Source organism: Peribacillus sp. B65 (genome assembly GCF_058513295.1).
The window spans coordinates 1-57,671 of the sequence record NZ_CP195840.1 but is presented as its reverse complement, the minus strand read 5'-3'; the positions used below and the strand labels follow the sequence as shown (position 1 = coordinate 57,671).

Genomic DNA, 57,671 nt, shown 5'->3' with positions numbered 1-57,671 from the left:
ACAGGGGAATCCCCAACTTTATCTTCGGAGGAGAAAATTGCATTATTGCGTCATGTTTCAAAGGTTGTTGAAAAACGTGTTCCCATCATCATGGGTACAGGAAGCAACAATACGTATGCGTCCATCGAGTTGACAAAAAAAGCGGAACAAAATGGCGCCGATGCGATAATGCTGGTTGCCCCGTATTATAGTAAATCTAATCAAGAAGGTCTGTACCAGCATTTTAAGGCTATTGCAGCTAGTACGACTCTCCCTGTCATGGTATATAATATCCCTGGGCGCGCTTCGGTTAACATTGAACCGGAAACGATCATCCGCCTTTCAAAAATTCCTAATATCGTTGCCGTTAAGGAAGCGAGCGGGGATTTAAACGCTATGACCCAAATCATAGCCGGCACGGATGAAGATTTTGCATTATATAGTGGGGACGACGCTTTAACACTCCCAGTATTGGCTATTGGTGGTGTGGGTGTAGTTTCGGTTGCTTCACATATTGCAGGTAATGAGTTGCAGAAAATAGTTGAGGCCTTCATCAGCGGGGACTTGAAAGAGGCAGCCAGGCTGCATCAGGAACTGTTACCGCTTATAAAAGGTTTGTTTGCAGCGCCAAGCCCTGCACCTGTCAAAACAGCGCTTCAGTTATATGGAATTGACGTTGGATCGGTGAGACTTCCAATCGTGCCATTGACTGAGCAGGAGCGCCTTGCATTAACCAAGGTATTAAAAAAATAAAAAGACACGGAACAAGCTGATCGTTGAAGATTGGCTTGTTTTTACATAAAGATGTATATGAATGGGATATACTTTCCGATTTCGGATAAAAAATATTTGAATTTTTTTATAATCAATCGAAACTGGATAAAAGTACTAAGGAATCTCTTACATAATAGGTTGTTTTATGTTTTATTTGATTAAATGAAAAAGTCCCTCTGAAAATGGTAAGTGTTGTCATGTTTTTTGAACATCGGTTATAATGAATTCATTGGGAAATTATGAACGGGATTTTTTAAGGAGGATATTCGATTGGGTAAAGATAAAAATAATGGAATAAAAGTGATTTCTCTTGGAGGACAAGGGGAACTTGGTAAAAATATGTACGTCATTGAGGTGAACGAGGACATCTATCTTCTTGATGCAGGGTTAATGCTGCCAGAAGACGAAATGCTCGGAATCGATGCGGTTATCCCAGATATTTCGTATTTGATGGATAATAAGGAACGGGTGCAGGGAATATTCATTTCCCATGGTCATGAAGACCATATGGGAGCGCTTGCTTATGTCTTGAAATATTTGCCGGTCCCTGTTTATGGAACAAAGCTTACTCTTGCTTTAATCAAAACGAAATTAAAGGAAGATGGCTTTAACGGCCGGGCGACATTCACTGAAATTGATTCGGATTCTCTTTTAAGTTTCCCTCAAGCAGCTGTGTCTTTTTTCCGGACAAATCATAGTATTCCTGATTCCGTCGGAGTCGTGATCCACACTCGTGAAGGTGCAATCGTTTATACAGGGGATTTCAAATTCGATCAAGCAGCAACAGATCTATATAAACCGGAAATCGGTAAAATGGCCGGTATCGGTGAAGAAGGTGTCTTATGCTTGCTTTCGGATAGTACCGAAGCCGAGAGGCCAGGTTATACGACATCAGAAGCAGTTGTGGCCAAAGATATTACAGAGGTATTTCATGCTGCCTCCGGAAGGATCATCGTTGCGTGCTTCGCTTCGAATATCAACCGGATTCAACATGTTTTCAATGCAGCGGCAGCAAGTCGCAGAAAAGTGGCAGTCGTAGGGAAAAGCCTGCAACGCGTTTATGAAACAGCGTTGAACCTTGGATACTTAAAGGTCGAAGAAGAGCTGATAATCCCAATTAATGAAATTAGCCAGTATGACGACCGTGAAATCGTCGTATTATCGACTGGTCATCAGGGGGAACCTATCGCGGCACTTCAAAAAATGGCAAAACAGACCCATAAGCAGGTGACGATCAAAAAGGGAGACACAGTTTTGATCAGTGCATCACCCTTACAGGGCGGCGAACTTATTTTATCCAAAACCGTCGATTTGCTATACAGGGTAGGTGCGGAAGTGGTATCTGCTAATAAATATAAAGTGCACGTAACGGGTCATGGCAGCCAGGAAGAACTGAAAATGATGATCAATTTGATGAATCCTAAATTCCTCATCCCTGTACATGGGGAATACCGCCATTTATATGCCCATCAAAAAGTTGGGATTGCAGCGGGGATTAAGCGTGAAAACATCATCATTGCCGAAAAAGGTGATGTCATCGAACTTAAGGGCAATAAAATGGGCCTTTCCGGCAAAGTCTCTGCAGGAAATATCTTGATAGATGGCAGCGGTGTTGGAGATGTGGGTAATATCGTTCTTCGTGATCGGCGCTTGTTATCCCAGGATGGCATTTTGATTGTAGTGGTCACGTTGAACCGTCAGGATAAAAGCATTGCAGCTGGCCCTGAAATCATTTCAAGGGGCTTCGTATATGTTCGTGAATCAGAGAAAATGATCGGCGAAGCAACTGAAATAGTAAGTGAAATCGTAAAGAAAAATGGGTCGCGCCAACCATTTGATTGGTCCACGCTGAAGCAGGAAATGCGTGATGCGTTAAACCAATTCTTCTATGAAAAAACGAAACGCCGTCCAATGATTTTACCGATCATCATGGAATATTAAGTAAGGAACCCCTGATTTAACAGTCAGGGGTTCTTTTTCTGTTTCAAACCTCTAATATCTTGAAGAATGAAGTCCGAGTCTCGAGACATAATAAAGCTATAGGTTATAAGAGAAAGGGGTTGGCATAGTGGATAATGCACCATTACCAAATGAAAATGAAGGCAAGCAGGAAGGTAAGAATTCAACTTTAATCGAGAAAATTCAGCAGCTGGGAGCTACCAATGTTCCACAACTATCTCAGGACTCAAAAATCCATTGTTTGACGATCATTGGACAAATTGAAGGACATATGCAGCTGCCGCCTCAAAATAAAACGACCAAATATGAACATGTTATTCCGCAAATTGTGGCAATTGAACAAAATCCCAATATAGAGGGGCTGCTAGTCATTTTAAATACAGTCGGAGGAGATGTCGAAGCGGGACTAGCCATCGCAGAAATGCTGGCTTCGCTTTCAAAGCCATCCGTTTCGATTGTGCTTGGGGGAGGTCACTCGATCGGTGTGCCGATTGCGGTTTCGTGTGACCATAGCTATATTGCTGAAACAGCAACGATGACGATTCATCCCATTCGTTTGACAGGTCTGGTCATTGGCGTGCCTCAAACCTTTGAATACTTGGATAAAATGCAGGAAAGAGTCATCAAGTTTGTTACGCGGCACTCCAATGTTACGGAAGAAAGTTTTAAGGATTTAATGTTTGCTAAAGGAAATTTAACTCGAGATATCGGTACGAATGTCATTGGGGCCGAGGCAGTTGAAATCGGAATGATCGATGATGTAGGAGGAGTAGGCCAGGCCATGAGAAAACTGAATAGCTTCATGGAAGAAAGAAGGCCCAAAATTGCCGGGGAAGAGGAGGGGCTTCTGCAATGACGCTTTATACGATCGTTCCTGAAGAAATAATTTTTCCTCATCATCATGAGAAGACGGCAAATTTAATAGAAATGATCTATAATGGTGTACATGTTATGGTTGAGCATGACGGGGGCCGCACATTTCGCATTGATCGAATTGTGAGCACGGATCCTGAAGATTATATGAATGTACACATTCAGCCAGGAGCTGTCATAAATGTGTTCGAACAGATGAATCCTTAGTAAAAAAGACTAACTGAGGCAAATTATGATATACTGGAATGAAAATCAGCAGCCGCTTGGCTGCTTTATTCATTATGTGGCAAATTGTCCGCATTAAGAATAAATGGTACATATATCAAGGACAGGGTCAAATTTATTTGGTATAATCAGTGAGCGAACGTTTGTTTCCTGAAGGGAAATCATGTAGTGATGTTGAATAGGAAAGTTAGAATAGTTTCATGAAGAATCAGGTGATATTATGGCAAAGAAGAAACGCAGAAAAAAGAATAGTACAGAGAAGTTAAAACTAACGCTTAAATATGAATTGATTGGCCTCACTTTAATAGGCTTGGCCATCATTGCCATTGCCAAGCTTGGAGCAGTTGGAAATGGGACGGTCTTTTTAATCCGCTTCTTCATGGGGGAATGGTATATCCTCTTTTTGTTGGGAGCAATCGCAGCTGGGTTCTATTTGATGATAAAGAGGGAGGTCCCTTACCTGTTAAAACGGCAATTCGTCGGGATGTATTTCCTTGTTGCGAGCATGCTCCTACTAAGTCATGTGACGCTGTTCAACATGCTTGCAGATGGAGGACCGTTCACGAAGCCCAGCGTCATTTCGAATACATGGGAGCTATTCTGGATGGAAGTGACCGGCAAGGCCAGCACAAAGGACCTTGGGGGCGGTATGATTGGGGCGATATTATTTGCAGCCTCATACTTTTTATTCGACGAAGCTGGATCGAAAATCGTTTCATTCCTTTTTATCATTGTAGGTGCCGTCCTATTGACCGGGAAAACGTTAGGTGAAACCCTCGGGAAGTTTTTCATGGGTCTTGGCGGCTTTTTCAAAAAGCAATGGTCTGCATTCATTGATGATATGAGAACGTGGAATGAAGACAAAAAAGAAAAGAAAAAGAATCCGGTTAAAAAGAAGAAACGGGAAAAAGAACCGGTTGAAGAAACGGATCAGCCCCTTCTGCAAGAAGAGGATACACAGCAAATGGCGACGGAGCGGATCATTTCCAGCTTTGCTGATAAAGCCTATAGCGACGAAGACGAAATAATTCCGGTCGTTACGGAACCTGCCGCTGATAATAAAGAGGACCAGGATGATGCCGTTCCGCCTATGAATTTTACGGAAGTGGAGAATAAAGAATATCTTTTACCGCCTCTTTCTTTATTATTGCAGCCCAAAAAAACGGACCAAAGCGGAGAATACCAATTGATCCATGAAAATGCGGCTAAGCTTGAGCGCACCTTTCATAGCTTTGGAGTGAAAGCGAGGGTCACTCAAGTTCATTTAGGCCCAGCCGTAACCAAATACGAAGTTCATCCGGACGTAGGGGTGAAGGTAAGTAAAATTGTCAGCCTATCCGATGACTTGGCCCTTGCACTGGCCGCAAAGGATATTAGAATCGAAGCTCCGATTCCCGGAAAATCGGCTATCGGAATAGAAGTGCCTAACTCCGAAGTGGCGATGGTGTCATTAAGGGAAGTTTTAGAGGCCAAGGAAGTTGACAAGCCTGACGCAAAACTGCAAATAGGCCTAGGTCGGAACATTTCCGGTGAAGCGGTTAAGGCGGAGCTCAATAAAATGCCGCATTTACTAGTGGCTGGTGCTACTGGCAGCGGGAAATCCGTTTGTATCAACGGGATTATCACGAGCATCCTGATGCGGGCAAAACCGCATGAAGTGAAAATGATGATGATCGATCCAAAAATGGTGGAGCTGAATGTCTATAATGGAATTCCCCACTTACTCGCACCTGTAGTGACAAATCCAAAGAAAGCTGCACAGGCTTTGCAAAAAGTGGTTAGTGAAATGGAAAGGCGCTATGAGCTATTTTCTCATTCCGGTACGCGTAATATTGAAGGCTACAATGATTATATTAACCGATATAACATCGAAGAAGATGCCAAACAACCGCTCTTGCCTTATATCGTAGTCATTGTCGATGAGCTGGCGGATTTAATGATGGTCGCCTCAAATGATGTAGAGGATGCCATCACACGGCTTGCGCAAATGGCACGTGCCGCGGGCATCCACTTGATAATTGCCACTCAGCGGCCATCCGTAGATGTAATTACAGGGGTCATTAAAGCGAACATCCCATCTCGGATTGCTTTTAGTGTCTCATCAATGACTGATTCGAGAACGATCCTCGACATGGGCGGAGCTGAAAAACTGTTAGGCCGGGGTGACATGCTCTTCCTGCCTGCAGGAGCTTCAAAACCGGTTCGCGTCCAAGGTGCCTTTTTATCCGACAATGAAGTCGAGGAAGTTGTCACATATGTCATTTCACAGCAAAAAGCACAATACAACGAAGAGATGATACCCGATGAAATTGCAGAAACTTCAAATGGTGAAGTTGAAGATGATTTATATGGGGATGCCGTGTCCTTGATCGTAGAAATGCAGACTGCATCGGTTTCCATGCTGCAGCGCCGTTTCCGGATTGGCTATACGCGGGCAGCGAGATTGATTGATGAAATGGAAGCGAGGGGAATTGTCGGTCCATATGAAGGCAGTAAACCACGAAATGTATTGGTCACTAAAGATGAACAGGATGAAGCGCATTCATCATAAGTAAAAAAACCGGGCAGCAGCCCGGTTTTTTAATTATTCATCGCCTCGTCTAAATGTTTAAGGCAGAATTCGGTAATCATCGCTTCTTCATCTTCTTCTAAATCGAATTCGAGTGCGCCCTCATTACCTTTTTCAAAAATATCATATTTAATTAATTTTCCTACTTGCTCTTCCGCTGCAAAAAGCACCCGGATATATAAACCATTTTCTGAAAAGAGCTCATCCTCTTCAGGCACTTCAATATCCAAGAACAACTCGTAACGTTCCCCGGACAAAATACCAAATGGATCATTCAATTTTTCGATCGTGTATTCTGTAATCTTTAACATCTTGTGTACATCCCTTCAAAGAAGATAAATCCTATTATACAGGAAAACAGCATCTTGAACAGAGCTGCATTCATTTTGCATTTTCAAAAAAAATTTATCTGATTTAGGAGAATAATCGTACAAATTCCGGGGCCTTTTCTAGATTAAAAGACACAGGGAAGGGTAATTTCTCCTAAATTCTTTTAAAGTAAATAGTAAAACACTATTTATTTATGTCAAAAAAAATGTTATATTATTTTCGATTAGTAGGAATGATTCAACATCAGAGGTCTGATGTCTTAAGAAATTAGCTGGGGGAAACTGTATGTCAATAAAATCAGATAGTCGACATTTATATTTGCAGGTCATTGATTACCTGAAGCAGGATATTGAAGCTGGAGTCTATCAGGAAAATGAAAAATTCCCTTCAGAATTCGATCTTGCAAAAAAATTGGGAGTTAGTAGGGCGACACTTCGAGAAGCGCTGCGAATTTTAGAAGAAGAAAACATCATCATTCGCCGCCATGGAGTTGGGACTTTCGTCAATCCGAAACCTCGGTTCACTTCAGGTATCGAGCAATTAAAAAGTGTCACGAACATGATTGAAGAGGCAGGAATGAAACCGGGTACGATTTTCTTAAGCTCGACGGCCCAAGAACCTACAGAAGAGGATATACGCAGGTTTTCGTGTTCGACAGATGAACGCATCGTCATCATCGAACGAGTAAGGACTGCGAATGGGGAGCCAGTTGTCTACTGTATTGACAAAATTCCTGAATCTATACTATCAGAAAATTTTGACCGTAATGATGAGTCTCTTTTAGATATTTTGGAAAGAGATGCGCATCGAAAAATTACGCATGCCGTAGCAGAGATTGAGCCTATTGGATATCATGAGAAAGTTTCTCCTATCCTTAAATGCTCGCCAGAAGCCGCACTACTCGTTCTAAAGCAGATGCATCTGGATGATTGGGACCAGCCTATCCTGTATTCTGTAAACTACTTTAAAGCCAATATGTTCAGCTTTCATGTTCTTCGTAAACGTGTGTAGGTCTTGACTCTGCATACGGGTGAATGCAAGCGTTTGTTTCGATTCCGAAAAAGTCGATCAAGCGGATGCAAAAAAAATTAACGAGAAGTGAAAACGCAAACATGAATGACTTTTCAGAACATTCCTGCTCAAAAAACTATGTAAAACTAGGGGGATAAAAATTGAAAAAGCGCAAATTAGGACTAGCTCTTTCACTTGTTCTTGCAGCCGGTACGCTACTGGGAGCATGTGGTAATTCAGAGAATGATGATAAAGAATCTTCAAATGGGAAAAACAAAGATAACTTCACTGTTGCAATGGTAACTGATACTGGCGGCGTGGATGACGAGTCGTTCAACCAATCCGCTTGGAAGGGCATTCAGGAATTCGGTAAGGATAATGGTCTGGAAAAAGGTAAGGATGGCTACAACTACCTGCAATCTAAATCTGATGCAGATTACGCTAAAAACCTGAATACGCTTGTACGTGAAGATTACCAACTAATCTATGGTATCGGTTTTCTTTTAGCCGAAGCTGTTGGTGAAGTGGCCGACCAACGTCCGGATTCAAACTTTGCTATCGTGGATACAGTTGTAGATAAAAAGAATGTAGCCAGCATCAATTTTAAAGAGCAGCAAGGTTCATTCCTTGTAGGTGTAATTGCCGGTCTGCAAACGAAAACAAACAAGGTCGGTTTTATCGGCGGAGTTGAATCTGAATTAATCAAGAAATTCGAAGTTGGCTTTAAGGCTGGGGTTTTATCTGTAAATCCGGATGCGAAAGTTGAAGTTAAATATGCCGGAGATTTCAATAAAGCTGATATCGGTAAATCCACAGCAGGCTCCATGTATTCTTCAGGCATCGATATCATTTATCATGCTGCTGGCGGAACTGGAAAAGGTGTATTCACTGAAGCAGTCGAGCAAAAGCAAAAAGATCCTAAGAGGGAAATCTATGTTATCGGTGTAGATAGCGACCAAGCTAAATTAGGGGCAGTTCCTGGAACTGACGACAACATCACACTAACTTCCATGCTAAAACGTGTTGACGTGGCAGTTAAAGACCTTTCCGAGAAAGCGAAAGAAGGAAACTTCCCAGGCGGAAAAGTAATTGAGTACGGTATCGAAGAAAATGGTGTAGGCATTTCCGATACAAAAGATAACGTAACAGAAGAATCTTTAAAAGCGGTCGAAGAGTGGACAGAAAAAATTAAATCAGGTGAATTCGTAGTTCCGGGCACGGATGAAGAATTCGAAAAACTTGATAAATAATCTCTAATGCCAGAAAGAATAGGGAGGCGAAGTGCCCTCTATTCTTTCTTTTCCAAATTGCTCTTTGCAACTGAAAAATATCGAATGAAAAACTATGATAGAATCGTAGTTTTTCCTTTGGTTTTTTTAAAAAAATCAATAAGCTAGTAGATGCAATTAAATGATTTTAAGAATATTTACACTCATTTTAGGAGTTGATAATACGTGGAATATGTAATTGAGATGCTTAATATCCGTAAGGAATTCCCCGGCATCGTCGCAAATGATAACGTTACCCTTCAGGTTAAAAAAGGGGAGATTCACGCATTATTAGGTGAAAATGGCGCGGGCAAATCCACATTGATGAATGTTTTATTCGGCTTATACCAGCCTGAACAGGGAGAAATCCGTGTGAACGGCAAGCCAGTCAAGATTACCAGTCCTAACATTGCCAATGATTTAGGGATTGGGATGGTCCATCAGCATTTTATGCTCGTAGACCCCTTTACAGTAACAGAAAATATCATTTTAGGAAAAGAACCATCAAAAGCGGGTAAAATCGATTTAAAAGAAGCTAGCGAGGAAGTTAGGAAACTATCGGAACAATATCAGCTTCGTGTTGACCCCTATGCGAAAATTGCCGATATTTCAATAGGGATGCAGCAGCGTGTCGAGATTCTTAAAACGCTATACCGTGGTGCGGAGATATTGATTTTTGATGAGCCGACAGCTGTATTGACTCCTCAAGAAATCAAGGAATTGATTTATATAATGAAAGCCCTTATCAAAGAGGGGAAATCCATCATTTTAATTACACACAAACTTAAGGAAATCATGGAGGTTTGTGACCGGGTAACGGTAATACGCAAAGGCCAAGGAATTGGTACAGTGAATGTCAACGAAACGAATCCTAACGAATTGGCCAGCTTAATGGTCGGTAGGGAAGTTCTGTTCAAGACGGAAAAAACGGCAGCTATTCCTTCGGATGTAGTTCTCGAGGTCCGGGAACTGGAAGTCAAGGATTCCCGGGGCGTTTCAGCTGTTCGGAACTTGGATTTAACTGTCCGTGCAGGAGAAATTGTCGGTATCGCCGGTGTTGATGGAAATGGACAATCCGAACTAATTGAAGCATTGGCTGGCCTAAGGAAGACAACCGCAGGTTCGATAAAGCTAAATGGAAAAGAAATCAGGAATTTGAAGCCGCGTAAAATCACTGAAGCAGGTGTCGGACATATTCCAGAAGACAGACATAAGCATGGTTTGGTTCTCGATTACAGCATTGGGGAAAATATTGTCTTGCAAACCTATTATCAAAAGCCTTTTTCAAAAGCTGGTATCTTGAACTCAAAGAAAATATTTGAAAAGGCCCGTTCACTGATCAAAAGTTACGATGTTCGCACTCCGAGTGAATATACCCCGGCAAGGGCGCTTTCTGGAGGGAATCAGCAAAAAGCGATCATCGGCCGGGAAGTTGATAGGAACCCGGATTTATTGATTGCCGCACAGCCGACACGCGGCCTTGATGTAGGGGCGATCGAGTTTATCCATAAACGTCTGATTGAACAGCGAGATGCAGGAAAAGCGGTACTCCTCATATCATTTGAATTGGAAGAAATCATGAATGTGAGCGATAGAATTGCCGTTATATACGAAGGGGAAATCGTCGCAATAGTCGATCCGAAAGAAACGACTGAACAGGAGCTTGGCCTTCTTATGGCTGGCAGTAAACGGACGGAAGCAGGGGGAAAACAAAATGTCTAAGTATTTATCTAAATTAACGAGTCCGTTAATAGCAGTTATCCTCGGCTTAGTCGTTGGGGCCATAATCATGTTAGTAAGCGGCTATGACCCTGTTGCCGGCTATGGCTCCATGATAAATGGAATTATTGGGGATTCTTATTATGTAGGGGAATCCGTCAGGACAATCATTCCTTATATCCTTGCTGGTTTGGCAGTGGCTTTTGCTTTCCGTACGGGCCTATTCAATATCGGTGTAGAGGGGCAATTAATTGTAGGCTGGCTGGCGGCAGTTTGGGTCGGAATAGCTTTTGACCTACCAAGGATCATCCATTTGCCGTTTGCCATATTAGCTGGTGCAGCTGCTGGTGCCCTGTGGGCATTTATCCCTGGTTATCTAAAAGCTAAGTTCCGTGTACATGAAGTAATCGTTTCGATCATGTTGAATTATACAGCATTATATGTGACGAATTATTTAATTCGGAATGTAATGACTGACAAGCTGGATAAAACAGAAAGAGTTGCTGATACAGCATCATTGAGGTCTCCTTTTTTTGAAAGCATTACGGATTTTTCCCGGATGCATTGGGGAATAGTGGTAGCGATTATTTGCGTGATCATCATGTGGTTCCTTCTTGAAAGGACAAAAACCGGCTTTGAACTGAAAGCGGTAGGTTTCAATCAGCACGCGTCCGAATATGCAGGAATGAGTGTAAATAAGAACATCATACTTTCGATGGTTATTTCAGGTGCGTTTGCAGGGCTTGCGGGTGCGATGGAAGGCCTTGGAACTTTCGGTTATGCCGCAGTCAAAGGCGGGTTCACAGGTATGGGCTTTGATGGGATTGCAGTAGCCTTACTAGGAGCGAATACGGCTATTGGTGTAGTGCTGGCAGCCTTATTATTTGGGGGACTGAAAGCAGGGGCGTTAAATATGCCGCTAGAAACCGGCATACCTAGTGAAATTGTAGATATTGTCATAGCATTGATCATTTTCTTCGTCGCATCCAGTTATTTTATTCGTTGGATTGCCGCTCGATTTAAGAAAGGGGTGAAATAAGTGGATTTTTACCAAGTATTACAAATTATTATTCCATCTATGATTGCTCTAGCTGCACCACTTATTTTTACTTCACTCGGAGGAGTGTTTTCTGAACGGGCAGGTGTCATAAACATCGGTTTAGAAGGATTGATGGTCATCGGTGCCTTTACAGGGATCGTTTTTAACTTAATGTTTGCTGATGTTTTTGGGGAATGGACTCCTTGGCTTGCTGTGCTAGCGGCAATGATTGCCGGCTTGCTGTTTTCCATTCTGCACGCTGTGGCATGCATTACCTTCAGGGCGGACCAAACGGTTAGTGGGGTAGCCATCAACTTGTTGGCGGTAGGTCTGACCATGTTTTTGGTGAAGCTGATTTTTGACAAAGGTCAAACTGATAGAATCACGGAAACATTCCCAAGGATTGATGTTCCTTTACTAAGTGATATCCCATTTATAGGACCCATCTTTTTCGCAAATGGATATTATATCGTATATATAGCGATTCTTATTTCCTTTGTCGTCTGGTATGTACTGTATAAAACACCATTCGGGTTAAGGATCCGTGCAGTGGGTGAGCATCCCATGGCAGCTGATACGATGGGTGTCAATGTTACGAAAATCCGATATGCCGCCGTTTTATTATCAGGTGCTTTTGGAGGTATCGGCGGAGCGATATATGCTACCATTTTTTCGAATGAATTCAATCATGCGACAATTAATGGTCAAGGTTTCATGGCCATTGCCGCAATGATTTTTGGTAAATGGCACCCGATCGGGGCAATGGGTGCAGCGTTATTCTTTGGTTTGGCTCAAAGTTTAAGTATCGTTGGCTCGAGCCTTCCCTTCTTCAAGGATATTCCTTCGGTTTACCTATTGATCGCTCCTTATGTTCTGACTATCATTGCATTAACTGGTTTCATTGGTCGTGCAGATGCTCCTAAAGCATCCGGACAGCCATACATCAAAGGAAAAAGATAAGGTTATAACCGGTCAGCAAACTATGCTGGCCGTTTTTTTTCTTTCGAGATTTAGCCGTAAGTGATGGTGAGCTGGTGAAAAACCAAAAAAAGTAGCTGTAACTTGCATGATTTTTCCTTTCACATGTATATTTTAAGTAGATGTTTAAAAGGGTTCCAATCTACAAACAATAAGCTAATAAAGGTGATTTATATAATGAGGAGGATTATTCATGTCTATTGCTTCCGATACAATTACGGAAAAAAGCGGCTACAAGCTTCATGTGGTCCGGACGGATAAATATAAAACGAATACTCTCGTGCTGAAGATGAAAGCCCCGTTGACAAAAGAGGACGTTACATATCGTGCATTGCTGCCATATGTGTTACAAAGCAATACAAGTAAATATCCTACAACACCCGAGCTTCGATCTTATCTTGATGATTTATATGGAGCAGGGTTTTATGTCGATGTAGCTAAAAAAGGCGAATATCAAATCATAAGTTTTACTATCGATATCGTCAATGAAAAATTCCTTAGTGATTCAACCCCGCTTCTCGAAAAGGCTTTTGGGTTATTATCAGAGGTGATCTTTAATCCGAAGAAGAATGGCGAGGCCTTTGACTCTAAAACGGTTTCCAATGAAATCCGTTCTTTAAAACAGCGGATTCAATCCATTTCCGATGACAAAATGCGATATTCAGCTATACGCCTTGTAGAGGAAATGTGCAAAAACGAACCATATGCTTTAGAAGCGAGCGGTAATCTACAAGACTTGGAAACGATAACTCCTGAGTCCCTTTTCTCTTATTACAAAAAAGTGCTGGCGGAGGATGAAATCGATTTATATGTAATCGGTGACATCGATGAATCGGAAGTGCAGGCTCTGGCTGACAAGTATGTTTCATTGCAAGAACGAGTGCCTGTGAGACTGCCCGGGAAGACGGGCAAGGTAGTGGAGAAGGAAAAAGAAATCATTGAGAATTCGGATGTGAAGCAAGGGAAATTGAATATCGGTTATCGAACCCAAGTTGCCTACGGTGATCCGGATTATTATGCACTTCAGCTTTTCAATGGGATTTTTGGTGGCTTTTCACATTCAAAACTTTTCATCAATGTCCGGGAGAAAGCCAGCCTTGCTTATTATGCAGCTTCGAGGCTCGAAAGTCATAAAGGTCTATTAATGGTCATGGCCGGCATTGAAAATGCCAACTACAAGCAGGCATTGGATATCATTCATGCACAAATGAAGGAAATGAAGCAAGGGAATTTTTCCGAAGAAGAGCTCGCACAGACAAAGGCGGTCGTTAAGAATCAACTACTTGAAACCATTGACGTTTCGAGAGGGCTTGTGGAAATTTTATATCATAATGTGGTTTCCGGGCAGGATATATCACTCGACGAGTGGTTTGCAAACACAGAGCGGACGACAAAGGAAGAAATCATTGCAGTTGGTCAAAAGATTCAGCTTGATACGATTTATTTCCTAACGGAAGAGGAGGTGCAAGGGTAATGGAAAAAATAGCATTCACTCAATTGAAAGAAGAACTTTTCCATGAAAAAATGGATAATGGCCTAGAAGTGTATATTCTTCCGAAAAGTGGCTTCAATAAATCATTTGCCACTTTCACGACGAATTATGGTTCGATCGACAACCATTTCAAACCTTTGAATGAAACGGAATTCATTAAAGTACCTGATGGAATTGCCCATTTTCTTGAACATAAGCTTTTTGAAAAGGAAGATGGAGATGTTTTTCAGCAATTTTCAAAGCAGGGAGCATCTGCAAATGCCTTTACTTCTTTCACTCGTACAGCTTATTTATTTTCCAGTACGTCCGACTTCGATAGGAATCTTACTACCTTAATCGACTTTGTCCAGGATCCTTATTTTTCGGAAAAGACGGTAGAGAAGGAAAAAGGAATCATTGGGCAGGAAATCAATATGTATGATGATAATTCGGACTGGCGATTATATTTCGGAACGATAGCCAATATGTATCATCAGCATCCCGTGAAAATCGATATTGCCGGTACTGTGGAATCCATTGCAGATATTACGAAGGATATGCTTTACGAATGTTATAATACGTTTTATCATCCTAGCAACATGCTCCTATTCGTTGTAGGACCGGTTGATGTCGAAAGCACCATGAAGCTGATCCGGGATAATCAAAATAATAAAGGATACAACGAACAACCTGAGGTGGAACGTAAGTTTGACCAAGAGCCTGAAATTGTTGCCAAGGACAAGGAAGTCTTAAGAATGAATGTCCAGACACCAAAAGTTATGCTGGGAATCAAGGCGACCAATGTCCATCAATCCGGTTCACAGCTTTTGAAAAGGGAATTGGCAACCAATATTTATCTGGAAATGCTGTTCGGCAAAAGTTCACCTTTGCATGAGGAGCTATATGAGGAAGGGTTGATCGATCAAAGCTTCTCATATGATTATACACAGGAACAAGGTTTTGGATTTGCGTTAATTGGCGGGGATAGTGCCAAACCTGATGAGTTGACGGAGTCTTTATTTGGTATCCTGCAAAAATCAAAAGCCGGAACCGGCCTGAATGAAGAAAGCCTGCAAAGGACAATCAAGAAAAAAATCGGTTCTTTCCTTCGTTCTCTGAATTCGCCGGAATATATAGCGAATCAATTCACCAGATATGCATTCAATGATATGAACTTGTTCGATGTTGTATCAGTATTGGAAAAACTAACGATCGAAGATATCAGGGAGGTCGCCAAGGACTTAATATCCGATGAACGGATGACAGTCTGTCAGGTACTTCCTAAATAATATAAAGGGGGCTCGAATGTGGGGAAACGTTTTGCCCTTATTACTGGAGCCAGTGGAGGAATCGGCCGGGAAATAGCTATAAAGCTCGCCGAGGAAAATTATTCACTTTATTTACATTATAACAGCAATGAAGAAGCGATACTTGAATTGATTGAAGAACTGAAGCCCCATCAAGTCGAACTTATTCCGATTCAAGCGGATTTGGCTGCACCGGATGGATTCAGGAAATTGGCGGAAAATATCTTTGCCCTCCATGCAATCGTCCTCAATAGTGGCAATAGCTATTATGGGCTAATATCTGACATGGATGAGAAAATCGTTAATGAAATGGTGCAGCTGCATGTAACGAGCCCTTTCCAATTAACAAAGGAACTGCTTCCAAAGCTTATGTACCAAGAACAGGCTGCCATCGTTGCGGTCACATCGATTTGGGGGCAGACAGGTGCATCCTGTGAAGTATTATATTCAATGGTCAAGGGCAGTCAAAATGCTTTTATCAAGGCGCTTAGCAAAGAAGTCTCACTTAATGGAATCCGGGTGAATGCCGTTGCCCCCGGAGCGATTTCCACTTCCATGCTCGAATCTTTCAGTGCAGAAGATCTGGAGATCATCAAAGGAGATATCCCGATGGGCAGGATGGGGCATTCCAAAGAAGTCGCGGAGGCCGTATACTATTTGCTTTCCGACAAGTCATCCTATATAACCGGGCAAATTTTAGGCGTAAATGGCGGATGGTACACATGATTTTTTTAAAGACATGTATAATTTTCTCGGTTCCTTCACAAAATATCTATGTACTATTTTGAAGGAAAGGGTGACCATTCATGTCTGTACTGGACAATTGGGATCAATGGAAAAACTTTTTAGGCGACAGATTACATCAAGGTGAACAACAAGGCTTGTCAGAAGGCGCTGTTAACAACTTGGCTTTCGAAATCGGTGATTACCTGGCTAATCAGGTTGAGCCCCAGAACGATCAAGAGAAAGTGCTTGCTGATCTTTGGTCAGTTGCAAGCGATCAAGAAAAACACGCTATGGCAAGTGTCATGGTCAAGTTAGTCGAGAACAATGGAACGAAGTAAAATATCCCTCCAAAGGCCCTGTTATTAAATAACAGGGCCTTTTGGATTTAAGTGGATGATTATTTATCCTCTTATATAAAAATGAATATTTTTCTAGGGTTTTTCCTTTTAACTTATCAAGAAATGCTATATTATAGAAGCTAGACAATTAATATAAAGTGTTCAGACCTTGAAATTTACGATGGATAAGTTTTTTGCCCCTGAGTAGGGTAAAAGCTTTTAGGCTTAAGGAGTGTTATCGTGGATAATAAAGAATGGTATTTTGAATATGAAATCCAAGTCAACCGTCCTGGTTTATTAGGGGATATTTCATCCCTTCTGGGGATGCTTTCCATTAATATCATCACCATTAACGGGGTCGATGAAGGCAGGCGTGGTTTACTTTTGTTGGCGAAAGACAGCCGTAATATAGAAAGATTCGAGTCAATTCTCCGTACGATGGATACGATAAAGGTCATTAAGCTGAGGGAACCTAAATTGCGTGATCGCCTCGCAGTCAGGCATGGACGTTATATTCAGCGCGATGCCGATGAGAAAAACACCTTTAGGTTTGTCCGTGATGAACTGGGCTTGCTTGTCGATTTCCTGGCCGAGCTGTTTAAACAGGAAGGGCATAAATTGATCGGGATACGAGGGATGCCTCGTGTCGGGAAAACTGAATCCATCGTAGCCTCGAGTGTATGTGCTAATAAGAGATGGTTGTTTGTGTCATCGACCCTTTTAAAGCAGACTATCCGCAGTCAGCTTATTGAGGATGAATATAATAATGATAATTTGTTCATTTTAGATGGAATTGTTTCCACTCGCCGTGCAAATGAGCGTCATTGGCAGTTGATTCGCGAAATAATGAGGCTTGATGCTGTCAAAGTAATCGAACATCCAGATGTTTTTGTCCAAAATACAGAGTATACCCTCGAAGACTTTGATTATATTATTGAATTGCGAAACAATCCTGAAGAAGAAATAACATATGAAGTTGTCGACCAAAAAGACCAGTTTTCAGGGTCCGATTTTGGTTCCTTTGACTTTTAAAATGGCAGGTGTTTTATTTGACTGAGTTAGGTAATCGATTAAAGGAAGCTAGGGAAGCCAAAGGCCTTAGCTTAGAAGATTTGCAGGAATTAACGAAGATCCAAAAGCGTTACCTTATAGGCATTGAAGAGGGAAATTACAGTATGATGCCTGGAAAGTTCTATGTACGGGCATTCATAAAGCAATATTGTGAAGCGGTCGGACTGGATTCAGAAGAGATTTTCGAACAATATAAAAGTGAAGTGCCATCAGTCTATAGCGAGGAATTGCCAGAACAGCTTTCAAGGGTCCAATCCCGGAAAACTATACCGGCGGGAGATTCAAAGGTTGTTGAAATGTTACCGAAGATCCTGGCTGTCGTTTTAGTAATTGGTGCGGCCGTTTTGATATGGGTACTGGTATCGAATTATATGAGTAACCCTGATAATGATGATAAAAAGAACGCTAAAGAGAATGAAGCTGTGGGCTACAATAAAAGTGATGGGTTTAACGAAGAAAAAGAGAATGCAGACAAAAAACAGGAAGAAAAATCTGAGTCATCTGATGAGAAGAATGAAGATGATGCAGTTGTCAAAGATGAAAAGAAAGAGCAAAAACTTGCCGTCACAAGTTCCAGCGGTAAAAATAGTACGTATGAATTAAAAAATACCGATACCTTTAAATTAAAGGTGACCTCAAAAGGCTCGCCATGGGTCGGCATAAAAAATGGTGAAGGTAAATTACTATTCCAGGGCACTATCGACAAGGACAAAAGCCAGGAAATTGATTTCACCAATGAAAAAGAAGCTGTCATCAATATAGGCAGAGCATATGAAACTGAGATTTATGTGAATGATGAGAAGCTGGAGTATTCCATTTCACCGACTGAAGTGAATACGCAATTGGTTACGATACAATTTACGAAAGCCGAATAGTCATCTTATAGATGACTATTTTTGCTCTATTTAATGGTAAGGCGACGGGGAAATGGATTACCCGGCATATAAGATTGGATTTTGAGTTAAATTATACATAAAAGCGTATTTTAGATCTAAGACGCAGGCCCGAATGGCAGGCGTAAATTTTGGAGGTAAAAGTTTTGAATCTGCCTAATAAGATTACAGTAGCAAGAATCTGTTTAATACCAGTATTTTTAATCATCATGCTCGTTCCTTTTTCATGGGGGACGCTGACGTGGGGAGAATACAGTTTGCCAGTGGCGCACTTAGCTGGAGCCATCCTCTTTATTATTGCTTCCACTACGGATTGGATCGATGGCCATTTTGCCAGAAAATATAATATGATTACTGATTTAGGGAAATTTTTAGATCCACTGGCTGATAAGCTTCTGGTTTCGGCTGCCTTAATCGTTTTGGTTGATCTAGATTTAATGTACGGTCAATCATGGATTGCCATCGTGATCATAAGTCGCGAGTTTGCAGTCACCGGATTGCGTTTGGTGCTAGCGGGTACAGGGGAAGTGGTTGCAGCGAACCAGCTTGGTAAAATAAAAACATGGGCACAAATTGTTTCTATTTCGGCTTTATTGCTGCATAACCTCCCATTTGCCCTAATTTCACTTCCATTTGCCAATATCGCATTGTGGATTGCATTAATCTTTACAATCTGGTCAGGCTTGGATTATTTTATAAAAAACAAAGAAGTATTTGTTAATTCAAAGTAAAAACGAATGGTGGTTTTGAAAAGATGGATGCAGAAATCATTGCAGTGGGCTCAGAGCTTCTTTTAGGACAAATCAATAACACTAATGGAAGGTTCTTATCGCAGCAGTTTGCGGAAATGGGGATCAACGTTTTTTACCATACTGTGGTCGGGGATAACGATCGCCGTTTACAACAAGCTATAGAAATCGCTGAATCTAGGGCGAACTTGATTGTCTTTACCGGTGGACTCGGTCCTACCAAAGATGATTTAACGAAAGAAACGATTGCTCGCCATATAGGGAAAAAGCTCGTTTTTAATGATGAAGCTTTGCATTCCATTGAAGCTTACTTCCAAAAACGGGAACGGCCGATGACGGAAAACAACAAAAAACAGGCCCTTGTCTTAGAAGGCAGTGAAGTGTTGGCAAACGATCATGGCATGGCACCGGGAATGGTCTTGTCCAAATCTGGGATTACATATATGCTTCTCCCTGGTCCGCCAAGTGAGATGGAGCCGATGTTTTTAAGTTATGGTTATGAAAAGATCATGAATAAACTGGAAAAGCATGAACGGATCGATTCCAAGGTTCTTCGGTTCTACGGTATAGGTGAAGCCGAACTGGAAACGGTGATTGAAGATCTTCTTGTCAATCAAACGAATCCGACAATTGCTCCGCTGGCAGCCGAAGGGGAAGTGACGTTAAGGATCACCGCTAAAGACTCTTCTAAAGAAAAATGCGAAGAGCTTATTTTAGAAGCGGAAAAAGAAATTCTTAGCAGGGTCGGTAAGTTCCACTATGGAAGTGATAATACTTCACTAATAAAGGAACTTGTAAAAGAATTAACGGTCCGCAAGCTTTCAATTGCGGCAGCTGAAAGCTTGACCGGTGGGATGTTCCAAGAACAGCTGACAACCATACCTGGCGCCGGTAAAGTCTTCAAAGGCGGAATTGTCTGCTATACGAATGATGCGAAGTCGAACGTCCTTGGCGTCAGCGATGATACCATATCTGAGCATGGGGTGGTCAGCGGTGAGTGTGCAATGGAAATGGCCTCTAATGTCCGGAGCAAGCTCGATGCGGATGTAGGCATAAGCTTTACGGGTGTTGCAGGTCCGGATGAACAAGAAGGCAAGCCTGTAGGGACAGTATTCATTGGCATTTCCTATCGGGATGGAAACACTCATTTCAAGGAGTTGAATCTTTCCGGAAGCAGGGCGCAAAACCGGATTCGGAGTGTGAAGTACGGCTGTCATTACCTATTAAGGGATTTATAAGCGCTAAAAGCAGAGCTATTTACAGCTCTGCTTTTTATTTGGTTTTAGAAGTTTGTTTCTTGAAAAATAGGGAAAAAAAGAAAAAAGTTAATTCAATGAAAATGGTTTTTTTACGGAGAAAGTGAAAGGAAATGGAGATTTCCTTAAGATAAAACGCTTTTTTACAGAGAATACCCCGAAAGAAAAAAACGAATGAATGTTCGACTTTTTGCTTGGCAAAATTGTAAAAAGAGTATATAGTAAAGATAGGTTTTGAGACAGGATGCAAACCTTGATCTCGAATAATTGCTAACGTAAGTACACCTTTAATCGGACAGCCGATTATTTGAATATAGAGGAGGAAATTGAGTGAGTGATCGTCAAGCGGCTTTAGATATGGCATTAAAACAAATTGAAAAACAATTTGGTAAAGGTTCTATTATGAAACTTGGGGAACAGTCTGATCGTAGGATTTCAACGATTTCAAGCGGTTCTTTAGCATTGGACGTAGCATTGGGAGTGGGCGGATATCCAAGAGGCCGGGTCATTGAGATATATGGACCTGAAAGCTCCGGTAAAACGACTGTTGCATTACATGCTATTGCAGAAGTACAAAAGACTGGCGGCACGGCTGCATTCATTGATGCAGAGCATGCTTTAGATCCAGCATATTCAGAAAAACTTGGTGTGAATATAGATGATTTACTGCTTTCACAGCCTGATACGGGTGAACAGGCCTTGGAGATCGCTGAAGCATTAGTTCGAAGTGGAGCTGTAGATATCATTGTCATTGATTCGGTGGCAGCACTTGTTCCTAAAGCTGAAATCGAAGGCGAAATGGGAGATTCCCATATGGGTCTTCAAGCGCGGATGATGTCCCAGGCGCTTAGAAAACTGTCTGGTGCCATTAATAAATCAAATACCATTGCCATTTTCATTAACCAAGTCCGTGAAAAAATCGGTGTTATGTTTGGGAATCCAGAAACGACTCCAGGAGGCCGGGCATTGAAGTTCTATTCAACTGTTCGTCTGGAAGTGCGCCGTGCGGAACAATTAAAACAGGGTAATGAAATCGTCGGTAATAAAACGAAAATCAAAGTTGTAAAAAACAAGGTTGCTCCACCATTCCGTCAAGCGGAAGTTGACATCATGTATGGTCAAGGGATTTCCCAGGAAGGTGAAATCATCGATATGGGTGCAGATCTTGATATCGTCCTTAAAAGCGGCTCGTGGTATTCATACAATGAAGAGCGTGTCGGACAAGGCCGCGAAAATGCGAAGCTGTTCTTGAAAGAAAATCAGGATATCGCTCAGGAAATTTCTCGGAAAATCAGAGATCACTATAATCTCGATGGAGAGCATGAATTACCGCCAGAAGAAAATGAACCAGAAGAGCATTTTGAATTGCTTGATTAATGGTATTTGGAAAAGGCCTAAGCTTGTTCGCTTAGGCCTTTTCTATATATTTTGAGAAAAGTGTGAAATTTTCAGCGAAATAAATGGCATTGAAATAACTTTTCCATAAAGAATGCTGTACATTATGATGGTTGATATTGAGAAAACTTGAATAATCATTGATACATAAGGGACAAACGCTTGACAATAAAAATTCTCAACTATACAATTAATATGTATATTTTACAATTTTTCAAACTAAAATTTTGAAAATTAAGTGCTGTATATTGAATTTATGTGCAATGTACTTGCCGACAGTTCAACATTTTATGTAAAAAGTTCATAGCAAGGGGAGGTGAAACGATGGAACCCATGACAATCATCTTCACTTTGCTTGGCCTAATCGTCGGTGCAGTTGTTGGTTATTTTATTCACAAATCAAAATTTGAGAGTAAAATAGCAGGGGCAAAGGGCTCTGCTGAACACATCCTTGAGGATGCAAAACGTGAAGCGGAAGCACTTAAGAAAGAAGCCTTGTTGGAAGCAAAAGATGAAATTCATAAAGTTCGTGCCGATTCGGATCGGGAAGCCCGTGAAAGAAGGAACGAATTACAAAAACAAGAAAATCGGTTATTGCAAAGAGAAGAGAATCTGGACCGCAAGGATGAAACGTTAGACAAACGTGAAAGCCTTTTGGAGAAAAAAGAAGATTCTCTAAACCAAAGACAACAGCATATTGAAGAGATGGAAAGCAAAGTGGACGAGACGGTTCGTAAGCAGCAAACAGAGCTTGAACGTGTTTCCGGTTTAACTCGTGAAGAAGCTAAAGCAATCATTATAGACCGAATGGAAAACGAGCTTGCTCACGATGTAGCGCTTATGATTAAAGAAAGTGATACCCGTGCCAAAGAAGAAGCTGATAAAAAAGCAAAAGAAGTTCTTTCTCTTGCCATTCAGCGTTGTGCGGCTGATCATGTTGCAGAAACCACCGTTTCTGTAGTAAATCTTCCAAACGATGAAATGAAAGGACGGATAATCGGACGTGAAGGACGAAATATCCGGACGTTAGAAACGCTAACAGGTATTGACCTTATTATCGATGATACTCCTGAAGCTGTCATTTTATCTGGATTCGATCCAATTAGACGGGAAACGGCACGCTTGGCTCTTGAGAAACTTGTTCAGGACGGAAGGATCCATCCGGCCCGCATTGAAGAAATGGTTGACAAAGCAAGACGTGAGGTAGATGAACATATTCGTGAAATTGGTGAACAAACGACTTTTGAAGTTGGAGTTCACGGTCTCCATCCAGATCTCATCAAAATTCTAGGTCGTTTGAAGTTCCGTACTAGTTATGGGCAAAACGTACTTAAACATTCAATTGAAGTGGCCCAGCTTTCAGGTTTACTGGCCGCTGAGCTTGGAGAGGATGAAGTTCTTGCCCGCCGTGCAGGTTTACTGCATGATATTGGGAAAGCGATTGATCATGAAGTGGAAGGCAGTCACGTTGAAATTGGCGTTGAATTAGCAACCAAATATAAAGAGCATCCAACTGTCATTAACAGCATCGCTTCACATCATGGCGATACTGAACCAACTTCCATCATTTCAGTGCTTGTGGCTGCCGCTGATGCATTATCAGCTGCAAGACCGGGAGCTAGAAGTGAAACGCTTGAAAATTACATTAGAAGACTTGAAAAACTTGAGGAAATTTCCGAATCCTATGATGGAGTGGAAAAATCATTTGCGATTCAAGCCGGACGAGAAGTGCGGATTCTAGTGAAACCAGAACAAATTGATGATCTTTCGGCCCATCGACTCGCACGTGATATCCGGAAAAGGATTGAAGAAGAGCTCGATTACCCTGGTCATATAAAAGTCACGGTCATCCGTGAAACAAGAGCAGTCGAATACGCTAAATAATCGTTAATGAAAAACGAAGTGGTGCAAACCACTTCGTTTTTTCTTTTCGGATTTTAATCGTTAAGCGTAATTCCTATAATTACCCCAAATTATGTTACAATACATACTTGAATAATTCATATAATTAGGTGAATCTAGAAAGGGTTTTACAATGAAATTGCTATTTATTGGAGATGTGGTGGGGTCTCCTGGTCGTGACATGATCCAAGAATACCTTCCTAAGTTAAAAGAAAAGTATCGTCCGCACATCACGGTCATCAATGGCGAGAATGCAGCAAGTGGCCGGGGGATTACAGAAAAGATTTACCGCAGTTTTTTAGAGTGGGGAGCACAGGCGGTGACCATGGGAAACCATACATGGGATAATCGTGATATCTTCAATTTTATTGATGAAGCGAAATATCTCGTCCGTCCAGCGAACTTTCCAGACGGGGCACCTGGAGAAGGAATGAAATTTTTAAAATTGAACCAGTATGAAATAGCGGTCATCAATTTGCAAGCGAGAACATTCATGCCGGATTTGGATTGTCCGTTCAAAAAAGCTGAAGAACTCGTGGCGGAGGCTCAAAAAAAGACACCAATCATCTTTGTCGATTTTCATGGAGAAGCTACAAGTGAGAAGCAGGCTATGGGGTGGTTCCTGGATGGGAAGGTTACAGCCGTTGTCGGTACACACACACACGTCCAGACAGCAGATAACCGTATATTGCCTGGAGGCACCGCTTACATATCAGATGTAGGCATGACAGGACCATATGATGGCATCCTTGGTATGGGAAGAGATGCAGTCATTCATCGGTTCCTAACTAGCCTTCCTGCTCGTTTTGAAGTGCCAAAAGAGGGGCGGACCCTATTAAGTGGGATACTCCTTGAAATTGATGATAAAACTGGCAAGGCTAAAAAAATAGAAAGGATACTGATTAACGAAGATCACCCCTTTTATCATTGATTGGAACGGATGGACAGTCAAACTGGCCATCCTTTTTTCCATTCATTAATAAATGGTGGACAATCCCGGTTTTCTTTGTCATACAAGTTTTACTTGATGAATATAGTAGCAGTGGAAAGTGTTATAACTATTGAGCCAAGTTAGAATCGGCAGGGAAAACAAGGAGGACTAGGAATGGAAATATTAAAAGTTTCAGCAAAATCTAATCCTAATTCTGTAGCAGGCGCACTAGCGGGAGTGCTCAGGGAAAGAGGAGCAGCCGAAATTCAAGCAATCGGTGCAGGTGCGTTAAATCAAGCCGTCAAGGCAGTAGCAATCGCAAGAGGGTTTGTCGCACCTAGTGGAGTTGACTTGATTTGTATTCCTGCCTTTACAGATATACTTATTGATGGCGAAGAACGAACGGCAATAAAACTAATCATTGAACCAAGATAACTCCATGTTTGGATGCCCTGTTTGTCGGAAGGCGAGCAGGCTCTTTTTTGTCGTGAAATCCAACTGACGAAAAATCCATATCCCTTTATAATGGAATATAGAATCATTAAAAGACACAGGAAGGGGGATTACATTGACAATTTTTGATGCCCATTGTGATGTACTGATGAAGATGTTCATCGATCCGGATATTTCATTTGCAAATAGTGATAAATTACATATAACAAAGCGGGGATTATTGGATGAAGGGGGAAAGGTCCAATGTTTTGCAATATATATTCCTGAAAAAGTCCACCCTGATATGAGATTTCAAGCGGCTATGGCGATGGTGGATATTTTTCATGAAAAGATTTTATCAGAGCCGGAAATGAAATTTATAAAGACCAAGGCAGACATCGAATCTTTAAAAGAAAAGGAAATAGGTGCAATGCTTACTTTGGAGGGGTGTGATTGCATCGGGAATGATTTGTTGAAACTGAAAACCCTCATTCATCTTGGCGTGTCCTCCGTAGGCCTAACTTGGAATTACGCCAACTTGGTAGCGGATGGGGCATTAGAAACAAGAGGGGGCGGCTTGACGGGGTTTGGAACCGAGGTGGTCGCGCAATTGAATGAGAAGTCGATTTGGTGCGATTTATCCCATTTATCCGAAGCGGGATTTTGGGACACCTTAAATTTGGCTAAATTCCCAATTGCCTCCCATTCGAATGCTTATCATCTTTGTCCGCATCCGCGAAATTTAAAAGACGGGCAGATAAAAGCCCTTTTACAGAAAAATGGGGTGATCGGCGTAACCTTTGTCCCGCAATTTCTGGCAAATGGTGAATCGGCTACGATAAAGGATATCCTGAAACATATTGAGCATATATGCAGTTTGGGAGGGGAAAGACAAATTGGATTAGGGTCTGACTTCGATGGAATCGATCATATGGTAGAAAATTTATTGTCATATAATGATTATCATAACTTAATAAATGAACTGAACAGGCTTTATTCCAGTGAGATTGTAAAAGGTCTCCTTTTTGATAATTTCACTCGTAATTTTCCGCTTGGAAAGGAAATATCTTAAGTGATTTTCAATTCTTACTATAAAGATATGAATAAATATTCTGAAAATATAAAAAATAAAAGCAAAAAGGTTGCAATTTGATGATTTAACCGATAGAATTGAAAGCGTTTAGTACACCTTTCCTAAATTAGAACGATAATTTTACATAGTTGAATGTTCTGAAGAGAGGTGCGGTTAAATGCATTTATATACGAACGTCCTAAAGGAGTGTAAGACATGATCAATCAACTTTCATGGAAAGTTGGCGGACAACAAGGTGAAGGTATTGAAAGTACAGGAGAAATATTCTGTATTGCCCTCAATCGCTTAGGTTATTACTTGTATGGCTACCGTCATTTCTCATCCCGAATCAAGGGTGGACACACGAATAACAAAATTCGTGTAAGTACTACGGAAACTCGTGCTATCTCTGATGATTTAGACATCTTAGTTGCTTTTGACCAAGAAACAATTGACGTCAATTATAAAGAATTACATGAGGGTGGCATCATAATTGCAGATGCAAAATTCAAACCTGTCTGCCCAGAAGATACAAAGGCAGAATTATATATTGTTCCCTTTACGGAAATAGCAGCCGAATTAGGAACATCATTAATGAAAAATATGGTCGCCATCGGTGCGACATGTGCTGTTCTAGGCATGGAAATTTCCGTATTCAACGATGTGGTTGATGAAATATTCGGCCGTAAGGGTGAAGAAATCGTCAAGAAGAATATGGATGCCATTACTGCTGGCTATAAGGCAATGGAAGTGTTGCTTGGAGAAAAACTGGGCGCAATGGAGCTGGAAAAGGCAGACGGCCAAAAACGCATGTTCATGATTGGAAACGATGCTATCGCTTTAGGAGCAGTTGCAGGCGGTTGCCGCTTTATGGCAGCTTACCCGATTACTCCTGCCTCGGAAATTATGGAATACTTAATTAAAAAACTTCCTCAATTTGGAGGAACGGTCATCCAGACTGAAGATGAAATCGCGGCGGCTACAATGGCAATCGGTGCAAACTATGGCGGTGTACGTGCCATCACAGCTTCAGCTGGACCTGGACTTTCCTTGAAAATGGAAGCGATTGGTTTAGCGGGCATTACCGAAACGCCAATTGTCATCGTCGATACTCAACGTGGCGGTCCATCTACGGGTCTTCCTACAAAACAGGAGCAATCCGATTTAATGGCCATGATTTATGGTACACATGGTGAAATACCTAAAATCGTCATGGCTCCGAGTACTGTTGAGGAAGCTTTTTATGATACGGCGGAAGCATTCAACCTTGCAGAGGAATATCAATGTCCAGTTATCGTTCTATCCGACTTACAGCTATCATTAGGTAAACAAACGGTTCAGCCGCTTGATTACGGCAAAGTGGAGATAAGACGCGGGAAATTGGTGGACTTTGAAATTGAAGAGGCTGAAGACAAATCTTACTTCAAGCGTTATGAAGTAACGGAAGACGGAGTCTCACCGCGTGTAGTGCCTGGTATGAAAAATGGGATTCACCATGTTACTGGTGTAGAACATGATGAAACGGGCAGACCTTCCGAGACGGCTTTGAATCGTAAATTGCAAATGGATAAACGGATGCGTAAGCTGAATAATTTAACTAACACATTCCAAACACCAGTATACAAAAACACACCGCATGAAGAAGCGGATTTATTAATTCTTGGCTTTAACTCAACACGCGGGACGATTGATGAAGCGATCGGCCGGTTAGAAACGGATGGAATGAAAGTGAATCATGCGCAAATCCGTTTGATTCATCCTTTCCCAGCTGATGAAGTCCTATCATTGGTGCAAAGTGCTAAGAAAGTAGTAGTTATTGAAAATAATGCGACTGGACAATTGGCTAATATCATCAAGATGAATGTCGGACATGTTAATAAAATTAAAAGCATCCTAAAATATGATGGCAACCCATTCCTCCCGCATGAAATTCACACACAATGCAAGGAGATGTTCGAATATGGCAACGTTTAAAGAGTTTCGGAATGATGTAAAACCTAACTGGTGTCCTGGCTGCGGAGATTTCTCCGTTCAGGCTGCCATGCAGCGTGCGGCAGCGAATGTGGGATTGGAGCCTGAGAATTTGGCTGTTGTTTCCGGTATCGGCTGTTCAGGGCGTATTTCCGGTTACATCAAGTCATATGGTTTCCACGGCATCCATGGCCGCTCACTGCCGATCGCCCAAGGCGTAAAAATGGCCAATCGTGAATTGACCGTTATAGCTTCAGGCGGAGACGGAGATGGTTTTGCAATCGGGATGGGACACACCATCCATGCAATCCGCCGTAATATCGACATTACGTATATTGTCATGGATAACCAAATATATGGATTGACAAAAGGCCAGACTTCTCCTAGATCCGCTGCTGGATTTAAAACGAAATCCACTCCAGAAGGATCAATAGAACAGGCTGTTTCACCTATGGAATTAGCATTATCAGCTGGCGCTACGTTTGTCGCCCAAAGCTTTTCCACAGACTTGAAAGACCTGACGGCGATCATTGAAGCAGGGATAAATCATAAAGGGTTCTCCTTTATCAATGTTTTCTCTCCTTGCGTAACATACAATAAAATCAATACGTATGATTGGTTTAAACAAAACTTGACTAAATTGAACACGATTGAAGGCTATGATTCATCAAATAAAGAACAGGCCATGCAGACTTTGATGCAGCATGACAGCCTTGTGACAGGGATTATTTATCAAGACTCTTCGCGCCCTTCGTACCAGGAATTAGTGCCAGGGTATGCTGAAAAAGCGTTAAATAAATCAGATCTGACACTGGATCAAGCGCACTTTGATAAGCTTGTTGCTGAATTTATGTAAAAAGTTAAAAGGTTCACCCCTAAAGATGGGGTGAACCTTTTTTTTTGATTAATTGGAAAGCTCAAGTGGAGAGAATCACTATACTCTCTAAATTAGCTTACCACCAACCGTTATTGAATCCACAGCCGAAGAAATTGCAACGATTCCTTCTACGACAACAATTGTGATGGCGGTCCCGATCACGGTCCCGATCGCGGTCTCGATCTCGATCACGGTCCCGATCACGGTCGCGGTCGCGCCTATTACAGCCCCTCACAGCACGACAAAAATCGTCTGCGATTCTATCGTTATCTCTGTCCCGATCTCTGTCCCGATCTCTGTCCCGATCGCGGTCCCGATCATGATGATCGTGATTATTGCATCCACATGACATATAAGTCACTCCTTCATAATTTTGTCTTACAAGATATCTTATTCGAGAGCGGACAAGATGCTATAGAAACATGACCCATTTAACAAAAATGTACGAATGCCCTAAAAATCATCATTATTAATGTGAAAAGGTCGGTACATAAGCGTTTATGGTATTTTTTTATTTAGTTTTTCATATCTTTACATATTAAGGAAGATAAAAGTAACAGCCCTAGTTCAGGGGGAGTGTACATGTTGAGAGGGAAAATGAAAGCCGTCGTCAAACACCACCGAGGTTATGGGGCTCAATTACAAAATGTCGATATTCCGGATATCCGTGATGACGAAGTATTGATTCGAGTGAAAATGACCTCGATATGTGGAACGGATATTCATATTTTCACCTGGGATGAATGGTCGCAAGGAAGAGTGAATCCACCATACGTATTTGGGCACGAATTTGCTGGGGAAGTAATGGAGATAGGAGCAAGTGTAAGCAATGTTTCGGTTGGTGATTGCGTATCTGCAGAAACACATATAGTTTGCGGCACTTGCAGGCAGTGCTTAACCGGGCAATTCCATATTTGTAAAAAAACAAACATTATCGGTGTCGATAAACAAGGATGCTTTGCAGAGTATATAGCTTTGCCCGCCAAAAATTTATGGAAAAATCCAAGTGATATGCCACTTGATATGGCTACCATACAAGAACCGATGGGCAATGCAGTCCATTCCGTGCTAGCTGGCGAGGTGCTGGGTAAAACGGTGGCAATAATCGGCTGTGGTCCAATCGGGCTGATGGCGATTGCTGTAGCAAATGCCGCAGGTGCTGATAAAGTAATCGCTCTTGATATTAATGATTATCGACTTCAGCTGGCCAAAAAGATGGGTGCGACAGACCTCATTCATTCAATTAAACAGGATCCATTGAAAATCACGAAAAGCCTCACAAATGCCGATGGGGTGGATGTCGTTTGCGAAATGAGCGGTAATCCCGCTGCTATCCAACAAGGGTTTAAGATGGCGACAAATGGTGGTAGAATATCAATTCTAAGTCTGCCTTCTAAGCCCGTCACCCTTAATATAACGGAGGATATAGTATTCAAGGGCCTTACTGTCCAAGGAATAACAGGAAGGAAGATGTTTTCAACCTGGCAGCAGGTTTCAAGCCTGCTTGAAAGTGGCAAGGTTGATGTAAAACCAATGATTACCCACCGTTTTCCACTAAGCGATTTTGAAAAGGGATTTGAACTGATGATCAAAGGTCAATGTGGTAAGGTGCTCCTGATCCCTTAAACATCATCTTAAAAAGTGAAATTACAATGTCAGCATTTGAAAAATTTTGAAGGGGAAGGCGTCATCCACAAAATGATAAGAAGAGGCTAAGACGAAATTAGCCTCTTCTTTCCTGTTCTTATTTTCCGAATTTGTGAAAAATTTCTTACAATTCAAGAAGCCATGACAGAATGATTGTTTCTTGCTGTTAAAAGCTTTATACTATAATAATGTGGATATATCACACTTAAAAGCAAATATTTACTGGTAATTCCTAAAAAGGAATCCGTATAAAACCATTAGAAGATAGGTCTTGAAATAGTTGGTGAAAGAAATAAACTAACTATTTTGAAAGGAGATTAACTATGAACGAGAAACAACGATTAGAATCACAACAAGTACAGGCTGAGAATCCAGCGGACAAAAAATCCGAAAAGGACTTCAGTAAATACTTTCAAGCCGTTTATATTCCGCCTTCCTTAAAAGATGCGAAAAAGCGAGGAAAAGAAGAAGTAGAATATCATGATGACTTTGCCATTCCTGAAGGTTTCCGTGGAATGGGAGAAGGTAAAAAGTTTTACATTCGTACTTATGGCTGTCAAATGAACGAACATGATACAGAAGTCATGGCGGGCATCTTTATGGCACTTGGTTATCGGCCGACAGACACCGTGGATGATGCTAACGTCATTTTACTTAACACTTGTGCGATTCGGGAAGGCGCAGAGAATAAAGTGTTCGGTGAATTGGGGCATTTAAAATCATTGAAATTGGAAAAGCCGGATCTATTGCTTGGGGTTTGCGGTTGTATGTCACAAGAGGAGTCAGTTGTAAAGCGGATCCTAGAGAAGCACCATTTTGTAGATATGATTTTCGGAACGCATAACATCCACCGCCTGCCGCAAATTCTTAATGAAGCTTATCTTTCCAAGGAAATGGTCATTGAGGTTTGGTCTAAAGAAGGTGATGTAATCGAGAACCTTCCGAAAGTGCGTAAAGGAAAAACAAAGGCATGGGTCAATATCATGTATGGCTGCGATAAGTTTTGTACATACTGCATCGTACCGTACACAAGAGGAAAAGAAAGAAGCCGCAGGCCTGGAGATATTATACAGGAAGTCCGTCATTTAGCTGCACAGGGTTACAAGGAAATAACTCTGCTTGGACAGAATGTGAATGCTTATGGTAAAGATTTTACGGATATCGAATACCGTTTCGGTGATTTGATGGATGAAATCCGCAAAATCGATATTCCGCGTATTCGTTTTACGACAAGTCATCCCCGTGATTTTGATGATCACTTGATTGAAGTATTGGCTAAGGGCGGTAATCTCGTTGACCATATTCATCTTCCAGTTCAATCGGGTAGTACGGACACACTTAAAATCATGGCCCGTAAATATACACGTGAACAATATTTAGAGCTAGTAAAAAAAATCAAGGAAGCTATCCCAAGTGTATCGCTAACCACTGACATCATTGTAGGTTATCCGAATGAAACGGAAGAGCACTTTGAAGAAACGATGTCCTTATACCGTGAAGTTGGTTTCGATGCAGCATATACTTACATCTATTCACCACGTGAGGGAACACCGGCTGCGAAAATGCAGGATAATGTACCGATGGAAGTGAAAAAGGAACGTCTGCAACGCTTGAACGCCCTTGTCAATGAAACGTGTGCATTGAAAATGAAGGAGTATGATGGACAGATTGTTGAAGTGCTCGTTGAAGGCGAAAGCAAGAAGAATGCGGAAGTATTAGCAGGTTATACAACGAAAAATAAGCTCGTGAACTTCAAAGGACCAAAATCCGCTATTGGCCAAATCGTAAAAGTGAAAATCACCGGAACGAAAACATGGTCACTGAATGGGGATATGGTTGAAGAAGCAACGGCGATTGAGGTGGAGTAATATGACGAAATATACTAAAGATGACATTCTGAACAAAGCTGCCGAGCTTGCTGAAATGATCGCAAGCACGGAAGAAGTCGATTTCTTTAAACGGGCAGAAGCACACATCAATGAAAACCAAAAAATCCGTGAAATGATCGCCAGTATCAAGAGCTTACAAAAACAGGCAGTAAACTTCCAGCATTACGGCAAAGAAAAAGCATACAGTCAAGTTCAGGCCAAGATTGATGCACTGGAAAAACAATTGGATGAACTTCCGATCGTGCAAGAATTCAAACAATCCCAAGTGGATGTAAATGACCTTTTACAAATGGTTTCATCACAGGTATCGAATAAGGTGACGGACCTGATTATTGAATCGACTGAGGGAGACGTCCTTCGCGGTGAGACAGGTTCAAAGGTACAAGCAGGCGGCGGAAGCTGTTCATAAATATTAAAAAAGCCCTTCTGATTTCAGAAGGGCTTTTTTAGATGCGGAAATCCTTATACAGTGCCCATTCGTGACACATATCCCAAAACATGCGCATAAAATAACCTAGGTTTAAAACATTACAGCAGTTTTCAAACAATTAAAATTCTACGCACACTAGACTTTTACCACGCATAGGATGAATGGAAACTGTATGAGGAGGGTTCGCTAGCATGTCACAATATAGAGAGATAATTACTAAAGCGGTGGTGGCAAAAGGACGCAAATTCACAAAGTCCTCTCACACCATTTGCCCGGCTCATCATCCTTCTAGCATTCTAGGTTGTTGGATCATCAACCATAAATACGATGCAAAGAAAGTCGGCAAAAAGGTAGAAATTCACGGCAGCTACGAAATCAACGTCTGGTATTCCTATAACCAAAATTCAAAAACGGAAGTTGTAACTGAAAAAGTGCAATATACCGACGTTATTTCGCTGAAATACCGTGATCCCGATTGTCTTGATGACCATGAAATCGTTGCAAAAGCTGTCCAACAGCCGAATTGTTTAGAAGCTTGCATCTCCCCATGTGGACAAAAAATCATTGTCCATGTGGAAAGGGAATTCTTTGTGGAAGTCGTCGGCGAAACGAAAATTTGTGTCGCTGTAAGTCCAGATGGCCGCTGTGAGGATGACTGGGGCTCTGATTTCGATGATGAGGATTTCGAAGATTTAGATCCGGATTTCCTTGATGAATTCGAAGACGAATAGAATATAGAAATTAATACCGGATGACATTCCCTTCATCCGGTCTTATTTAATTTGAAGCGGGACAAGTACCTTGCAGGGCTGGGAATGAAAAAAATAGGAATGCAATGTTACTATATCCGTGCGTAAGGCTTTGCAGATACAGCTAGCTCACAATTTAAAGGATAATTGATTTACCATGCAATTTCGAATACAGGCAATGTTGCTTTCCCGTATGTTATAATGAAGGACATAAATGTGTAATAGATTATAGTTTGGAAAGGTTTTGAAGGAATGGCTGGATATACTCCAATGATACAGCAATATTTAAAAATTAAGGCAGAGTATCAGGATGCCTTTTTATTTTTTCGTTTAGGCGATTTTTATGAAATGTTTTTTGACGATGCTCTGAATGCATCTCAAGAGCTCGAAATCACATTAACAAGCCGAGAAGGCGGTAGTGAAGAGCGAATTCCGATGTGCGGCATTCCGTATCACTCGGCTGCTAATTATATTGATATATTGATAGAAAAAGGTTTTAAAGTGGCTATTTGTGAACAAACCGAAGATCCGAAGCAAGCCAAAGGCGTGGTACGCAGGGAAGTTGTCCAGCTGATTACTCCGGGAACGAAAATGGATAGTAAGGGTCTTCGTGAAAAGGAAAATAATTATATTGCCACGATCACTTATTTCACTGATGGTCAGTTTGGCTTTGGATACAATGATTTATCGACAGGGGAAAATAAGGTCACATTGATTGAGAGTTTCGAGGAAGTTCTGAATGAATTTGCCATCCTCGGTGCGAGTGAAGTGGTCATTGCCGAGGATTTCAATGAAGAATGGAAAAAAAAGCTGCAAGAACGGGGCGCTGCCGCTCTATCCCTAGAGAATAATTCGGATCAAAGCGAGTCATTCGTTGCACTGCTTCATTTGTTAAAAGACCAGAAACTGGCGACAACGACTTCACGCTTATTGAATTATCTATACCGTACCCAAAAACGCAGCCTGGATCATTTACAGCCAGTGCTTGCATATGAAACATCTCAATATATGAAAATTGATTATTATAGCAAACGTAATTTGGAATTAACTGAAACCATTCGTTCCAAAGGTAAAAAAGGCTCATTATTATGGCTGCTTGATGAAACGAAAACAGCCATGGGCGGAAGAATGTTGAAACAATGGATTGATAGACCGCTCATTAATAAAAAACAGATCGAGCGGAGACAAAGCCTTGTTGAAACCCTAAAAAATCAATACTTCGAACGGCAGGACTTACGTGAACGCCTGAAGGAAGTGTACGATTTGGAGCGGCTTGCCGGAAGGGTGGCCTTCGGTAATGTAAATGCTCGGGACTTGATTCAACTGAAACGTTCATTGCAACAGGTGCCGATCATTCGTGAAATCGTGAAGTCAATGGCTTCAAATCAGGATATTTCAATTCTGGCCGATAAATTGGATCCTTGCGAAGAAGTGACGGATTTGCTTGAAACGGCGCTTGTAGAAAACCCGCCATTGTCCGTGAAGGAAGGAAATTTCATTCAGGACGGTTTCCATAAGGAGCTGGATACATACAGGGATGCCAGCAGAAACGGGAAAACTTGGATTGCACAGCTTGAACGGGAAGAGCGGGAACGCACAGGGATCAAATCTTTGAAAATCGGATATAATCGTGTTTTTGGCTATTATATTGAAGTCACACGAGCCAATTTGCATCTGCTTGAAGAAGGCCGTTATGAACGGAAGCAAACTTTAACGAATGCCGAACGTTATATCACACCTGAGTTGAAAGAGAAGGAAGCTTTGATTTTACAAGCAGAGGAAAAAAGCATCAGTTTGGAATATGACCTATTCCTCAATCTTCGTGAAGAGGTCAAAAGCTATATCCCGCGCTTACAGGATTTAGCGAAAGGTGTCAGTGAACTGGATGTCTTGCAGTGCTTTGCGACGATTAGCGAAGAACGCCATTATGTGAAGCCTGTCTTTTCTGATGATCGAAGAATCGTACTGAAGGAAGGCCGACATCCAGTGGTCGAGAAAGTCCTTCAATCACAGGAGTATGTCCCCAATGACTGCTTCATGGATGGAGACCGGGAGTTACTCTTGATCACAGGGCCCAATATGTCGGGTAAAAGTACGTATATGCGTCAGATAGCTCTAACATCGATTCTAGCGCAAATTGGATGCTTCGTATCCGCAAGTATAGCTGAATTGCCTATTTTTGATAAGGTATTTACTAGGATCGGCGCGGCAGATGATTTGATTTCCGGTCAAAGTACATTCATGGTCGAGATGCTTGAAGCAAGAAATGCCATCATGAATGCGACAGAAAACAGTTTGATATTATTTGATGAGATCGGGCGGGGAACATCAACTTACGATGGGATGGCGCTTGCCCAGGCCATAATTGAATATATTCATGAGGAAATTGGGGCAAAGACTCTCTTTTCGACTCATTATCACGAATTGACAGTGCTGGCAGCGGAACTGCCAAAATTGAAAAATATCCATGTCAGTGCCATTGAGCAAAATGGAAATGTCGTTTTCCTTCATAAAATTAAAGAAGGTCCAGCAGATAAAAGCTATGGAATTCACGTGGCAAAGCTAGCTGATTTACCGGAGCAGTTAATAGATCGGGCTGCCGCCATTTTAGCGCAGCTGGAAAATGAAAATGGACAGGCAAAGGCGATGCCTGAACAGGCTGCTGCTGTAAAAGCACCTATTGCCGGAGTAGCCCCGGTGACATCCGTCAATGAGGCACAGCTTTCCTTCTTTGGGGAAGAGGCTCCTAATGGAAAAGTGAATTCCTCGCCTAAGGAAAAAAAGGTGCTCGATGACATAAAATCACTGGATATCCTTGAAATGACGCCGCTTGAGGCGATGAATACCCTTTATAAATTACAAAAGAAACTTAAATGAGATAATAAAGCGAGGCGATAAAAATGGGGAAAATCAAACAGCTCGACGAGGCTTTATCTAATAAAATCGCAGCTGGCGAAGTTGTTGAACGCCCAGCCTCAGTCGTTAAGGAACTTGTGGAAAACGCAATAGATGCAAACAGTACCATTATAGAGATTGAATTGGTGGAGGCTGGACTTGGTTCCATCAGGATCGTGGATAATGGCGATGGGATTTTGGCTGATGACATAGAGGCGGCATTTAAACGTCACGCCACAAGTAAAATAAAAGATGAAAATGATCTCTTCCGAATCCGAACACTCGGCTTCCGCGGTGAAGCAATGCCCAGTATTGCTTCAGTTTCCCGTTTTGAAATGAAAAGCAGCACTGGCGAAGGTATAGGAACGCGCATACTTCTTGAAGGCGGCATGGTTAAGGAACTCGAGGCTTCATCCAGCCGTAAAGGAACGGATATCCTTGTTTCCGATTTGTTTTACAATACTCCTGCAAGGTTAAAATATATGAAAACCATTCATACCGAGTTAGGAAATATTACGGATGTCGCTAACAGGCTCGCACTTTCGCACCCGGATGTTTCAATACGGTTAACACACAATGAGAAGCGTATCCTGCACACGAATGGTAACGGCGATGTCAGGCAGGTGCTAGCCGCTATCTATGGGACGAATATTGCCAAAAAGATGATTCCGGTTCAGGCAAGCTCCCTGGACTTCAAATTATCCGGATATATCGTCATGCCCGAAGTCACCAGGGCTTCAAGGAATTATATTTCGACCATGATAAACGGCCGCTTCATTAAAAACTATGCGCTCGTGAAAGCAATCCTGGATGGTTACCATACACTTCTACCAATTGGGCGTTTTCCAATTGCTTTGTTGAATATTGAAATGGACCCGATTCTTGTCGATGTCAATGTACATCCGTCCAAAATGGAGGTAAGACTAAGCAAGGAACAGGAATTGTTCAGTCTTGTATCGGAAACGATTAAATCTTCGTTTAAAAAGATGTCTCTAATTCCAAGTGGATATACACCTACACCAAAGCCGGAACAGGCGAAAAGTGAGCAAACTACGCTGGAATTGGACCATGTTGTGGAAAGCGGCAAGCGGGTCCTTGAAGAAGCCAAGAAAGAAGCTTCACTCTTGAAGGATACCTTGATTCGGGAAAAGCAGGAACAAAAGAGTTATGTGGAGCATGAAGATTTCAATTTTGAACCAATAAAGGAAATAATCTATAGCAATGAACAGCAGCAAATGGAAGATGTCTATGTACCGGTCTTACAAGATGATGAAAGCAAACCATATTTCGAGTCAGCTGAAAAGTATACAACCTACACTGTTGAACAAGAGGAAGAAATCGAGGCGAATGAACAGGCTAACCGCATCCCTCCCATGTACCCGATTGGGCAAATGCATGGAACATATATTTTCGCTCAAAACGAAAAAGGTTTATATATCATAGACCAGCATGCTGCCCAGGAACGAATAAAATACGAATATTTTAAAGAGAAGGTCGGACGTGTTGAAAACGAGCTGCAGGACATGCTGGTTCCCATCACCCTTGAATTTTCAACAGACCAATGTATTCGGATAAATGAATATCGGCATGAGTTGGAAAAAGTCGGCGTCTATTTAGAGGAGTTTGGCTACAACGCCTATATTGTCCGATCGCATCCACAATGGTTCCCTAAAGGAATTGAACAGGAAATCCTTGAAGAAATGATTGAACAATTGCTCTCGATGAAAAAGGTCGACATCAAGAAATTACGTGAAGAAGCAGCTATCATGATGAGCTGTAAAGCCTCCATAAAGGCAAACCGTCATCTGCGCAATGATGAAATCCAAGCACTTTTGGATGAACTAAGGCGCACAACCGATCCCTTCACATGCCCTCATGGAAGACCTATCATCATCTCTTATTCCATTTATGAAATGGAGAAAATGTTCAAGCGGATCATGTAATTAAAAGCAATGGAGAACCCTTATGTAATGGGATTCTCCATTGCTTTTTTAGTTAAAAGACCACATTTATTGGTCCATGCTCTTTTTTCTAGTGCTTTTGAAACGTTTTCAGCATAAGAGACCTGTATATTCGAAGTAACTGAGTTAGTTCCTGTTTATAAAGTCAAGTAATAACTTGTGTGAATACTTTATATCACTATTGATTTCACTATCTTCTACAGAGCCTAAAATATGCAACGCTTTTTTTATTATGATTTCATCAGTTATAAACTCATCGCTGATTAATTCAACTAAATTTTGAGATGCGCTTTCTTGAATATATATATCTGAGTTAGTTTCAAGGAACATAATCAGTGTAGATGCGAGTTCTGTTAAATCTTTATAACTACATACCCATATGCTTATACCATCTAAAATGTCCTCAGTATCTATACTTTTACACAACTCTTTTGCACGTTCAACGGATAACTCATATCCACCAATGTAATCGGACAAATCTTCTGTTGGCGGTTCATATAAATTTTCAATCATTTCTTTAAAAGTCTTAAAGATAACAGAAGTTCTATTCTCTTCAGTGTCTATAAAAGTTATTTCTGGTTCATCTTTATTTTTTCTATAATCTAATACAATCCACGTGTGTCCATCTCCGGAGATTGTTACAAAATCTTTTTCTTTAATTCCCCATTCATTAAGAAGGTATTTTGATTTGTAAATTCCTTCATTCTCTTTAATTCCAAACAGAAAGTCTACAGCAATATGATTATCAGCATAGGAATTTTTAAAACTCACTGGTAATGCGTTGTATTTTAAATATCCCCCATTTTGAATTTTTAATAGTTCAATATATTCTTTTGGGAGTTTAATGTTTAAATTTGTTTCAGCATCAAGGATATCTCCTTCTGTTAATTCATTTAGGTTATATTCATCAAAATCCATATCTTCGAATTCTTCAAAAATAGACTCCAAGTATCACACTCTCCATATTACTTAGTTTCATTCTTCTCAAATAAATCATCCAACAGTAAAATCTCAACTATTTATAGGCTTTTTCAATTGTAAGGTGATTTCTCATATTTATCCAAAAAAATGTTTTAATTTATTTGCATTTATAAAATTTCAATAATTCCTTTTTAGATAGAACCTGTGATGCACTATTAAGCCACAGATGATTAAATTTTATAGAACTAGATTGAGCATTTTGATAGGGTGAGGTTCTTTTAAAGATAGGAGTACTTCTGAGCCAACCGCAAACTGAATAATCTGTTGCTGTATTAGGGGGAGCAATTTGAATTTTTTATATTATAAGAAGAAACTCGGTAGAATATATTTAGATTATATAACGGATAATTGTATCCAAGCGTGTTATGGATTTTTAAATACCCATAAACCACATTGGGTGGACACCAAATGTAAGGATGTGGCGAAGTAAAAAACGGATCATGTAATTAAAAGCAATAGATAAACATTAAAGTAATAGGGTTCTCCTTGCTTTTTTCGTTAAATGATTACATTTATGGGTCATAATCTTTAAAACAAAGCGTTTGAAAAGCTTTCTGCTGAAGAGTCCTGTATTCAAGATATAATCTCCGTGATAGACCACTAATTATTACAACAACGCAATTATCAAGTCAGAATCCTATATGGGCTATTTAGTAAATGAAGCTTGTCTATACCATTTTTTTGGAATATGCATAACATAATATAGATTTTTTAATATGAAAAAATTTTATAAGAATGGAGAACGATAATGGCAAATGGATGTAACCAAAATCCGATAGGGACTTGTTCGGAAGCGGAAGGAATCAATACAACTGCTAATGGGACAGCCTCTCATGCTGAAGGAATGAATACAATTGTTAACGGGACTGCTTCTCATGCGGAAGGAAGTACCACAACTTCAGGTGGTAATGCTGCACACACAGAAGGGTATGATACCGAAACAACAGCTGATACGGCACACGCAGAGGGAACTACTACGACAGCAAGCGGGGTAGCTTCCCACGCGGAGGGATATCTGACTACCGCTAGTGCAAATACTTCCCATGCGGAAGGAAGTGAAACAATTGCGACGGGAAACTCCTCCCATGCGGAAGGGTTTCGGACAACGGCCACAGCTAATACGGCACACGCAGAGGGAACTACTACGACAGCAAGCGGAGTTGCCTCACATGCGGAAGGTTTTGCAACAAATGCAAGTGGAGATAATTCGCATGCAGAAGGTAACAATACAACAGCAGCCGGAGCTAATTCACATACAGAAGGTTTGAATACGCAAACAACAATCAGCGGTGTTAACGCACATGCGGAAGGAGAAGGAAATACAGCAAGTGGCAGGGCCTCCCATGCGGAAGGAGGCGGAGTAGATCAAATGGGTAATCCAGTTCCCACCTTAGCAAGCGGGGATGGTGCTCACGCAGAAGGCATAGGGACAACAGCTAGTGGACCTGCTGCACACGCAGAAGGCTTCCAAACCTCTGCCAGTAATCCTGCTGCCCATGCTGAAGGAATTAGTACAATTTCCAGTGGAATTGGTTCTCATGCAGAAAGCGTCAATACAACTGCGAGTGGATTTGCTTCCCACGCGGAAGGGTTAAGTACAACGGCCAGTGGAAATGCTTCCCATGCCGAAGGGGAGGGTTCAGTAGCCAGTGGAAATCGTTCTCACACGGAAGGGCAAAGTACATCTGCCAGTGGAGAAGCTTCTCATTCCGAGGGGGTTGCTACAAACGCAAGTGGAACAGCCTCCCATGCAGAAGGGAGAGAAACAAGGGCATTTGGGGAAAATTCACATGCAGAAGGATTCCTGACCACTACGGGAAATGCAAATGATTCGACACTGGGGTTGAATGCCCATGCCGAAGGGGAAGGTACAACGGCTAGTGGAAGGGCCTCACACGCTGAGGGTGGAGCAAATGATCAAGTAGGTAATCCAGCCCCGACGTTGGCCAGTGGGAATAGTGCTCACGCGGAAGGAGTTGGTACAACAGCAAGTGGATTTGCGTCTCATGCGGAAGGGGGAACTCCAGACATAACCTTTTTACCAGGACCGATAGCAAGCGGAAACTTTTCCCACGCAGAAGGCGTTGCAACATTCTCCAGCGGCCTTACTTCACATGCAGAGGGAGTAGGAACAATCGCCAGTGGTGATACCTCCCATGCTGAAGGTAACTTTACCTCAACAAATGGTTTTGAAGGAGCCCATATTATGGGAAGAAACGGAGCTGTTAACGATTTAGATGGTGACCCAACTTTTTCGTGGAATGTAGCTTTCGGAGCAGAGCCGTATGACACTACAGGACTAGTTGGAAAACTTCTGAATAACGGTAATATGTTCATTGATGGGGCATATGGCACTCCGGCGGGTGATTACGCAGAGATGTTTGAAACTGCTGATGGAAACCCAATTGATGTTGGCTACTTTGTTGTAGCATCAAATGAAGACAAAATTCAGAAAGCCACTTCAACCGCCCCTTTTATTTTGGGCATTACTAGTGCAACACCTGGTGTATTGGGGAATAGTGGAGGTTTGCGCTGGCAAGGGAAATATCAAATCGATGAATGGGGAAGAAAAAAATACCATGATGTCACTCTTCCACCCCAAAAAGACAAAAAAGGGAATGTGATTATTCCAGAAAGTACAGTAAAGCAACCCATCCTTAATCCGGATTGGAACCCTAACCAAGAATACGTTTCTCGTGTAAACCGACAAGAATGGGTGGCTGTAGGGCTAATTGGTCAAATACGGGTTCGAGATGATGGAACATGTGAAACTCATGGATATTGCTGGCCAAATGATGATGGAGTCGCAACAAAAGCGGAGAAAGGATATTTTGTATTAAAGCGTACCGGACCGAATCAAGTATTGGTCTTGGTCACTCCACTTCAAAAAAACTAAATAGTTAATACCATTGCAAATCGGTCAGTTGATGAAGTTTAAAGGACTTATGAAAATATAAAAAAACAAAATTCCAGAAAGATACAAAGAATTAGGATTGAACACTTTGATATGGGGAGGTTCCTTTAAAAGTTCTGGGCAACCGCAAAATTGAAGTGAATGCTTTGTTGTTATAGAGGGGATTCAATATGGATCTCTTATATTATAAGAAGAAACTCGGTAGAATATATTTAGATTATATAACTGATAATTGTATCCAAGCGTGTTATGGATTTTTAAATACCCATAAACCACAATGGGTGGACACCATAATATAAGATGTTGTGCAGTAAAATGAATTCTACATTTTAAACGGGTCATGTAATAAAAAGCAATGGAGAACCCTTATGTAATGAGAGGTTCTCCCTTAGACGTCATCCATGAAGGGTGTATAGGCCTTGAACAGCGTTAATCATGTTCCCAACATCTATCTTCAATAATAATATGGGGGATTGGGCTGGTATTGATAGTTGTATGCCGGGGCAGTATATAGTTGGTTATCATAGTGATTAATATATTGAGGATATTGCTGCATCTCTTCATCGGCTCGATGGCAGCTGACTGGCGGACCGATGAATGTTGATGGCTGAACCGGTGCAATTGCTTTTTTCCATTGGTTTTCATCCATGCAATAAGTATGTGCCATAATATTTGCCGGCGTCAATTTCAAGATATCCGAACCGAGGATCACCTCAGGTGTTGGTGCATTAAAAATGGCAAGCAAATGAGTATTATCCGTATTAGCCACTTCATAATGCCACCAACCTTGTGGGACATTGGCTACTTGACCGGGTTTAATGGGATAATTTTGTATTTGTTTTGTAAAAGGATTCAGTAATGAAACGGTTGCCGCTCCAGAAATGCAATACACGAGCTCTGCTGCATTTTGGTGATAATGCGGTTCTACGACATTGTCTGTACTAAGGTAAATATCTAATAATGAAACATTTTCGAGTGTGTTCAATTGTTTGATACCTAATACATTGATATAGTTTTGATTGTCTTTTTTCATTAAATTGCTTTTATTAATATCGAAAAAGTATTGTGTGGATGGTGAGGTATAGTCCATATAGGAGACCATGAATTTATCATTCCTTTTTTTAAGACTTGATTTTTCAGGATATGTAAAATCTCATTTTAATGTGCAATAACCCAGTGGGTTTATTGCCTATGGAACTGATAAGGGTTGCTGATGATGCTGTGATAGGCAGTGACTTAGAGTAACGTAATAGTTATGGTTATTATATCAATATTATTTTATATATTTTAAAACTGAAACTACTAAACTGAATTTTTGATATAATCAAACTTTTGATTAGCGTAATTTTCCCATTGCATGACTTTAAATTACAGTGATATAATGTTCTCTGTGATTTTAAAGTTTAACATAGGAAGTGGCTAAATTGTCGAACAATTCAAAAGAGAGTAAATTCGTCCCGTACGTCTCTGCATCTAAATCTTTACCGGAATTGACTGCAACTGCAATCATTCTAGGGATCATTCTTGCAATCGTATTCGGGGCGGCAAATGCATACTTAGGCCTACTTATTGGTTTAACTGTCTCTGCTTCAATACCCGCGGCGGTAATTTCAATGGCTATATTAAGAGGGGTTTTTCGCAGGGATTCAATATTAGAAAACAATATTGTGCAAACGATGACCACAGCAGGTGAGGCTATTGGTGCCGGTGCTGTATTTACCATTCCAGCATTATTCATGTGGGACATGGACGTGAGTCAAGCATTCATCATTTTCGTTGTATTAACTGGGGGGTTTTTAGGGGTCTTCATGATGGTTCCACTTCGCCAGCTTTTGATTGTAAGGGAACATGAAACATTACCTTATCCTGAAGGTACGGCATGTGCCGAGGTCCTGAAATCAGGAGAAAAGGGTGGTACAAGCGCCAAGCTGATCGGAGCCGGCTTGGTTATCGGCGGTGTGGTTAAAGGACTTGGTGATGGGTTTAAGCTTTTCAAGACTGAGGTTGAAACAGGAATCACGAATTTTAAAAATGCAGTGGTTGGTCTTGATGCCTTTCCTTCCCTTTTGGGTGTAGGTTATATTATTGGACCGCGTGTTGCAGGACAAATGCTAGGTGGGGGTTTATTAGCCTGGGTCGTTCTAATACCGGCCATCAGCTTTTTTGGCGGAAGCAATGGTACAGCCATTTTCCCTTCTGAGGTACCGATCGGTGAATTGGATGCATGGGGAATTTGGGATAATTATATACGCTACATTGGTGCTGGTGCCGTTGCAACTGGCGGATTGATCACATTGATCAAAACATTACCAATACTTTTCAGTTCAGTTTTCGATACTCTTAAAGGTGTTAAAGCCAATAAAGGACAACTAAAATCAGGTTCGATCCGTACAGAACAAGACATACCGGCTAAATACGTTTGGCTGGGAACGATCATCGTTATTTTAATCATTGCTTTCACACCTATCACGGATGTAGGAATCATCGGTGCGATTGCAATTGCGATTTTTGGGTTTTTATTCGTGACAGTGGCTTCAAGGGTTGTTGGGATCGTCGGAAGTTCTTCTTCCCCAGTTTCAGGAATGACGATAGCCACACTATTGATTGTAGCGATTGTCTATAAAGCTACTGGTTTTACTGGTACGACGGGAATGGTAGCCGCTTTAACCGTCGCTGCGATCATTTGTACTGCACTTGCGGTTTCAGGTGATGTTTCTCAAGATCTAAAAACAGGATATATCGTCGGCGGAACACCATGGAAACAACAAGTTGCCATGATGATCGGTGTTGTTGCGTCAGCTTCTGTCATTGGTTTTATCCTGGTTCTGATGGATAACGCATATACGATGGGATCTGCAGAACTGCCTGCACCTAAAGCGGCACTAATGAAAATACTGGCTGAAGGTGTTCTTGGGGGAGATTTACCTTGGACACTCATCTTTATCGGTGCGGCTATTTCGATCACATTAGAATTTTTCGGTCTAAATTCACTTGTTGTTGCTGTCGGCATTTACTTGCCGGTTCATACGAGTGCCCCAATCATGATCGGTGGATTTATTCGTTTCTTCGTTGAGTTTTTCTCGAAAACAAAAGAAGCGCTTAAAGCACGGGTTGATAGAGGTGTATTATTTGCATCTGGTTTAATAGCGGGTGAATCATTGATTGGTGTTCTTATTGCCATATTGATCGCAGCAGGTGTCCAAGTTCCGGCTGCGGCTAAATTAGCCAGCAATTTGCTACCTTTCCTATTATTCCTTGCTCTAGCTGGATTGCTATGGTTCGTATCCAGCAAAGGGAAAAAAGAAGATGCTTCGTAAAAGCCAATCAAAAAAGAGGAACCTGTTAACCATGGTTCCCCTTTTGGAAAAACGCGTCACTATGGTACAAGAATCTTCGGAAGCAACTTTTTTAGTCATTCAAAGGACCAATTTTGTGGAACGAATTACAATTCGTTTCTTTAAACAACCATCAGTCCGCAAAATCAAGCTTGATAAGTTTGGGGCATATGCCATTAAACAGATGGAGTTCCAAAGAAATGTAAATCAGATTTCTGAAGCGATGAGTGAACATTTTGGAGAGGAAGCAGAACCAGCTTTACCGAGGTTGATGAAATTCCTGGAAATTCTAGAGGTTCATGATTGGATCATATGGAATGATGAAGAAAAAAAATGAAAAAAGCTGAAGCTCTTTTGATGCTTCAGCTTTTTTCTGTTTTAAATTTGATGGAAATCAAAAATTTTCACTGGTTTACGACATTCTAATAATCTACATTTTTACAAAAATGAACTCTGAGTATAATTATTTGTAACTGATTTATATATGTTGTATTCTTGTACTGTCAGTCAGGATAAAATATTCATATTTTGAAGAGCAGGTGGATTATTATGGGAAGAGTACAAGGAAAAGTAGCATTAGTTACAGGTGGAGCTTCAGGTATAGGGTTATCCATATCCACACTAATGGCTAAAGAAGGCGCAAAAGTCGTGATTGCTGATTTTAACGAAAAAGGAGCGAAAGAAGCGGCTGAAAACATTAAAAAACAAGGTGGGGAAGCGTCTGGAGTGTTCTTGGATGCCGGACAAGCAGATTCCATCCAGGCAGCAGTCGACTTTACCATTGAACAATATGGAACGGTTACGGTACTTGTTAATAATGTGGGGTCAACTAACCTGCATAAAGATCTGGATGTCGTGAATTTAGATTTGGAAGAATGGGACCGACTTATGGATGTGAATTTAAAAAGTGTGCTATTGGGCAGCAGGTTTGCGATTCCTCACATGATTAAAGCGGGAGGAGGTTCGATAATCAATACGGCCTCCATGGCTGGATTTACAGGTGACTCCGTACGATCTGCATATGGCGCGTCCAAAGCGGGGGTAGTGAATTTGACTCGTTATATCGCTGCACAGTATGGTAAAGATCATATTCGTTGTAATGGAGTGGCACCAGGTCTTATTTTAACTCCTGCAGCGAAAAATAATATGCCTCAGGCCGTACTCGATATTTTTGCTAAATTCAATGCATTGCCATATCATGGTGAAGCGGATGATATCGGTTATACCGTACTATTCCTTGCATCTGACGAGTCTAAATTCATTACAGGTCAGACGATCCAAGTGGAAGGCGGTCATTATATGGCCAACCCAAGCATCTCTGATTTTAATGATTATGTAACGAAAGCAAAATCCAATTAATTTTCTGGACATTCATATAACAAAACCTTACCCTGGAAAAGATCAATCTTATCCGGGGTTTTTGGTTAGGAAGCCCTTTATTTAAAAAACATGAAGCAGGTGCATTAACAATGGAAGAAACGAATTATGACGAAATGCTGAACATCAAAACGGAAGGTGAACAAAAAAAATTCAATGATTCTTTGCATTATCACCGATACGAACCTACGCCTTATAGCGCATTAGAACATTTATTCAAAAAATATGCACTGAAAAGAAATGATCGCATTGTGGATTTTGGATGCGGTAAAGGACGCTTGAATTTTTTCATCCATCATTTATATCAATCATCTGTGGTTGGCGTGGAGATGAATGAAAGTTTCTATAAAGAAGCGATCGAGAATCTGAATGGCTACATGAAGAAAAGGAACAACAACTATGGCAATATAGAATTCCACTGCTGTTTGGCGGAAGAATATGATATTGATACGAATGACAATCGCTTTTATTTCTTTAACCCGTTCTCGGTACAGATCTTCATGAAAATCATCAATAACATATTGCTTTCCTTTGAAAAAGAACCGCGCCAAATCGAACTGATTTTATTTTATGCTTCACAGGATTATATTTTTTTCCTCGAAAACCAAACCGCCTTCGAACTGAAAGACGAGGTGATGTTACCTGGCTTGACAGAATCTAATCCTTTTGAAAAATTCGTCATATACCAATTGTTAATTTGAATGGATACTCGTTTTTGGGTGATAATCAAGCAAATATTAAAAGCACCCAAGCGATATTTCATTGATGCTTGGGTGCAATGAGTAACGAACCGTGGTGGGTACTTAATTTACAGTGTATTGTAAAATCCTTACTTTTTTTGCATCTCCTATTCCATTTTTTATCTTTTGGTTTTATGCTCTTCTATTTCTAAGGATGAATCACTTTGTTTGTGGGCGAGGTTCTAGTTTATAGTTTGTAAGCCATAGTAAACATAAAAAAATTAATTCAAATGCATTGGTAACAGCCGAACTTTCTATGGGAATAGGGATGGCACTTCCAACTATCATGACTATAACTCCTAAAAGCATCCAAATCCAACGTGTTCTTATAAATATGCAGATGCTAATCACCAATAATATAAAGGTAACAATAAGCACCATTAAAGGTGGGCCTGAAGATTCCTCACTAACATATCTTAAAACACCATACTCGTAGATTGGTACAAATGTCTTATGCATATTTTCAATAAATTCATAGATGATAAGCCCAGCTGTAAGGAAAAGGAAAAAGTAGGGTGTTATCATTTTTTTTGTAAAAGGAATATGTATCCTTTTCGCCATTCCCCATCCAAACAAAATCAATGTGGGAGTGATAAATCCATGACTCCAGAAACGTAATGCATTTAATGACTCCAACAAATGGCCATCACCAATGAACTTTCCAGAGGCAATAATTAAGTTATCCACGATAAGCCCGAAAGTAACTAGAAGAAGAAAGCTTGAATACGAAAAGAGTTTACGGTCCTGTCGAAGTAACATCATTCCCATGATAAAAAGAATAATATAAATGATTGAATAACAAAAATATAAAATAGTATCCAACTAATTCACCCCCTATATTGTTTTTTTCCATACTATAATAGAACAAAACATATCACAAAAAATAACTTTAAATATAATTTTAATTTAATGTGAAATTCATATTCAGGAAAGATTGTAAATACCTATACGGAGAATATAATGGGTAGGCTTTATATGTGGTTTTTATAAGTATCAAAGGTCTACATAAGAAACTTTATATTTAAACAAGGATGGAAGCATTGCATGAAAAATGCCCATAAATAGCGATATTACTGATAAGCAGCCACTGAAATACGTGCACAGATTGTGTAATAACTCTCAATGTGGACTCAGACGAACTACGTTTCCGAAAAACATGTGGCAATGTTCGATAGCTGGCATCCAAACAAAGAGAGAGGATTCGTACAGGGTGGGTACACCTAATAAGGTGAGATATAGCACAGCAAGTAAATAAACTTGAAAATGATGGAGATAATCCCCCTTTGTCATAAAAATATTCAAAAGAGAAGGAAGTTAGATGTAAAGTTTAAGGACAGGGTGAATGAAAAGCAATACTAGTAGCTGTGTGTGTCCATAACATCAAATTTTATGAATAGTGAGGTATAAAATGAAAAAAGTTATTAAATATATTCTCGTTAGTATAATTGCATTAATGATTATCGCTTTCGGCGGCTTTTACATATGGTCAAAACAAACATACAAGCCATCAGATGAATTGTATGCGTTAGTTGGAAAGGGGAATATAAAAAAGGAAAATGGGTTTGTCACATTCGAACCAACAAAAACTAAGAAAGTGGGCATTGTCCTGTATCCAGGTGCCAAGGTTGAGCCGGAAGCATACGGATATTATGCAAAAGAATTATCGAAAGAGGGATATACAGTCGTTATCCCGGATGTGAGGTTCAATTTCGCTTTGTTTGATAAAAATAAAGCAGTGGAAGCTAAAGATGCATATCCAGCTGTGGAGAAATGGTACGTTGCTGGACACTCGTTAGGAGGAGTAGCCGCCTCCGCATATGCATATGAAAATCCAAAAGAGGTGGAAGGAATTATCCTCCTCGGTTCATATCCCAGTAACTCGAATGACTTTTCAAAAATGAAGGTTCCTATGCTATCGTTATATGCAGAACATGATGGGCTATCTACAGTAGAGAAGATTGTGAAGACAAAGCACTTACTATCTAAACAGGCTAACATGCATAAGATAGCGGGGGGAAACCACGGTCAATTTGGTGTATACGGAAAGCAAAAGGGAGATAATGAAGCGACTATCTCAGCTAAGAAACAACAAGAAGAAATGATAGTTGTCACAAAAAAATGGCTTAATCAGAATGGGGAGTAAGTAAAATTCAGCTTGAGCCATGAGAAAAAGGACCCGTTATTCTAAGATGATGTAGAGATGCCCTCAATGAATTAATTGGGGGCATTTTCATACCGAATAATATTTGGTCTTGGAAACAATGAAGCAAAGGGATCCGGTATGCGGAAAAAGGGGGGGGTGTAGACTAAACGACAAGCACCACACCTCCCCGGTCCTGATTATTGCTTTCGCGTTATTTGTTTAATATATGCATATTTGTAAATTCACTCATTTAATGAGTGTATTTGTAAGTATGTAAATAATTATCCGGACACACAACGAAAAGAGGCAATCGTTATGATTGCCTCTCTCAAGAAGAAAAACGAGTGTGCATGAAGTTTGTTTCAGTTGATTTCAGAAATCCGCTCCCTTTTTCTGCAAAGCCTCATCAATGCAAGCGGCTGTGGGGTCTCGGCTAGCCAGTTATTCGGAGGAGTGGCGCAAATTTCTTCAATCCAATGACGTTTCACCCATTAAAAAAGTAAAAAACATGAAGGGTAACAAAGTCTTCCGAGCCTCCTTTTATCAACAAAAGGGAATCTATCTAAACTTTAAAACTAAGTTGATTGGAGTCGGTGTTCGAGCCTCCTGCGGAAGGCGAGTGCCTGGAGTGGAATTCAACGTTCCAATCTTACAAAACCCTAAAAAAATCGAGTATGTTTACAGTCCGGGCTACCTTAATTAATAAGGCAGCCGTCTTATTTTATATAATAATATTCAATAGTTCCGCTCGATGACAAAGTGCGCGCGATCGCCTCTAAAGAGAGTTTTAGAGAATTCAATGACCGATCCGTCATTCTCATATGTGTAAGTTTCCAATGAAAAACAAGGTGAGCCGTTCGGTACGTCCAATTTGTCAGAAATGGAATCGTCGGCAAGTGAAAACTCCAAGTGTTCGACCGTTTTTTTTACTTTTAAATTGAATTGTGTCTCAAGTACTTTAAAGAGTGATTTTTCGCAGGCTTCGATATTAAGCCCGGGTGTTTTATACCAAGGGAGATAGGCAATTTCATATTGAAGGGGGATATCGTTTACGTAACGTATCCGTTCCAGTTTATTTACGGGGTCTCCAATATTTTGTTTGAAAAGCTTGGCAAGGGTAGCGTTTGCTTCGATCACCTTTAAGCTAATGACCTTTGTAGAAGGGTTTTTTCCTTGCATCGTGACTTGCTCAGAGAACTTTTCAACCGTGCTTGAAAGAAATTGCTTCACTTTATTTTCCGAAACGAAAGTACCTTTGCCCTGAACACGGTAGATGTAGCCTTCGACGTTCAATTGCTGTAAGGCCGTGCGAACTGTTGTCCTGCTTACTCCGTATATTTTACAAAATTCTGCCTCAGTCGGTAATTTTGTATTTGTTTGATATTCGCCATTTTTTATGAGATCGATAATTGATTCCTTAACTATGGAATGCAATGCCGCTTCTTTATTCATGGTCTCCACAGTGATTCCTCCTATGCTTATTCCCAATATATACATATAGATTATCTCGGATAAGTTCAATAATCAACTTTAATTCACAAATTTGTAGTAACAAATTAAAAATTGTGTTGATATTTTTTTGATTTGTAACTACAATGTATGTATGGAGGCAATAATACCCATTTCATATTCAAGGGAAGTGATAAAAGTAACATCGATTATAAAAAATGCGGTTTAGACTTACTTGAAAATACTGAATAATCAATCATTAAAAAGGGGGGTAATTTCAATGAATATCTTATTATGTTGTTCTGCAGGGATGTCTACTAGTTTATTAGTTACCAAGATGGAGGAAAGTGCTAAAAAACAAGGGGTAGAGTGTCATATATGGGCAGTTGGTTCTACAGAAGTTAACAATGAAATAGATAAGGCCGATGTTATTTTATTAGGGCCGCAGGTTAGATATCTTCTTTCCAAGCTACAGGAAGCGGGGAAAGAAAAGGGAATTCCAGTCGCAACCATCAATCCGATGTTCTATGGACTATGTAATGGTGAAGAAGTGCTAAAACAAGCCACTACTTTAATAAAAGGAGAATAAGGATATGATGACTTTTATTGATAAGTATATTATGCCTGGGGCGGTAAAGGTAGGAAATAACCGGCATTTGCTTGCAATTCGTGACGCATTGATTGGAATGATAGCGATTACAATGATCGGGTCATTCGCCGTCCTGTTTAATAATCTAGGGCAAGTCATCAAGCCTTACGGAAGAATGATGGAGGCCATCTTCGGTCCTGCATGGAATACGCTCGGCGGTGATATTTGGTTTGGAACCTTTGCATTCATGACGGTATTCGCTGTATTCGGCATTTCTTATAAATTGGCACGATCATACGGTGACGATGGTTTTGAAGCGATGCTGGTATCCGCAGCCTGTTTCTTCTTACTATTGCCTCAAATCGGAAATGTCACTTTAACCATCGATGATAAGGATGTTACTGGCGGGGCCTGGGGTTTTGTAAGCGTAAACTATTTTAATGCTACAGCCCTCTTTACAGGAATTGTCGTTGCCTTGATAGCCACTGAAATATTTGTGAGACTTTCCCGAGTGAAGTATTTAGTCATCAAGCTTCCTGATGGAGTACCTCCTGCGGTTGCCCGTTCATTTGCAAAGTTAGTGCCGGGTATGGCAACGATCTTTATCGCTGGTATATTCGGACTGCTGTTCCGTAAAGCTACGGATGGGCAGGTATTGAATGACTGGTTGAGTAAAGTGATCGTATCTCCATTACAAAGTGCAGTAGATTCATTGCCATTCGCTATTTTACTAGTATTTCTTGTTCATTTATTATGGATGATCGGTTTGCATGGACCCAATATCCTTGGTGGGATAACGACACCGCTTTTTGAAAGTTCAGGAGTGAAAAATATCGATTTATATGCAAAAGGCGTCAAAGACATGGACCAATACGGGGTATTGGCGGGTTCTTTCCTGGATGCATTTGTTTATTTAGGCGGATCTGGTGCAACATTGGGCCTAATCATTGCAATGATCATTGCCGGCCGGAAACGGTATAAACAGATGATTGCACTCGGAGGGGCACCAGGAGTGTTCCAGATTAACGAACCCATTCTTTTCGGATTGCCTATCGTTCTGAATCCAATGTGGTTCATCCCATTCGTTCTCGGCCCGGTAATTACAACTGTGATCTCTTATATCGCGGTAAGCAGCGGAATGGTTTTCCCGATCGTCGCTAAGATTCCATGGGTTACCCCGCCGATTGTGGGTGGATTCCTGGCCACAGGCGGACATGTATCTGGAGCGGTTTTGGCTGCAATCAATCTAGTCATTTCAACAGCTATTTATTTACCATTCGTTTATGCTCAAGTGAAGATAGACACCAAAAATGAAACAAAGCTTACAAAAGATTCAGAAACGCTAAGCCTTTAAGAAAGTAGTGATGAAAAATGGAAAAAGAAGAATTATACCAGCTATCCTTTCAATTGATTTTATATAGTGGGAATGCGAGAAGCTTTGCAATGGAAGCGTTGCAGGAAGCAAAGAAAAAGGATTTTGATTCTGCACGTTTGAAAATCGCGGAGGCGGAAACGGAATTACTGCAGGCCCATAAATACCAAACTCAATTAATCCATGCCGAGGCGGGCGGGGACCATTTTGATCTTCCCATCATCCTAGTGCATGCACAAGATCATTTAATGACGGCGATGACAGTAAAGGATCTTGCACTGGAAATGGTCGATCTACGCGAAGAATTCTTACATGCAAATGTTGTGAAGGAGAGGACTGCCGAATGAGCAAGGGGCTGAAAATTGTCACGATTGGTGGAGGATCGAGCTATACGCCAGAACTGATCGAAGGATTCATTAAATATCATGAAGAACTTCCCGTGAGTGAAATTTGGCTCGTTGACATCGAAGCGGGAAAGGAAAAGCTTGAAATTGTCGGGAATCTGGCAAGAAGGATGATTGAAAAGGCTGGTGTGAATATTGATGTCCACCTCACGCTAGATAGAAAGAAAGCGCTTAAAGGCGCAGATTATGTAACAACCCAGCTGCGGGTTGGCCAGCTCGCAGCAAGGGCACTTGATGAAAAGATTCCATTGAAACACGGAGTGATCGGACAGGAGACGAATGGGCCTGGTGGTCTTTTCAAGGCTTTTAGAACGATTCCCGTCATTCTGGATATTGCTCATGAAATGGAGGAATTATGTCCGGAAGCATGGCTGATTAACTTCACGAATCCTGCTGGAATGGTAACCGAAGCAGTTCTGCGTCACAGTAATATTTCCAAAATCATCGGACTTTGCAATGTGCCGATTGGTATGGAACGAGGTGTTGCGGATTTAATGGATGTAGAGCCATCAAGAGTCCGGATCGACTTTGCCGGCTTGAACCATATGGTTTACGGATTGGATGTATTCGTTGATGGGGAGAGTGTCAAAGATCAAATCATCAATTTGATTACGGATCCAGCTAAAGCTGTCACGATGAAGAATATCCATGCAATGGGCTGGGAGCCGGAATTCCTTAGAGCGTTAAATCTGTTTCCGTGTCCATACCACAACTACTATTACAAAACGGGGGATGTGCTGGCCCAAGAATTGAAGGATGCAGAAAAAGGGGAAACACGTGCAGAGGTCGTTCAAAGACTTGAAGCAGGTTTATTCGAGCTATACAAAGACCAGGATCTGGCTATCAAGCCGCCGCAGCTTGAAGAGCGCGGAGGTGCGTACTACAGCGATGCGGCTGTACGGTTGATTTGCTCGATGCATACGGATAAGCGAGATATTCAAGCGGTAAATACGGTCAACCATGGTGCGATAGAAGGCATCCCTTACGGCTCGGCGATTGAAACCAGTTGCGTGATAACTAAGGATGGACCTAAGCCAATCAACGTAGGAGAGCTTCCTGTCGCTGTCCGCGGATTAATTCAGCAAATCAAATCCTTTGAAAGGGTAGCCATCGAAGCTGCAATTTCGGGGGACTATGATACTGCGTTGCTTGCCATGACGATCAATCCACTCGTTCCAAGTGACCGGGTTGCAAAACTTATCTTAGACGAAATGCTGGAGGCACATAAAGATTATCTGCCGCAGTTTTTTGAAAAAAAGGAGTTGCAGGATAATTTATCATGATTGAAGTCCTTGTAAATGCAGATGATTTCGGGTTAACTAAAGCGGTGAATTATGGGATTTTGGATAGCCACAAATATGGAATTGTCAATTCGGCAACGATCATGATGAATGCGCAAGCAACGGAGCATGCGATCGAAATCGCAAAGAAGACACCATCGTTGAAGGTAGGTATACACTTAGTGCTGACATGGGGGAAACCTTTGTTGAGTGATGTTCCGAGTTTGGTTGATGAAGCTGGTTTCTTTAAGAAGCAAGGGTTGGTATATGGGGATCCTGCCGGTATTTCCTTGAGCGAATTGGAGAGGGAGTGGTCAGCACAAATCGAAAGATTCTTGGAATTTGGTCTATTCCCGACTCATTTTGACAGCCATCATCATGTACATGGGATCACAGCATTTCTACCGGTTATTAAAAAGCTGTCAGATAAATATGGATTGCCAGTGCGTAATGCCGGAAGGCACCTTGCTGGGATTCAAACCGTTACAGATGTATTCCTGGATGATTTTTATGGAGAAATGGTGGTTGAAGATTACTTTCAAAACTTGAAGGGGAGGGTAATGGATGGGGCGAGCGTGGAGATAATGACTCACCCTGCTTATATGGATGAAGAATTAATGGAAGTCTCCTCATATAATGATAAACGTTTAAAAGAAACACGGATCCTGACAAATGCGAAATTACCTGAGGGATTTTTCCTTAGATTCAGCATCAACCAGGTTAACATTTGAATTTTGATAAATACATCCCTTTAATTGCAAAAGAGGACCATTCATCCAAATGATGAATGGTCCTTTTAAATTCAATGAGTGCTTTATCTTAAAAATTAATAAGCCAAGCTGAATAGGGCTTTGATGTGTGATAGATAGCGAACATTACTTGCTTCTTTCATCAATGTAGCCGGAAGTCCTTTAAGGGACGTGTTATTGGCCCCAACCGTTGCCACCGCATCCTTACGGCCAAGGCTCGCAAGCGTACCTGAGTTTACAGGCGAAAATGCTTCAAGTTTCTTGCCTTCAAAGGCTGCAAATAGGTTGTAACCAACAAGCTCACCCATTTGCCAAGCATTTTGAGCAGTAGGAGCGTATGGCCGGCCGCCTTCTGGAGGGAAAGCCACGGCACTGTCGCCGACAACGAATACGTCTTTATGGGATTTGGATTGCAAATACTCATTAACGGTTGCTTTGCCGCGATCCACTTCAAGGCCTGATTCGCCTACGATAGGAAGAGCCGCAACTCCGCCTGTCCAAACAAGCGTATTGGCCGTTATCGTTTGTCCATCTTTCAATTCGATTTGATTGCCTTTAACACCCGTTACAGGCAGACCTGTCAAGAATTCAACGCCGCGTGCTTCCAAGCTTGTCATCGCACGTTCGATTAAGTGGTCAGGCAGGACCGGAAGGATTTTTGGACCTGCTTCCACTAGCTTGATTTTCAAGTCCTTGAAGTCCACTCCGAACTTTTTGGCGATTTTAGGGAAATGGTCCACGATTTCACCGATTAATTCGACGCCCGTCAAGCCGCCGCCGCCGATCACGATGGTTGCGTCCGCTTCATTATTCGTTTGTGCATATTCGCGAATGCGATCTTCGATATGTTTGTAAATCTTGTTTGCATCATTTACGGATTTCAAGACCATGCTGTTTTCCTCAAGTCCCGGAATGCCGAAGAATCCTGTTTGGCTTCCCAAAGCAACAACCAGGGCATCATAAGATAAAGTGGAACCATTGGCAAGTTTCACTTCTTTGTTATCGACTGAGAAAGACTCCACTTTGGAAATGACAAGGTCGATATCTTTTCCTTTGAAAAGCTTTTCCAACGGAATGGAAACGGCTTGTTCGGAAATGGATCCGCCTGCAAGACGGTGCAATTCGGTGATGATTTGGTGCGTTGGAAATTGGTTCACCACTGTAACCTGCACTTCATCTCTTTTGTAATATTCACGTACGGATAAGGCAGATAGCAATCCAGCGTAACCTGCACCTAAGATGACGATTTGTTTTGACATAGTTAATCCCCCGTCCTTACTGATTGAAAGTTAATCAAATTATTTTTGGTTTTTACGTTCTGAAGAGACTTCAAGAAAAGCTTGGGCGAAACGGAAAAGCTTTTGTGCTTGCGGATCTTTCATCATTCTTAACAGACCAAAAAGACCGATCACATCAGTATTCGCTTCTGCACGATCCTTAGCTTCGATGGCATTAGCCGCAAGACCTTTCACTGAACCCACTACAGGTGTAGCGATCTCCGAAATGGCGCTGACCGTATCATTTTTCAAGACATCATCAGTCGCAACCGATTGAGCGAAATCATAAGACTTTGTTAAAATATTCACTAACTCAGTCAGTTTTGGTAACTGCTCAACTAAAGTGTTCAATGATTCCTGAACCTCAGGCTTTAA

At 41.2% G+C, this 57,671-nt stretch carries 51 protein-coding genes (1 of these 51 running past the window's edge); 42 read left to right on the top strand and 9 right to left on the bottom strand.

Annotated elements, in window-relative coordinates; genetic code table 11:
- The 5 genes from dapA to ACSR9O_RS00235 form a co-directional block, all read left to right on the top strand.
- On the top strand, window positions 1-732 hold the 3' portion of the coding sequence (gene dapA, locus ACSR9O_RS00255) for a 4-hydroxy-tetrahydrodipicolinate synthase (RefSeq protein WP_260357106.1). 135 nt of this gene lie to the left of the window's left edge; 732 of the gene's 867 nt are visible here — the last part of the coding sequence; its start codon lies off the left edge, out of view; its stop codon occupies window positions 730-732.
- A gap of 291 nt (window positions 733-1,023) precedes the next feature.
- The gene (locus tag ACSR9O_RS00250) at window positions 1,024-2,694 is read left to right on the top strand and encodes a ribonuclease J (RefSeq protein ID WP_491723778.1); all 1,671 of its coding nucleotides are present in this window, start codon (window positions 1,024-1,026) and stop codon (window positions 2,692-2,694) included.
- Between the two features lie 127 nt (window positions 2,695-2,821).
- Entirely contained in the window at window positions 2,822-3,568 is a 747-nt protein-coding gene (locus ACSR9O_RS00245) for a ClpP family protease (RefSeq protein WP_034313566.1), read from the top strand.
- Window positions 3,565-3,792, top strand: a complete 228-nt coding sequence (locus ACSR9O_RS00240; RefSeq protein WP_063231821.1) for a YlzJ-like family protein — start codon at window positions 3,565-3,567, stop codon at window positions 3,790-3,792. Before ACSR9O_RS00245 ends, ACSR9O_RS00240 begins: the two co-directional genes overlap by 4 nt.
- Before the next feature lie 238 nt (window positions 3,793-4,030).
- Window positions 4,031-6,361, top strand: coding sequence for a DNA translocase FtsK (locus tag ACSR9O_RS00235; RefSeq protein WP_101224691.1), 2,331 nt, complete (start codon window positions 4,031-4,033; stop codon window positions 6,359-6,361).
- 29 nt (window positions 6,362-6,390) lie between these two features.
- On the opposite strand, the gene ACSR9O_RS00230 is transcribed toward ACSR9O_RS00235, so the two are convergent.
- A complete protein-coding gene (locus ACSR9O_RS00230) occupies window positions 6,391-6,690 on the bottom strand; it encodes a DUF6509 family protein (RefSeq protein ID WP_491723777.1) in 300 nt (99 codons plus the stop codon).
- Between the two features lie 304 nt (window positions 6,691-6,994).
- On the opposite strand from ACSR9O_RS00230, the gene ACSR9O_RS00225 reads away from it, so the two are divergent.
- The 20 genes from ACSR9O_RS00225 to ACSR9O_RS00130 all read left to right on the top strand — a co-directional run bounded on the left by ACSR9O_RS00225 (window position 6,995) and on the right by ACSR9O_RS00130 (window position 29,094).
- A complete protein-coding gene (locus tag ACSR9O_RS00225; protein WP_101224693.1) occupies window positions 6,995-7,720 on the top strand; it encodes a GntR family transcriptional regulator in 726 nt (241 codons plus the stop codon).
- 161 nt (window positions 7,721-7,881) lie between these two features.
- Window positions 7,882-8,970 carry a BMP family lipoprotein gene (locus ACSR9O_RS00220; RefSeq protein ID WP_101224694.1) on the top strand — a complete coding sequence of 363 codons (1,089 nt, stop codon included), beginning with the start codon at window positions 7,882-7,884 and terminating at the stop codon, window positions 8,968-8,970.
- Window positions 8,971-9,174: 204 nt separating this feature from the next.
- Window positions 9,175-10,710: an ABC transporter ATP-binding protein gene (locus ACSR9O_RS00215; RefSeq protein ID WP_101224695.1), complete on the top strand. Its 1,536-nt coding sequence runs from the start codon at window positions 9,175-9,177 to the stop codon at window positions 10,708-10,710.
- The gene (locus tag ACSR9O_RS00210; RefSeq protein ID WP_101224696.1) at window positions 10,703-11,746 is read left to right on the top strand and encodes an ABC transporter permease; all 1,044 of its coding nucleotides are present in this window, start codon (window positions 10,703-10,705) and stop codon (window positions 11,744-11,746) included. The genes ACSR9O_RS00215 and ACSR9O_RS00210 overlap by 8 nt, the downstream gene beginning before the upstream one ends.
- On the top strand, window positions 11,747-12,706 hold the full coding sequence (locus tag ACSR9O_RS00205; protein WP_094246576.1) for an ABC transporter permease: 960 nt from the start codon (window positions 11,747-11,749) through the stop codon (window positions 12,704-12,706).
- 211 nt (window positions 12,707-12,917) lie between these two features.
- Window positions 12,918-14,198 carry an EF-P 5-aminopentanol modification-associated protein YfmF gene (gene yfmF / locus ACSR9O_RS00200; RefSeq protein ID WP_101224698.1) on the top strand — a complete coding sequence of 427 codons (1,281 nt, stop codon included), beginning with the start codon at window positions 12,918-12,920 and terminating at the stop codon, window positions 14,196-14,198.
- Window positions 14,198-15,484, top strand: a complete 1,287-nt coding sequence (yfmH, locus tag ACSR9O_RS00195) for an EF-P 5-aminopentanol modification-associated protein YfmH (RefSeq protein ID WP_491723776.1) — start codon at window positions 14,198-14,200, stop codon at window positions 15,482-15,484. The genes yfmF and yfmH overlap by 1 nt, the downstream gene beginning before the upstream one ends.
- A gap of 18 nt (window positions 15,485-15,502) precedes the next feature.
- Complete coding sequence (ymfI, locus tag ACSR9O_RS00190; RefSeq protein ID WP_101224700.1) at window positions 15,503-16,228, top strand: elongation factor P 5-aminopentanone reductase; 726 nt, start codon at window positions 15,503-15,505, stop codon at window positions 16,226-16,228.
- Between the two features lie 80 nt (window positions 16,229-16,308).
- Window positions 16,309-16,566, top strand: coding sequence for a DUF3243 domain-containing protein (locus ACSR9O_RS00185; RefSeq protein ID WP_101224701.1), 258 nt, complete (start codon window positions 16,309-16,311; stop codon window positions 16,564-16,566).
- 240 nt (window positions 16,567-16,806) lie between these two features.
- Window positions 16,807-17,598, top strand: coding sequence for a DUF3388 domain-containing protein (locus ACSR9O_RS00180; RefSeq protein WP_034313530.1), 792 nt, complete (start codon window positions 16,807-16,809; stop codon window positions 17,596-17,598).
- Window positions 17,599-17,606: 8 nt separating this feature from the next.
- Window positions 17,607-18,512, top strand: coding sequence for a helix-turn-helix domain-containing protein (locus ACSR9O_RS00175; protein ID WP_232782996.1), 906 nt, complete (start codon window positions 17,607-17,609; stop codon window positions 18,510-18,512).
- A 164-nt stretch (window positions 18,513-18,676) separates the two neighbouring features.
- A complete protein-coding gene (pgsA, locus tag ACSR9O_RS00170) occupies window positions 18,677-19,261 on the top strand; it encodes a CDP-diacylglycerol--glycerol-3-phosphate 3-phosphatidyltransferase (protein WP_034313524.1) in 585 nt (194 codons plus the stop codon).
- 23 nt (window positions 19,262-19,284) lie between these two features.
- Window positions 19,285-20,517 (top strand): competence/damage-inducible protein A, encoded by a 1,233-nt coding sequence (locus tag ACSR9O_RS00165; protein ID WP_101224703.1) that lies wholly within the window; start codon window positions 19,285-19,287, stop codon window positions 20,515-20,517.
- A gap of 348 nt (window positions 20,518-20,865) precedes the next feature.
- Window positions 20,866-21,912 (top strand): recombinase RecA, encoded by a 1,047-nt coding sequence (recA, locus tag ACSR9O_RS00160; protein WP_485891420.1) that lies wholly within the window; start codon window positions 20,866-20,868, stop codon window positions 21,910-21,912.
- Window positions 21,913-22,254: 342 nt separating this feature from the next.
- Window positions 22,255-23,814: a ribonuclease Y gene (gene rny / locus ACSR9O_RS00155; protein ID WP_063231807.1), complete on the top strand. Its 1,560-nt coding sequence runs from the start codon at window positions 22,255-22,257 to the stop codon at window positions 23,812-23,814.
- 151 nt (window positions 23,815-23,965) lie between these two features.
- Window positions 23,966-24,763 carry a TIGR00282 family metallophosphoesterase gene (locus tag ACSR9O_RS00150; protein ID WP_101224705.1) on the top strand — a complete coding sequence of 266 codons (798 nt, stop codon included), beginning with the start codon at window positions 23,966-23,968 and terminating at the stop codon, window positions 24,761-24,763.
- A 174-nt stretch (window positions 24,764-24,937) separates the two neighbouring features.
- Window positions 24,938-25,198, top strand: a complete 261-nt coding sequence (spoVS, locus tag ACSR9O_RS00145; protein ID WP_029281188.1) for a stage V sporulation protein SpoVS — start codon at window positions 24,938-24,940, stop codon at window positions 25,196-25,198.
- Between the two features lie 133 nt (window positions 25,199-25,331).
- The gene (locus ACSR9O_RS00140; RefSeq protein ID WP_491723775.1) at window positions 25,332-26,267 is read left to right on the top strand and encodes a dipeptidase; all 936 of its coding nucleotides are present in this window, start codon (window positions 25,332-25,334) and stop codon (window positions 26,265-26,267) included.
- 216 nt (window positions 26,268-26,483) lie between these two features.
- Window positions 26,484-28,241 (top strand): 2-oxoacid:acceptor oxidoreductase subunit alpha, encoded by a 1,758-nt coding sequence (locus ACSR9O_RS00135; RefSeq protein WP_101224707.1) that lies wholly within the window; start codon window positions 26,484-26,486, stop codon window positions 28,239-28,241.
- Window positions 28,228-29,094: a 2-oxoacid:ferredoxin oxidoreductase subunit beta gene (locus ACSR9O_RS00130; protein ID WP_057278380.1), complete on the top strand. Its 867-nt coding sequence runs from the start codon at window positions 28,228-28,230 to the stop codon at window positions 29,092-29,094. Before ACSR9O_RS00135 ends, ACSR9O_RS00130 begins: the two co-directional genes overlap by 14 nt.
- An 87-nt stretch (window positions 29,095-29,181) precedes the next feature.
- Here the strand turns inward: ACSR9O_RS00130 and ACSR9O_RS00125 are convergent, their stop codons facing one another.
- Window positions 29,182-29,319 carry a hypothetical protein gene (locus tag ACSR9O_RS00125; RefSeq protein WP_491723774.1) on the bottom strand — a complete coding sequence of 46 codons (138 nt, stop codon included), beginning with the start codon at window positions 29,317-29,319 and terminating at the stop codon, window positions 29,182-29,184.
- Window positions 29,320-29,700: 381 nt separating this feature from the next.
- On the opposite strand from ACSR9O_RS00125, the gene tdh reads away from it, so the two are divergent.
- The 6 genes from tdh (at window position 29,701) to mutL (ending at window position 38,668) form a co-directional block, all read left to right on the top strand.
- On the top strand, window positions 29,701-30,741 hold the full coding sequence (gene tdh, locus ACSR9O_RS00120) for an L-threonine 3-dehydrogenase (protein ID WP_491725430.1): 1,041 nt from the start codon (window positions 29,701-29,703) through the stop codon (window positions 30,739-30,741).
- Window positions 30,742-31,085: 344 nt separating this feature from the next.
- Window positions 31,086-32,630: a tRNA (N6-isopentenyl adenosine(37)-C2)-methylthiotransferase MiaB gene (gene miaB / locus ACSR9O_RS00115; RefSeq protein WP_101224708.1), complete on the top strand. Its 1,545-nt coding sequence runs from the start codon at window positions 31,086-31,088 to the stop codon at window positions 32,628-32,630.
- Window position 32,631: 1 nt separating this feature from the next.
- Window positions 32,632-33,060, top strand: a complete 429-nt coding sequence (locus ACSR9O_RS00110) for a YlbF/YmcA family competence regulator (RefSeq protein WP_101224709.1) — start codon at window positions 32,632-32,634, stop codon at window positions 33,058-33,060.
- Window positions 33,061-33,272: 212 nt separating this feature from the next.
- Window positions 33,273-33,812 carry an outer spore coat protein CotE gene (locus ACSR9O_RS00105; RefSeq protein WP_034313495.1) on the top strand — a complete coding sequence of 180 codons (540 nt, stop codon included), beginning with the start codon at window positions 33,273-33,275 and terminating at the stop codon, window positions 33,810-33,812.
- A gap of 270 nt (window positions 33,813-34,082) precedes the next feature.
- Window positions 34,083-36,707 (top strand): DNA mismatch repair protein MutS, encoded by a 2,625-nt coding sequence (mutS, locus tag ACSR9O_RS00100; RefSeq protein WP_491723773.1) that lies wholly within the window; start codon window positions 34,083-34,085, stop codon window positions 36,705-36,707.
- A 23-nt stretch (window positions 36,708-36,730) separates the two neighbouring features.
- Entirely contained in the window at window positions 36,731-38,668 is a 1,938-nt protein-coding gene (gene mutL / locus ACSR9O_RS00095) for a DNA mismatch repair endonuclease MutL (RefSeq protein WP_491723772.1), read from the top strand.
- Window positions 38,669-38,812: 144 nt separating this feature from the next.
- Here the strand turns inward: mutL and ACSR9O_RS00090 are convergent, their stop codons facing one another.
- The gene (locus ACSR9O_RS00090) at window positions 38,813-39,604 is read right to left on the bottom strand and encodes an SMI1/KNR4 family protein (protein ID WP_491723771.1); all 792 of its coding nucleotides are present in this window, start codon (window positions 39,602-39,604) and stop codon (window positions 38,813-38,815) included.
- A gap of 811 nt (window positions 39,605-40,415) precedes the next feature.
- On the opposite strand from ACSR9O_RS00090, the gene ACSR9O_RS00085 reads away from it, so the two are divergent.
- The gene (locus tag ACSR9O_RS00085; protein ID WP_491723770.1) at window positions 40,416-42,563 is read left to right on the top strand and encodes a peptidase G2 autoproteolytic cleavage domain-containing protein; all 2,148 of its coding nucleotides are present in this window, start codon (window positions 40,416-40,418) and stop codon (window positions 42,561-42,563) included.
- 472 nt (window positions 42,564-43,035) lie between these two features.
- On the opposite strand, the gene ACSR9O_RS00080 is transcribed toward ACSR9O_RS00085, so the two are convergent.
- A complete protein-coding gene (locus tag ACSR9O_RS00080) occupies window positions 43,036-43,683 on the bottom strand; it encodes a cupin domain-containing protein (RefSeq protein WP_491723769.1) in 648 nt (215 codons plus the stop codon).
- A gap of 322 nt (window positions 43,684-44,005) precedes the next feature.
- Here ACSR9O_RS00080 and ACSR9O_RS00075 point away from each other — a divergent pair, with 322 nt between their 5' ends.
- The 4 genes from ACSR9O_RS00075 to ACSR9O_RS00060 all read left to right on the top strand — a co-directional run bounded on the left by ACSR9O_RS00075 (window position 44,006) and on the right by ACSR9O_RS00060 (window position 47,994).
- A complete protein-coding gene (locus ACSR9O_RS00075; protein ID WP_230177458.1) occupies window positions 44,006-45,898 on the top strand; it encodes an OPT family oligopeptide transporter in 1,893 nt (630 codons plus the stop codon).
- Complete coding sequence (locus ACSR9O_RS00070; RefSeq protein ID WP_101224716.1) at window positions 45,888-46,253, top strand: PqqD family protein; 366 nt, start codon at window positions 45,888-45,890, stop codon at window positions 46,251-46,253. Before ACSR9O_RS00075 ends, ACSR9O_RS00070 begins: the two co-directional genes overlap by 11 nt.
- A gap of 212 nt (window positions 46,254-46,465) precedes the next feature.
- Complete coding sequence (locus ACSR9O_RS00065) at window positions 46,466-47,275, top strand: SDR family NAD(P)-dependent oxidoreductase (protein WP_101224717.1); 810 nt, start codon at window positions 46,466-46,468, stop codon at window positions 47,273-47,275.
- Between the two features lie 110 nt (window positions 47,276-47,385).
- Complete coding sequence (locus ACSR9O_RS00060) at window positions 47,386-47,994, top strand: methyltransferase domain-containing protein (protein WP_452445184.1); 609 nt, start codon at window positions 47,386-47,388, stop codon at window positions 47,992-47,994.
- Between the two features lie 198 nt (window positions 47,995-48,192).
- Here ACSR9O_RS00060 and ACSR9O_RS00055 read toward each other — a convergent pair whose 3' ends face one another.
- Window positions 48,193-48,855, bottom strand: coding sequence for a hypothetical protein (locus tag ACSR9O_RS00055; protein ID WP_232782997.1), 663 nt, complete (start codon window positions 48,853-48,855; stop codon window positions 48,193-48,195).
- 586 nt (window positions 48,856-49,441) lie between these two features.
- Here ACSR9O_RS00055 and ACSR9O_RS00050 point away from each other — a divergent pair.
- Window positions 49,442-50,176 carry an alpha/beta fold hydrolase gene (locus tag ACSR9O_RS00050; protein WP_491723768.1) on the top strand — a complete coding sequence of 245 codons (735 nt, stop codon included), beginning with the start codon at window positions 49,442-49,444 and terminating at the stop codon, window positions 50,174-50,176.
- Between the two features lie 362 nt (window positions 50,177-50,538).
- Here the strand turns inward: ACSR9O_RS00050 and ACSR9O_RS00045 are convergent, their stop codons facing one another.
- Together ACSR9O_RS00045 and ACSR9O_RS00040 are read right to left on the bottom strand one after the other, a co-directional pair.
- The gene (locus ACSR9O_RS00045) at window positions 50,539-50,664 is read right to left on the bottom strand and encodes a hypothetical protein (RefSeq protein WP_491723767.1); all 126 of its coding nucleotides are present in this window, start codon (window positions 50,662-50,664) and stop codon (window positions 50,539-50,541) included.
- Window positions 50,665-50,911: 247 nt separating this feature from the next.
- Window positions 50,912-51,628, bottom strand: coding sequence for a GntR family transcriptional regulator (locus ACSR9O_RS00040; protein WP_101224747.1), 717 nt, complete (start codon window positions 51,626-51,628; stop codon window positions 50,912-50,914).
- Between the two features lie 277 nt (window positions 51,629-51,905).
- Here ACSR9O_RS00040 and ACSR9O_RS00035 point away from each other — a divergent pair, with 277 nt between their 5' ends.
- From ACSR9O_RS00035 to chbG, 5 genes are read left to right on the top strand one after another with little or no spacing between them, the layout of a single operon-like run.
- Window positions 51,906-52,214 carry a PTS sugar transporter subunit IIB gene (locus tag ACSR9O_RS00035; RefSeq protein WP_048684685.1) on the top strand — a complete coding sequence of 103 codons (309 nt, stop codon included), beginning with the start codon at window positions 51,906-51,908 and terminating at the stop codon, window positions 52,212-52,214.
- A 4-nt stretch (window positions 52,215-52,218) separates the two neighbouring features.
- Complete coding sequence (locus tag ACSR9O_RS00030; RefSeq protein WP_034313464.1) at window positions 52,219-53,568, top strand: PTS sugar transporter subunit IIC; 1,350 nt, start codon at window positions 52,219-52,221, stop codon at window positions 53,566-53,568.
- Between the two features lie 17 nt (window positions 53,569-53,585).
- Window positions 53,586-53,933 carry a PTS sugar transporter subunit IIA gene (locus ACSR9O_RS00025; protein ID WP_491723766.1) on the top strand — a complete coding sequence of 116 codons (348 nt, stop codon included), beginning with the start codon at window positions 53,586-53,588 and terminating at the stop codon, window positions 53,931-53,933.
- Window positions 53,930-55,273 carry a 6-phospho-beta-glucosidase gene (locus ACSR9O_RS00020; RefSeq protein ID WP_101224721.1) on the top strand — a complete coding sequence of 448 codons (1,344 nt, stop codon included), beginning with the start codon at window positions 53,930-53,932 and terminating at the stop codon, window positions 55,271-55,273. The genes ACSR9O_RS00025 and ACSR9O_RS00020 overlap by 4 nt, the downstream gene beginning before the upstream one ends.
- The gene (chbG, locus tag ACSR9O_RS00015) at window positions 55,270-56,001 is read left to right on the top strand and encodes a chitin disaccharide deacetylase (RefSeq protein WP_101224722.1); all 732 of its coding nucleotides are present in this window, start codon (window positions 55,270-55,272) and stop codon (window positions 55,999-56,001) included. The genes ACSR9O_RS00020 and chbG overlap by 4 nt, the downstream gene beginning before the upstream one ends.
- Window positions 56,002-56,096: 95 nt before the next feature.
- Here the strand turns inward: chbG and ACSR9O_RS00010 are convergent, their stop codons facing one another.
- Window positions 56,097-57,278, bottom strand: coding sequence for an NAD(P)/FAD-dependent oxidoreductase (locus tag ACSR9O_RS00010; protein ID WP_253510542.1), 1,182 nt, complete (start codon window positions 57,276-57,278; stop codon window positions 56,097-56,099).
- Window positions 57,279-57,317: 39 nt separating this feature from the next.
- The coding region (locus ACSR9O_RS00005) for a helical membrane plugin domain-containing protein (protein ID WP_230178959.1) at window positions 57,318-57,671 on the bottom strand (354 nt) is incomplete at its 5' end.

What these genes read in the sequence shown, in the direction of transcription:
- ACSR9O_RS00240 (WP_063231821.1), top strand. Translation starts at nt 3,565, where the DNA reads ATGACGCTTTATACGATCGTTCCTGAAGAAATAATTTTTCCTCATCAT.
- ACSR9O_RS00235 (WP_101224691.1), top strand. Translation starts at nt 4,031, where the DNA reads ATGGCAAAGAAGAAACGCAGAAAAAAGAATAGTACAGAGAAGTTAAAA.
- ACSR9O_RS00230 (WP_491723777.1), bottom strand. Translation starts at nt 6,690, where the DNA reads ATGTTAAAGATTACAGAATACACGATCGAAAAATTGAATGATCCATTT.
- ACSR9O_RS00225 (WP_101224693.1), top strand. Translation starts at nt 6,995, where the DNA reads ATGTCAATAAAATCAGATAGTCGACATTTATATTTGCAGGTCATTGAT.
- ACSR9O_RS00210 (WP_101224696.1), top strand. Translation starts at nt 10,703, where the DNA reads ATGTCTAAGTATTTATCTAAATTAACGAGTCCGTTAATAGCAGTTATC.
- yfmF (WP_101224698.1), top strand. Translation starts at nt 12,918, where the DNA reads ATGTCTATTGCTTCCGATACAATTACGGAAAAAAGCGGCTACAAGCTT.
- yfmH (WP_491723776.1), top strand. Translation starts at nt 14,198, where the DNA reads ATGGAAAAAATAGCATTCACTCAATTGAAAGAAGAACTTTTCCATGAA.
- ACSR9O_RS00185 (WP_101224701.1), top strand. Translation starts at nt 16,309, where the DNA reads ATGTCTGTACTGGACAATTGGGATCAATGGAAAAACTTTTTAGGCGAC.
- ACSR9O_RS00165 (WP_101224703.1), top strand. Translation starts at nt 19,285, where the DNA reads ATGGATGCAGAAATCATTGCAGTGGGCTCAGAGCTTCTTTTAGGACAA.
- rny (WP_063231807.1), top strand. Translation starts at nt 22,255, where the DNA reads ATGGAACCCATGACAATCATCTTCACTTTGCTTGGCCTAATCGTCGGT.
- ACSR9O_RS00150 (WP_101224705.1), top strand. Translation starts at nt 23,966, where the DNA reads ATGAAATTGCTATTTATTGGAGATGTGGTGGGGTCTCCTGGTCGTGAC.
- spoVS (WP_029281188.1), top strand. Translation starts at nt 24,938, where the DNA reads ATGGAAATATTAAAAGTTTCAGCAAAATCTAATCCTAATTCTGTAGCA.
- ACSR9O_RS00135 (WP_101224707.1), top strand. Translation starts at nt 26,484, where the DNA reads ATGATCAATCAACTTTCATGGAAAGTTGGCGGACAACAAGGTGAAGGT.
- ACSR9O_RS00130 (WP_057278380.1), top strand. Translation starts at nt 28,228, where the DNA reads ATGGCAACGTTTAAAGAGTTTCGGAATGATGTAAAACCTAACTGGTGT.
- miaB (WP_101224708.1), top strand. Translation starts at nt 31,086, where the DNA reads ATGAACGAGAAACAACGATTAGAATCACAACAAGTACAGGCTGAGAAT.
- ACSR9O_RS00110 (WP_101224709.1), top strand. Translation starts at nt 32,632, where the DNA reads ATGACGAAATATACTAAAGATGACATTCTGAACAAAGCTGCCGAGCTT.
- ACSR9O_RS00105 (WP_034313495.1), top strand. Translation starts at nt 33,273, where the DNA reads ATGTCACAATATAGAGAGATAATTACTAAAGCGGTGGTGGCAAAAGGA.
- mutS (WP_491723773.1), top strand. Translation starts at nt 34,083, where the DNA reads ATGGCTGGATATACTCCAATGATACAGCAATATTTAAAAATTAAGGCA.
- mutL (WP_491723772.1), top strand. Translation starts at nt 36,731, where the DNA reads ATGGGGAAAATCAAACAGCTCGACGAGGCTTTATCTAATAAAATCGCA.
- ACSR9O_RS00090 (WP_491723771.1), bottom strand. Translation starts at nt 39,604, where the DNA reads ATGGATTTTGATGAATATAACCTAAATGAATTAACAGAAGGAGATATC.
- ACSR9O_RS00085 (WP_491723770.1), top strand. Translation starts at nt 40,416, where the DNA reads ATGGCAAATGGATGTAACCAAAATCCGATAGGGACTTGTTCGGAAGCG.
- ACSR9O_RS00080 (WP_491723769.1), bottom strand. Translation starts at nt 43,683, where the DNA reads ATGGTCTCCTATATGGACTATACCTCACCATCCACACAATACTTTTTC.
- ACSR9O_RS00070 (WP_101224716.1), top strand. Translation starts at nt 45,888, where the DNA reads ATGCTTCGTAAAAGCCAATCAAAAAAGAGGAACCTGTTAACCATGGTT.
- ACSR9O_RS00065 (WP_101224717.1), top strand. Translation starts at nt 46,466, where the DNA reads ATGGGAAGAGTACAAGGAAAAGTAGCATTAGTTACAGGTGGAGCTTCA.
- ACSR9O_RS00060 (WP_452445184.1), top strand. Translation starts at nt 47,386, where the DNA reads ATGGAAGAAACGAATTATGACGAAATGCTGAACATCAAAACGGAAGGT.
- ACSR9O_RS00050 (WP_491723768.1), top strand. Translation starts at nt 49,442, where the DNA reads ATGAAAAAAGTTATTAAATATATTCTCGTTAGTATAATTGCATTAATG.
- ACSR9O_RS00040 (WP_101224747.1), bottom strand. Translation starts at nt 51,628, where the DNA reads ATGAATAAAGAAGCGGCATTGCATTCCATAGTTAAGGAATCAATTATC.
- ACSR9O_RS00035 (WP_048684685.1), top strand. Translation starts at nt 51,906, where the DNA reads ATGAATATCTTATTATGTTGTTCTGCAGGGATGTCTACTAGTTTATTA.
- ACSR9O_RS00030 (WP_034313464.1), top strand. Translation starts at nt 52,219, where the DNA reads ATGATGACTTTTATTGATAAGTATATTATGCCTGGGGCGGTAAAGGTA.
- ACSR9O_RS00025 (WP_491723766.1), top strand. Translation starts at nt 53,586, where the DNA reads ATGGAAAAAGAAGAATTATACCAGCTATCCTTTCAATTGATTTTATAT.
- ACSR9O_RS00020 (WP_101224721.1), top strand. Translation starts at nt 53,930, where the DNA reads ATGAGCAAGGGGCTGAAAATTGTCACGATTGGTGGAGGATCGAGCTAT.
- chbG (WP_101224722.1), top strand. Translation starts at nt 55,270, where the DNA reads ATGATTGAAGTCCTTGTAAATGCAGATGATTTCGGGTTAACTAAAGCG.
- ACSR9O_RS00010 (WP_253510542.1), bottom strand. Translation starts at nt 57,278, where the DNA reads ATGTCAAAACAAATCGTCATCTTAGGTGCAGGTTACGCTGGATTGCTA.